The sequence below is a fragment of the Ekhidna sp. genome, from assembly GCF_040223195.1.
Taxonomy (GTDB): Bacteria; Bacteroidota; Bacteroidia; order Cytophagales; family Cyclobacteriaceae; genus Ekhidna.
Genome location: NZ_JAVKDX010000014.1, coordinates 1 through 56,642, shown reverse-complemented (window position 1 = coordinate 56,642; position 56,642 = coordinate 1). Strand labels below are relative to the sequence as shown.

The window sequence follows — 56,642 nt, the reverse complement described above, 5'->3', positions numbered from 1 at the left end:
CTGTCCCTGATTCAGCTCGGAACTAATCATCATTAGGGCTTCCTTGGTTGCCTGGAGTGCCTTTTCAGGATCTTCTATCGCGAATGGGTCCTTCTTGGCATCATTGAATACCAATGCTGCTGTGATGATCCCGATCGTGACAGTAGCTGCAGCTGAAAGCCAGGTTGCCTTTTTTCGGGAAATCCTACTCGATCCCTCATATTTCACCAATTTCTGGTTGGCCAGGTATCGGAAATAGTGACTTTCATTGTTGAGCCCGGGATTGGATTTGAAATGTGATTTGATCACTTTTTCCTCTTCCAGACTGGTCTCACCTTGCCAGTATTTTTCCAGTAGTTTATCAATTTGCGATCCCATATGCGTCTATTTTTTGCATGGCTTCCTTTACTTTCTTTCGGGCCCTGTGAATGTTGACTTTTACATCGCTTTCCGTAAGGCCGCATGTCTCAGCTATATCCTGATAGCTCATGTCTTCCACTTCACGAAGATGAAAGACCTCCTGCTGCTTGTCCGGTAGCGTTTTGAGCACCTGCCTCATCAATGACATAAAATCATCGGTGATTGCCTGCTCTTCTACCGTCCCCGAATATCTCATATTCACCACCTTTTCGTCCAGGTCTGCATATCGGTTTCTTCTCAGGATTTCGATGCATCTGTTTCGGACTATGCGAAAAGCCCACGCGTTGACTTTTTCTACTTTGTCCAAATCCTTTCGAATACTCCAGATTTTTGTCAGGCAGTCCTGCACAACATCCCTGGCCGTTTCCGGTTCCCGTACTATCGATAATGCGTATCGGTACATGCCGTCACTGGCAGGGAGGATTTCAGTATGGTATAGATTGTGTGACATTCAGCAGGATGATGGGGAAGCCTGATGAAAAGTTACAGGAAGAATTAAAAAGAAATCGAATTACTTAAAAATGTTGGTCAAATATTGGTTTCTTATATCCCGATAAATGTAAAAATCTGAATCGATGGAAATGATCTCATTATATCCTGAGAGTTCTGAAACAACAACTAACGAAGCATCTGCCAGGTCCATCGGAACATCCATGAATTTTGCTGTGAGTTGTTTGATCCTGAAAATATGATCTTCCGTAAGTGCATAAATCCTCAAGCCACCGCGATCAATCCACTCCAGCAAGGCTGACTGTGCCTTTACACTAAAATCCAACATGTGAGAAACTTCGGTGATCACCGGCCATGTGGTCCACAAGTAGCCTTCGTAGGTTTCAAGGAAACGCACAGCCTTCATGTGGTACTGGTCTGACCGATCGAAAAGTGCGATAATTGGCCCGGCATCAATGAGCGTGTTTCTCACTGAGTTTTGCCTTTAATTTGGACTTGTAGGTGGTGGATAAGTCTGTAGTACCGCTGCTTACTGTGCCAAAAAGGTCACTGCCTAATTCATAGGGAAATTGTTGTGATGTTTTTTTATTGAAATACATAACTAAAGCCTCTTTTACTATTGATGATTTTGAAGAACCCTCTTGCTCACTGTATTCTTTTAGCATTCTGTTAGTATGTTCATCTAACCGAACATTCAGCATATTTTCCTTTTTGCCTTTCATTGTAATACAAATGTAATACAAAAATTTATCACATAATAAAGTATGAAAAATTAATCTGTCAGCACATTCGTGATAAAAGTGGATTTGGTGAGCAGCCACAGGAGAAGAAAAACAGCCGCCCATTTGAGATACACGTAATAGAAATCTGTGGTGTCCTTGTACCTGGTTTCTTTGATCTCCGCTTTTTCCAACTGATCAATCTCATTAAATACCTGAATGAGTGCTTCCTTATCCGATACCCGATAAAACTTTCCGTTTCCAATCTGGGCTATTTCCCGGAGTGTGGTCTCATCAAAGGTATTTTCGACCATTCGGGGACGTCCGAAGAAGTCTGTGCCAAAAGGAACTTTGCCTTCACGACCAATCGCAATCACGTACATTTTGATATTGTAGGCATTGGCCAGGTTCGCCGCTGTGATAGGGTCTATATTACCAGCCGTGTTGTCTCCGTCGCTCAGGAGGATCATCACTTTGGATTCTGATTCCGACTCACGCAGGAAGTTGATGCCCGAAGTAATGGCATTGCCGATTGCAGTACCCCGGCTTTCGATCTTATCAAAGTCGATTTCTTCGATAAGCTCATAAAGCAAGCCGTAATCGGTAGTGAGCGGACAGGAAGGAAGCGCATCTCCTGAGAAGATCACAAGCCCGATGCGATCCTGAAACCTTCCGGCTACAAAGCTTCTGGCCACTTCTTTGGCAGCCTCAAGTCGGTTGGGTCGAAAGTCCTCGATCTGCATGGACTCTGAAATGTCGATGTTTAATACAATGTCAATACCTTCACTCCACTGCTCTACTTGTTCATTAGTTGTTTGGGGCCGGGCCAGACTCACCAGAATGAGCGCCAGACTGACAATGAAAAAAACAGGTGGAATGAAACGCAGCAAAGTGATCGGATCGCTTTTCAGGTCTTTGCGGGTGAGGGCTACCGGCAGTCGCTGACCAAATTGGTTGACGATGAGCCAGCGAAGAATAAAGACGAGCGGTAAAGCCAGGATCGCGTAAAGCCATACAGGCTCAGCCCAGTCAAAACTTTGAAGTTGAGAAGGGTAAAACCAATTCAGAGAAAACCAACTGACTGCTTTATTTTCCATCTTTTATCTCCTCTACTTTCTTGCTATATCGATGTTGTGTGAAATTTTCAATCTGAAGAAAATCCTGAAAAATATTCTCATCCACCCGCTTTCCATACACGACCCGATCAATTGATTTGAGTGGCTTTTCCAGCTCCCCAGCAAAATCATAGCCGAGTATTTCCTTGCTGGTAAGGACGGAAAAAGGCAATTTTTCAAGTCTTTGCTGATAGCTTTTCCAGAATACCAACGCACGCTCTGCCAGTTCCGGGTCTGGGTCTACTTTGAGTTTTTTTACATAGTCACTAAAAATCACATCAAACTGCTCAAACTGAATTCTCAATCTTCTTAGCTTAAACCACTTGATGATTTGCTTGCCAAAAATGAGAAGCAGGATGATTATTATTAGAATCAGACCACCCAGGATGTAGTAGAGCAGCGGATAATTAAACGTCCGCTCCACTGTCTGGTAGTCAACATTTGTTTTGAGCTTGGTAGTATCCGAAACCACAGGCGCCAGCTCAGTCAGAAAAATGGAGTCAAGAGGGGTATTGATGATAGTGGTGTCCCTATTGTTTAGAATGATAGCCGGGAGCCAGAGGTACTGCACCTGATCTATTTCGAATGATTGAATGATATAGACGGTGCTATCATATGCGAGCCCGTTTTTGACTTTTGTTGGGAAGTAAGTTTTGTCACTGAATTCGAACGGCGCAAAGGAGTAAAGACTATCCGGAAATACCATCTCCATCTCCGGTGGATAGGTTGCCGCCATCCAGAAATTAACATCCTGCCCAATGAGTAGACTGTCCTCTACAAACCCACCCCGAACGGAAACTTCCTGTGCACTTAAATGAAGTGAACAAAGGAGTGCGACAATCAAAACCCAATGCTTACCTCGTCCTTCTTGCATTACCTCTGTTTCTATGCCTGAAAAGTTTAATTAGTTTCGGTACGTAATCATCTTCCGTGCCGATGGAAATATAGTTCACATCGTTTCGCTTGCAGAAATCCGATAAGGATTCCTTGTTTTTTCCATGGGTTTTTTCCACCGCATTTTTAAATTCCTTAGAGGAAGTATTTAGCCACACGGTCTTTCCGGATTCTTTCTCATAAAGCGGCACAATACCCAAATGTGGGACTGCTGACTCCCTTTTGTCTGAAATATGAACAACGACCAGGTCATGTTTCCTGGCCAATCCTCGCATGGAGTGTGTGAAGTTCTCATCGATAAAATCGGAGATCATAAACACAATGGTTTTTTTGTTTAGCAAGTTCAGTGTGTACTTGATCGCTTCATCCAGATTGGTTTTTCTGGACTTGGGCTTCAAGGAAAACATGCGATTGATAATCTCATAGGCATGTTTGAGCGTCTTGCTGGGCTTCACATAATCTTCAACCTGATCTGAATAACAAAGCAACCCGACTTTACTTCCTTCACGTATTGCCGATAGCGTGAGTAAGCCGGTCACCTCTTTGGCCAGGTCGATCTTTTGCCGCTTGTCTTTCCCGATCTCCTGAGATGCTGAAACATCGAGCAGGAAAAAAACCGTTTGCTCTTTCTCCTCGATAAAGGTTTTCATGAACGTACCGTGCCCCTTAGCCGTAACCCTCCAGTCGATATTCCGCACATCATCGCCCCACTGGTAGGGTCGCACATCGTCAAATTCCAGCCCTGATCCTTTAAAGATTGAATGGAAGTCTCCCTGCATCTGCGAGTTGATCGCTTTTCGGATGCGTATTTCGTACCGTCTTAGTCGTTTGAGGATGTCCTTCATGTTGAGTCTTTGCTTATCAAATTTGGCATCAATATGGCATCATTGATAATTGCATAGCTTATATGATCTTTGCATTAACCTAAGCTTTGACCTTCAAAATTAAATTTTCACAAATTCTTAGACTGTTTTGAGAAACATTTTTTTAACCGCTCTTGTAATTGTTTGTGCATGCACCTCCTCCGATGTACCCAAAGACCTCATCGGGCAGGAGAAAATGGTGAAGGTAATGACGGAAGTGCATTTGCTGGAAGCGAAGATCAACAACGTGCCCATCGACCCATATGATAGCACACAGGCGGTATATGAGCATTATGAAAAGCTGCTTTTTGAGGATTTGGGGATCACCCAGGATCAATATGAACGGAGTTTCAATTACTATGTAGACCACCCGGCCGAATTTGAGAAAATCTACGAGGCGGTAGTAGATACTTTGATGCAGCGAGAAAAAATCAATAAATAGTGAAGACCTATCCTGGGGATATTGAGGAAAAACTTGGCTTTGATCAGATCAGGGATCATTTGGTTCGCTTCTGTCAGAGTGAGCGTGGGGAGCACCTCGCGCTAAAGGCCAGGCCAACTGAGAAGTACGAGGTGCTGGTCAGGTGGCTTCAGCAGGTGAAGGAGATGATTCGTTTGAAAGGAAGCTCTGATGAACAAGTCTCTTTTGAATTCCCTGACATGGATGAGTATCTTGTTAGGATCAAAGTGCCCGGTTCGTTTTTGGATCCACAAGATTTTCATGAGTTAAAAAGGGGAGTCAATACACTCACCTCCTGGGTGCGTTTTTTTCATAAAAAAGGTGAGGAGTATCCTGAGCTATTCAGGTTGTCGGAGAAAATTGAAATAGATCCCAACCTTGCGATTCATATCGATAAAGTGATTGATGATAGGGGTGAGGTGAAAGATTCTGCATCACAGGAACTCTCAGATATCAGAACAAAAATCTCAAAATCAGAAAGGGCTGTTCGGTCTGCCATCCAAAAGATTTTGAAAAAGGCTAAGGATGATCAACTTACGGATGAGGATAGCACGCTAACTGTGAGAGATGGCAGGCTGGTGATTCCGGTCAAGGCTGAACATAAAAAGCGGATTCCGGGATTTGTACACGATGAATCGGCCACAGGCCAGACGGTCTATCTGGAGCCGGGCGCAATCCTCGATCTCAACAATCAGGTACGTGAGCTTAAGTATGCCGAAAAGCGTGAGGTTATCAGAATACTGATTGCACTCTCTGACCATGTACGAGCCAATCTCGCTGACTTGACAAGCGGTTCAGACTTACTTGAAAAACTCGACTTCATTCATGCGAAAGTCCTGCTGGCCGACCTGATCAATGGCGTTGTGCCAGAGATAGAAAAGACCACCGGATTTTCCATGGTCAATGCGATTCATCCCATACTCGATCTCTCCCATCAGCAGAGCGGAAAACCAGTGGTTCCATTGACACTTTCACTGGATCAGGACAAGCGTATTCTTATTATCTCAGGGCCAAATGCGGGTGGTAAATCAGTGGCCCTGAAGACTGTTGGGTTACTTCAGTATATGATTCAAACTGGTCTTCCAGTGTCGGTAGGCGAAGAAACCAAAATGGGATTTTTCACTTCTGTTTTCATAGATATTGGGGATACACAATCTATTGAAGATGATCTGAGTACGTATAGTTCTCACCTGACTTCCATGAAGTTTTTTCTGAAGGAAACGGATAAGAAATCATTGTTTCTAATCGATGAATTTGGAAAAGGAACCGAGCCACAGTTTGGTGGCGCCATTGCAGAAGCGGTACTGACGGATCTCAATAGAAAGAAGGCTTTTGGAATTGTGACCACTCACTATCAAAACCTAAAAAAAGTAGGGGACGAAACGCCTGGTTTGGTCAATGGTGCCATGAAGTACGATCTGGATGCGCTGGAGCCATTGTTTGAACTGGAAGTAGGGAAACCGGGAAGCTCGTTTGCATTTGAAATTGCCGGAAAAATCGGGCTACCAAATGAGATTATTGAATCGGCCAGAAAGAAAATAGGTAGCTCGCATGTGGCCTATGATCAGCTCCTGAATCAACTGGAAAAGGAAAAAGCAAAGTTTGAGAAGCTCAGCAAAAAACTGGAAAAAGATCAGGCTGGGATTAATCAGGTTAGGAAAGATTACGAAGATCTGCGAGCGATGCTGGAAGAGGATAAGCGGCGCATCATTAGAGAAGCAAAGCAGGAGGCGAATCGAATCATTGAGGGTGCAAATAAAGACGTGGAGCGGGTGATCCGGGAGATAAAAGAAAGTAAGGCATCTAAGGAGCGAACGAAAGCAGCACGTGAAAAACTCAATCAGAAGAAATCTCAATTTGAAGATAAGCCTGCGAAGAAAATTCCATCACTGAAGGCTGGTGATGTGGTGACCGTAATAGGTCAGGATACTACCGGTACTGTTCAAAAAATAAAGGGCAAGCAGGCGGAGGTCATTTTTGGCTCATTGAAATCCATTATTTCTGTGGATAAGCTGCAGAAGGCAAATGCTGCCCCGCAGATCAGCTATCAGAAAAAAGTGAAGCGAATGGGGATTGATTTGAGTGACAAGATGGCAAATTTCAATCACGAAATCAGTATCCGGGGAATGCGAGCGGATGAGGCGATTAATAAGGTGGAATCTTTTATCGATGAGGCCTTATTGATAGGAGTGGACGAGATCCGAATCGTGCATGGCAAAGGACATGGTGTGCTGAGGGAGATTGTAAGGAATGTTTCCAAAGGTCACCCAAGCATAGCTAGTGTGGAGGATGAACACGCAGATCGGGGAGGAGCCGGCATTTCCATTTTAAAACTTCAATGATGGAGTTCAACAAACATCAGCTGGCACTTCGCAATGGGAATGATCGGGAAGAAATCTGGATAGCCTATAAAGGAGTCATATATGATGTGACCAATTCCAAGCTGTGGCGAAATGGAAAGCACTATGAGCATTGGGCAGGTCAGGATTTGACAGATGAATTGCAGGATGCACCTCACGATACAAAAGTTTTTGAGAAATTGCAGGTGGTAGGTAGGTTGGTAATTGGTAGTTAGTAAAATGGTAATTGGTAGTTAGTAGATGAAGATCACTGAATCAGGCATAAAGGAAGTCAAGGCGCATGAATCCGTGAAAGTGATCATGCCCAGCAACCTATATGGGTGTGAGTTGGCAGAGAATGTGTTTGTGGGCCCTTTTGTAGAGATTCAAAGGAACGTGAAGATAGGAGCCCGGACCAAGGTTCAATCACATTCATTTATTTGTGAGTTGGTCACTATTGGTGCGGATTGTTTTATAGGGCATGGAGTTATGTTCATCAATGATGTATTCTCATCCGGAGGCCCGGCAGGTGGAGATGCGTCCAAATGGAAATCCACGATGATTGGAGATAAGGTGTCCATTGGATCAAATGCTACTATCATGCCTGTGAAAATTTGTGATAATGTTGTGATCGGAGCGGGGGCGGTGGTCACCAAGGATATAAAAGAACCCGGGATTTATGCCGGCAATCCAGCCAAAAAGCTTAGAGATATATGAGCATTCCATTCGTTGACCTAAAGGCTCAGTATGAGTCTATTAAGCATGAAATAGACGCTGCAATTGCTTCGGTGATTGACGAGACAGCCTTTATTGGAGGTGAGGTAATAAAGGATTTTGAGAAGGATTTTGCGAGGTATGTTGGAGTGAAGTATTGCATTGGGGTGGCCAATGGTACCGATGCAATTGAGATCGCTTTAAAGGCGCTGGGAATTGGCGAAGGAGATGAAGTGATCGTACCAGCTCTGACCTGGATAAGCACCGCCGGTGCAGTAAATAATGTAGGGGCAGAGCCCGTGTTTGTGGATGTGTTGGAGGAGGAACGAACCATAGACCCTGAGCTAATCGAGGGAAAAATCACCTCAAAGACCAAAGCGATCATTCCTGTTCACTTGTATGGGTTGCCCGCACGAATGGATCAGATTTTGGCAATCGCAAGGAAGCATAACCTGAAGGTAATCGAAGACTGTGCCCAGGCTCATGGAGCCAAGATTAGCGAAAGGCAGGTTGGGACTTTTGGGGATATCGCCACTTTCAGTTTTTATCCGGGTAAAAATCTGGGCGCATATGGAGATGCCGGAGGGATTGTGACCGATGATGATAACCTGGCCGAAATATGCCGGATGCTTTCCAATCATGGTCAATTGAAAAAGCATGATCATCGGATCATTGGAAGAAATAGCCGATTGGATACAATTCAAGCTGCTATCTTGAAGGCAAAGCTTCCTCATTTAGAAAAATGGACGGAAGGCCGTATTCAGGTTGCCAAATGGTATGCTGAGAAATTAGCAGGGATTGTGAAACCATCCATTCCTGAAAATATGCGTCATGTATTTCATCTATATGTGGTACAATCAGAAAAGCGAGAAGAATTAATATCCAGATTGAAGGAAGTTAATATCGGGTGTGCCATTCATTACCCAACGCCATTGCCACACCTAAAGAGCTATTCCTATCAGAGACGCAAAATCGGGGATTTTCCGGTGGCAGAGAAATTATGTTCACAAATACTCTCCCTGCCTATGTTTGCCGAAATGAGTGAGGATGAGGTGGATTGGGTGTGTGAGGTGATATTAAATGAATGATATGGTATTATAGAGGATTTACTTCTACGAACTAGACTAATAGTCATTTCAAATAATATCCAACTCCAAGTTTCAATCCAATGGTGTGTCCATTCAGACTAATAGCCTCTCCATCTTTGGAGAGTTCTCCAAGAGAAAAATTATTGGCAACTGAAAGAAAATAATAATGGTTTTGTGACTTCTGATAATTGAGAATTATATCTAAATCTGCCATGGGCGCTATTTTCTTGATTGCTAAATCGTCATCTGAGGATAGAAAAATGCTATTACCAATAAATGTATCTATTTGTCGATTGGGATTCTTTAGTGAAGGCAATGAAATTCCTAAGCCTGAATAGACCTCAATGGAGAGCGCATTTTTATAGAAAAATCCACAGTTAATTCCTGCACTTAAGTTAAAGGATGAATAGTCGAATGTGGTTTCATAATTTCTTGAAAGCCCTTCATAATTGATGGAGTAGCCACGTTTGCTCAGATAGTTGATTTTGGTAGAGAATGCTATCTTTCCTTTGCTGGAAGCTATGTATCTCAATTCAAAATCAAATCCTGATGAGTTTTGTGTTGAGTTGGAAAGCTCTGGTAGGTTTTGAGATTCACTTGATTTCAGTGAGGTCAAACTGGCACCAATCCCAAACTTTAATTCAGAGGATTTCTTACTGTCAAGGTGCACTTCAAATGGATTACCAACGCATCTATTATATTTCACAAAAAGGTCTGCCAGAGATTCTTCATTGAGTTCCAACTTTTTAATAGTTCCTGAGATGCCAAAGCATTGTGGCACTAAGGCTACATTTAGTATCTGTTTGAAAAAAGAATCTTCTTCCAATAAAAGGTAGATTTGACCGGATGTACTTCTAAAGGCAAACTGATTATCAAATTCATAAAGTGGCATATCCGCATCTACAATTACCCTGACAAATGTGGAGTTAATTCGGTCTATATCTAGTCCTACTTGATTTGAGATATATAGTCTTCCTCCGTCACAAGAATAAGAAAGAATATCTGTGGGAAAATATTCTTTTGAATCAGAGCTGGAAGTTTCCTTAAAAACACAACTTTTTTGGCCGTTAAGATTGGACTTATTAGCTAATAAACCTTGAATCGTGTCATATTCAAATGTAACGATATATCCTTTCTTATATCCCTGGGCATTCGAGAGTCCTGCAGCGGCTACTAGTAATATGAATAAATATTTCTTTATCATTAGACTATCTTTACACTTGGTAATTCATACGGGCAAAAATGCATATAAATTTTAATAGCTTAATCCTTGTATTATTTTCCATATTGATCTATTCCTGCAATAATGATGATGGTATAAGGAGAACATATCCAAGGGTATTGACAGAGCCAATTGAAGAGATTACATCAGAGGGCGCGTTGTTTCATGGTACTATCACGTTAGCTGGGAGCGACACACTTTCGTCGGTAGGCTTTGTGTGGGGAACTGATGGAAATCCTTCAAAGGGGAATGGAGATGAAGTGAGTTTAACTTCAATAGGCTTAGATGAAAATGAATTTTCCTTTTTTGTTAGGTCTACCTTGGATGAAGGTAAAAAGTACTGGGTGCGAGCATTTGTCACTCAAGGTCAACTTACGGTATATGGAGATACCGTATCTTTTGTAAGCCAAGGGAGTTCATCTAACCCTCAAATAGATGAATTCGAGCCAAAGAATGGAACTGACTATACCGAGGTAATCATATCTGGAAGTGGATTTAGTCACAAGAATTCAGAAAATATTGTCAAATTCAACGAAATAGATGCCACAGTCATATCCAGTAAAACAAGTGAATTGAAAGTTCAGGTACCTCCTGGAATATCTTCACGGGAAGTTGCTTTGAAAGTTATAGTTACCGGGAATAGCGCTGAAGCAGAGGAACCTTTTATTAGAAATGAACCAATTATTAGTAGTTTCAATGTGACTTTCGAGGATTGCAAAAATATTGTCACTATTGAGGGTACCGATTTCAGTACTGTAGAAGATGGAAATAAAGTTTTCTTTGGTGAAAATGAGGGGACTATTCTATCTTTTGATGATGGCGAGATCAGGGCATTAACTCCTAACATTGAGGGGAATTTTGATTTGAAAGTTGAGGTAGCTGGTCAAAGCGCAGTTGCTAGCGATTTTGTTGAGCTACAATCCTGTCCTGTGCCGACTGATGATCTCCAAGCATACTATCCTTTTAACGGAAATGCGAACGACGAAAGTGGAAACGGCTATCATGCAACAGTCAATGGAGCAACCCTCACATCAGATCGAGATGGCAACCCTAACTCTGCATATAGCTTTGACGGAAATAATGATTATATAACACTAGGTGATGACTTTGATTATGAATCCATGACTATAAATGTCTGGTTCAAAGTCTCAGTTTTTGAGTCAGATAGAAGACCAATAATTTCACTAGATCACGCCGATCTTAATAATGGTGTTTGGGGAATTTCAGTAGGCACTGATGGCACTGATTTCCTTTCTTTTAACCGTAATTTTGAGTTGACTTCCTTTGAAGTTGACGACCAATGGCATATGGCAACTTTGGTTTATAATCCAGAAAGCTATGACCTCTATTTGGATGGAAATTTTCTTTCAAGCCATAGTAGCCCCGCAAATAATAATTCAATGGATGGAATCCAAAGTGTCATATTAGGATGTACCAGGAAACTTGATCGATTTTATACTGGCGCAATTGATGATATAAGAATATATAGTAGGAGTCTTTCTGACTCAGAAGTAGGAATTCTTTATTTAGAATGATCTCCATTGACTATCCAGATGAATATAATTGGAAGATATTTTTCATGGATCGATCATCTCTTAACAAAGCAAGTGGATGCCACGGGTCTTTCACTTTTTCGAATCCTTTACTCATTGGTACTGTGTTGTGAAATAGGCCAAATTATTTTCTTCAGGCATCTTATTTACGATAAGGTTCCTTTTTTGATCCCATCAGAGATCAATATGCTGCCAGGCCTTATTGTGTGGTTTATCTCGGTGGTTTTTATACTCTTTGGCTTTTACACCAAAAGGGCTGCACTGGTCAATTATGTATTATCGCTTGTATTTATCGGAACTATTAAGAGCTATGAATACCATGTTTTTTACATATACATAATTTTGAATTTTTTGCTTATTTTTCTTGAAAGTGATCAGAATCACTCGATAGATCGTCTTCGAAGGAAGATAAGGTTTTCTACAGCAAGAAGAGAATACATCCCATCCAAGACTGTTGCTGCTGCCAACTACTATGCTGTTCTTATTTTGGGTATAGGCTTTTTTTACTTTGATTCAGTTTTCTACAAGTATGCCTCCGATTTTTGGACTAAAGGTCTTGGTATGTGGCTTCCAGCCTCCATACCATTTGCTACCCATGTAGACACAACCTTGGTATTGAACAATAAATGGTTTGTGCTTGCCCTAGGTTATCTGACTTTAATTTTTGAAACAATATTCTTATTCACTTTTGATAGTAAGAAGCTGAGATTAATATGGTTTCTGATAGGGACAGGACTTCATGTGGGGATCATAATAGTATTCCCAATTCCATGGTTTGGACTTTGTATGCTTTCGATGTATTTATTGATGATCCCGTTTTCTTTTTGGAAAGTATTAGGGAAAAAACTTCGAACTTCCACTCCAACTCTCAAGGTCTTTTTCAATCAGGAATGCCCATTGTGCAATAGAACTCGAATGACTATAAATCACTTCGATTACTTTGGGAAAATTGAATGGTGTGGTATAGACACTATTGAAGATGATCGAATGAAAGGGGTCCCCAAAGAAGACTTGTACTATTCCATGCATGCAATTACTAAAAGGGGAAAAATTGTGGATGGGATTAAGGCTTATTTGCTTATCCTAAAAAGGATTCCCCTATTTATTCCAATGTATTTAATAGTGTCTATTCCTGGCATTTATCATTTGGCTGGATCGATTTATAGAATAATCTCTTCAAAATCTTCTTTTGAGCATTGTACAGATCAAACTTGTGGATATGTTCCGCCAATGGCCCCAAAACCAGATCATGAGGTTTATGTACTCGATGGCTTTAGTCGAAAGCAATTGAAAACTCTATTATACGGTTTAGTTTTTGGAGTATTTATTTTGCTTCAAATCAATGCGTCGTATCAGTCCTATTTAAGGCTAAATAAGAAAGAAGGACCCTTTGCTTCTAAGGTTGCGTGGCAGCTTAGTAAAACTGCTTTTGGAATTACCACCCATGGTTTGTTTACAGATAACCACTTTAATGGATACAATCATAACATTACGGTTGAGGCAGTATTGGAGGATGGTAGAAGGTTTTGGTTGCCATTTATCAATAAAGATGGAACTGTTGGCAATTGGAATTACTCTTTTGTCTGGGCAAAATGGACTTTTAGGATAAATGGGCCAGAAGTAATTCATGAAAGACTCAAATATGGAATTCGGGATTTTTCTACTTTTTGGGCGGTTACCAATGACTATGATCCCAAAGAAATTAAATTCAATATTTATGTAAGACCTCTGCAAATACCCACAAAGTGGGAAAAGGATTTCCTGAAACGTCAGAAGCAAACGAAATGGGAGAAAGTAGGTCAGGCATACTGGGAAGGAGATCGGTTTATTGCCGACTACCCAGAAATAGAAACAATCAAGTTTGAATGAGTAAATCCATTTTAGTCACAGGTATAGGAGGAGTAGTGGGGCAGGGAATTTTGAGAAATGTCAAATCAGAATTCCCGGATATTCGATTGATAGGCACAAATACCGTTTTTGTTTCGGCAGGTAATCATTTGTGTGATGAAGTTTACAAGGTCCCATTTGGAGATTCCGAGGATTATATCAGTGAAATTTCACGAATTGCAGAGCTTGAGAACATTAACCTGATCATTCCGGCTACAGATTTGGAAGCTTATCACCTGGGCAAGAATCAGGAAATTCTAAACGTAAATGTCGCTATCTCATCCCCGGACCTGACCGGTCTGAGCCTTGATAAATGGAAAACGTATCAGCGGCTCAGCACTTTAAAAATTCCTTTTGCACAATCATTCCTGCCAGGTCAATATAAGGGTGAGTTGGATCAGGTAGTGGTAAAGCCCCGATCGGGAAGAGGTTCCCGCGATATCCACATAAACCCAATCAATCCGTCTGGTTTTAGTAATGATTTTGTCATTCAGGAGTATTTGGAAGGCCTGGAAATCACCACCACATTCTACGTAACCAGAAGAGGGGATTTGCATGGATTTATCACCTTCATACGGGAACTGGATGCTGGAAATACTTCTAAGGCGGAGGTGACTTTTGAGTTTAATTCGGAGCTTGAATCTATTATTCTGCAGTTGATTAAAAACTTTGATTGCCGTGGTTCAATCAATCTTCAATCTAAGGTCACAAAAAAGGGAATCATTCCATTCGAGATCAATAGCAGAATATCTGGCACTAATTCGCTAAGGCCTCACTTTGGCTTCAAAGATGTTAGGTACACGGTTCAGGAGTGGCTTTTTAAGACAGAACCGGATACTCCGGAAGTGAGACCTGGGTGTGCTATGCGGGTCATTCATGATATCATCTATCCAGATATTTCACTAGCGGAGATCAAGAATAATAAGGATAATTTTAGACTGCAATGATCAAAGCAGTCTTTTTCGATGTGGCCAATACGCTGCTGTATAAGCCTTCGCTTTTCACCAATATCCAGCAGGTATTTAAAGCACATGGACACCCTGTTCCATTGGATCATATTCAGAAATCGCATCAGCGCCTGACCGAAGAGGTCATTTTCCCAGACTCAACCAACAAAGAATTCTACCTCGATTTTAATGCAAAACTCTGCGCTTCACTTGAGGTTCCTCACACAGAAGAATTGACTGAAGAAATATATGCTGCTTGCTCCGGATTGATCTGGTCGAAGTTTCACGACGCTGATGCGATTGGATCACTTAATCTGCCATTGGGAATAGGTTCAAACTGGGATACTTCACTCAGAGAAAAGTTGGGGGGATTCTTTCAAGTTGATTTTGAGTGGGTTCTTGTTTCGGAGGAACTGGGTATAAAAAAACCTAATCCTGCATTTTTTCACAAAATGATTGAGATTTCGGGATATCAGCCAAATGAAATTATGTTTGTCGGGGATTCTATGCGATTGGATATTCTACCATCTAAGAAGACTGGAATCAATTCTGTCTTAATTGACAGGACAAATTTTTACGCAAACTACGAAGGATTGAAAATCAAAAATTTGAATGAGCTCACTAAGTTGATATGAAACGATTGGCAATTATTGGTGCAGGAGACTTAGGTCAACAGATAGCTTATCATGCTACCGATAGTGGTTATCAGGTCGTGGGTTTTTTCGATGATTTTCTGCAGGATGCTTTGGGAAAAATTTCAGATGTGATTCATTCATATGAAAATGGAGCATTTGACGAATTGATGATTGGTATTGGATATAAGCATATGGATATTCGGGCTACTCTTTTTGAGAAATTTCATAGATCCATTCCATTTGCTAAAATCATCCACTCATCAGCCTATGTCGATCCATCGTGTCAGATTGGAGAGGGGACGCTTATTTATCCTGGCTGTGTGCTGGATATGAATGTTGTCGTCGGCCAGAATGTATCTCTGAATGTCAGTTGCACCATTGCGCATGATTCTGAAGTAGGAAGTCACTCCATGTTATCCCCCGGAGTGGTGGTATCCGGCTTTGTGAAAATTGACCGGCAGGTAAATCTTGGTACCGGGACCAAGGTGATCGACAACATTGAAATCTCGAAAGGAGTGAGGACAGGTGCCGGAGCAGTGGTTACAGAAAATCTAAGCCAACCGGGGCTTTATGTGGGAGTTCCTGCCAGATTTAAAAAACCCTGATGATCCCATTCAATAAACCATACCTGACAGGCAAGGAAACGACCTACATTGAGGAGGCAGTAAAAACTGGTAAAATTTCCGGTAATGGCGTCTTTACCCAAAAATGCCATCAGTTTTTCACCGATCGATATGGCTTTAAAAAATGCCTCCTTACGACTTCCTGTACGGATGCGCTGGAGATGGCCGCTCTGCTGCTAGATATCCGGCCGGGTGATGAGGTAATCATGCCCAGCTACACCTTTGTTTCCACTGCTAATGCCTTTGTGCTAAGAGGTGCCACCATTCGTTTTGCGGATAGTGAATCATCCAATCCCTGCATCTCAGTTGACAGTATCAGGTCATTGATCACTCCGAAAACAAAAGCGATAGTGGTGGTTCACTATGCCGGTGTGGCCTGCGATATGGGGCAGATTATGTCCCTTGCCAATGAACATGACATCTATGTGGTGGAAGATGCCGCACAGGCAATTGATAGCAAATACAAAAATGAATACCTCGGAGGCATTGGACACCTGGCAGCATTTTCATTTCATGAAACGAAAAACATCATTTCGGGTGAGGGCGGCATGTTGGTGGTAAACGATAAACAGTTTGAAGCCAGGGCTGAAATTATCTGGGAGAAGGGGACTAACCGATCCGCTTTCTTTCGAGGTGAAGTAGATAAATATGGTTGGGTGGATGTTGGCTCTTCCTTCCTGCCGTCCGAGATTACGGCAGCTTTCCTCTTTGCCCAGTTAGAATGCCTGGATGAAATTCAGGAGCGTAGACTAGCCATTTGGAACAGGTATAGAGACGAGCTGTCATTCTTGGAGAATCATGGAATTTCATTGCCACATATCCCCGAATACGCCACCAACAATGGTCACATGTTTTACATTGTTACCAATAATCCTGAGGAAAGGGATTCGCTGATTGATCACATCAGGAGCCGGGGCGCTCATCCGGTGTTCCATTACATTTCGCTCCATAAGAGCCCTTTTTTCTCTGGTAAGTATAAAGATGGAGAACTTCCCAATTGTGACCGCTATTCTGATAACCTGGTTCGCCTCCCTTTTTATTGTGAGTTGGGCGAAGATCAGGAAGTGGTCATCAGTGCTATCAAAAGCTTTTATTCGTGATTTTGCACCTCCATACAGATTCACGGTTTGCAGATTACACCATCAGTTTGTTTGATCAGAAGGACAATCATCATTTGGTGGGAAAGAGATATCCCGGTCAGCGACTAAAGTACATTTCCAATCATCAAAATACGGAGCAGTATGTTTTCGGCTGGACGAATCCAAAAAGGCTTTTGAAGAAGCTATCTCCTGGTGCCGTTATTGTCCATTTCCTTGATATCAGATGGTTTGAACTAATCCGAGAACTTCCGACTGATGTCAGAGTCGTTTGGATATTCTGGGGAGGTGATGGGTATGGTCTTCCAAAAATGAAAGAGGGATTACTTGATCCAATCACAGCCTCTTTTGCTTCTAAGCTTGGTTCTCACTCATCCAAAGTAGACAAAATGAAGGCGGAATTGGGAGTGGATTCCATCTGGCAAACTGCATTCTGGAAGAGTCTGGTTTTTGAGGGAGTACGAAAAATGAAGACCACAGCTTCCCTGGATACTATACGACTAAAGTTGTTTGAGCGTGTAGACTATTGTGGCACTTTCCTGAAAGAAGATTATAAGCTCCTTAAGGCTCATTATGATTTCAAGATGGATTGGGTAGATGCAAGGTTTATTAGCCTGGAGCAATTAATTGGATCTCTGGAACCAGTAAATCCGGAGGGGAATAACATCTTGTTGGGCAATTCCTGCACAATGGAAAACAATCATGTAGATGCTTTTGAGGCTATAAATCAATTGGAATTAATTGCCGGACAGCAGGTGATCTGTCCATTGAGTTATGGAAAGGATATGGGTTCATACCGGGATTTGGTAATTGAAGAAGGGAATCAAAAGCTTGGTCAGTCTTTTAGCCCACTGATGGAGTTGATGTCCATCAATGAATACACCAAAGTATTGAGGTCCTGCAGCTATGCGATTATGTTCCACAACCGCCAACAGGCATTCAACAATATATTGGCTTTGGTGTATTTGGGTGTAAAGGTGTACCTGAAGCCGAGCAATACTATTTATACATACCTAAGAAGAATAGGTTGCGAGGTTTGCTCTACTGAAGAGCTCCGAGCAACAAAGGAGCTGAAACCACTGAATGAAGATGAAATTTTAAGGAATCGAGAAGCACTAAGGAAAGAATTTTCCCAGAAGATGATTAGAAAAAGTGCGAATTCTTTGCTGGAAAAATTAACCTGAGTTCGACATAGGAGTGGAGAGAGCTTTCAAAATTCCTGTCAAATCGAAGAATTGAGATTTATTCTTTCTAAAAAAGCATGAAACACTATTGGGACAGGATTCATAAAGAGTAGGAAATATTTCTCCTTAACGTCGAAAAGACAGGAATTTTGAAGGTTATTGTCGAACCCTATATCGGCTCAGGTTAAATTAAAGGTATAAGTGACCGAATTGTTCCAGAAGCTCAGCCTCAGCCTGCATCATTTTATGAGAAAGCGCCTCTTTCTGCCGGACTTCCTCATCACTTATTGGAGGGATGCTTTCTTTGTTGATAAAGTAGTAGGCAGGGGTTATTAACCTCTGAAGAAACCTGGGGGTGCTCCTATGAACTTTCAAAGCAAATTGATGGATTCGGCTATTTCGGATTCCAAACGTCTCATTCTTCTTTTCAAATCCAAAAGATTCATAAAAGTTAGTGTCGATGCTTAAAAAGTCACAAAGTCTTTTCATTAAACCTTGAGGATCGTTCTTCATATCTTCGAAAGAAATAATCCTAAAGTTTTCCTTCGGAATATGCTCAAGCCACATATGGATGAAAGGGCTCAGGTTACATTCTTCATATTTTTCCCCTTCAAAATCGGCACCATCAAATCCTAAATATTCCGCAAAGGATCCTGAGAATTTCTTCGTCTTGTACCTGTTGAACTGATACTCTGAAAACATCCTGTCAGCCGTATTTCGCATGACCATTACTGCCTTAAGTGCCGGCAAAGTGCCAAGCTTATCGGCAGCCAGTTTCGAATAAATATACCCCGGAGAAGCTTCCATCCGAATGGGTTCACCTTTACAGTCGGTGAAGTATTTTTTATACCCATCCCAGCCATCCTTTTTAAAATTTGGAAAGGGGCTCTCCATCTCCGAATGCTCATAGAAATAGTACGTTTCCTTCTTGCTGGACCCGCAAACTTCAGGGTGTGCCGCCAGCCAATCAAAAAGCGAAGTGGTGCCCGTCTTAGGTGGCCCGGCGATAATCAGATTCGGAAGAGGCATTACTTTTTGAACTCAATCCCAACACCCCCCACAAAAACCAGCAAAACCAAAATGGAGCTTACCATCATGATGGTGTTTCCGGTAAAGTAGGTCTTAGGCTTAAACTCAAATACAATCTCATGTTGCCCCTGCGGGATTTGCAATGCCCTGAGCACATAATTGGCTCGCAGGATTTCAGCCTCATTTCCATCAATGGTGGCTATCCACCCTTCCGGATAGTATATCTCAGAAAAGATACCAGTTGCATCTCCACCGCTTACACTGGCAGTGTAGGTCAGCCTGTTTGGGGTCTTCTTGTCCAGGGTGATAACGCCCGATCCTGTGGTAGATGGAATATTAAATTTCGTTTGATCTATCACTGCCTGATTTTTCGTGTTCAGCGAACACACACTGTTCACTTCTTCATCCGGCGAATTGACGGGGATGATCTCATTCACTGTCCAGGCGTTTCCGTTCGCATATCTGTTGGGGAAAACCTGCGCTCCCGCATACATATATTTAGTATTCAGCATATTGAGCACCGGGAGATTTGAAAAGTTCATCGACTGACTTTGCAATGATTGAATTGCACTTTGTAGCTCACCCTGAATACAGTAGTCGATCAGGTCCTGATAGCGTCTGATCTTGGCTCCATGGTAGCCTCCGATCGACTCATGGTAGTAAGAAGTCCGGTTTTCATTGAATGGGTTTTGTAGGTTGAGCACCCGCTCTCCATAATTTGCCTGCGAAGCGATCGCTCGGTCTGCTTCGGTCATTTGGAAAAAATCCTCAGAAGGGTCTTTGACAAATTTTTCTTGGCCGAGAAACCGCTTGGTTAGTGAAAAACTATCTACGAAAACGATCAAAATAAGTCCCAATAGTACCTGACTTGCCTTGACCTGTTTCTTAAATAAAGCCCATACCAAAGTAGCAAAAGCCACCACAAACATCAGGGCTCGTAAAGTATCCTTGATAAGCAACGACCGCCTGTCCTCACGAATGGCATCCACAAACCAATCGGGTAGTTGCCCGTCTATTGCACCTCGAAATCCCAGCGCCCCTGAAAAAACCAGCACGGCAAGAAGGAATCCACCACCTATTCCCAGCGTGAGGAACACCTTCTTCTTCAATTCTTTATTCCACTCACTGGATACCAGCTTTTCCAAAGCCAGGAAGCCGAGCAAATTCATGGCGAAAATGGTGATGATGATCGTGAAGGTCACCGATCGAAACTTATTGTACCCTGGCAGGTAGTCAAACAGGAGATTATTGAATGACTCGAAGTTTTTGCCCCAGCTCATCATGATCCCCAATGCCACCAGGGCAATCAGCCATACTTTTTGGTTCTTTGGGAGAAACACAACACCCAGAATAAAGAGAATCACCGTGAGTGTGCCTGCATAATAGGGTGCAGTCAGAGGCTGGTCGCCCCAATAGGTTGGGATAGCTTTGACTTGTTGCTGAATTTGAGCTCGGCTGTATCCGGCACTTTTCAGTGCCTCAGCTACCGATGATTTAGTGGATAATTCCTGCTGGGAAGATCCACCAAAGATGTTTGGTACAAACAGAAATAATGGCTCTGCTATCCCATTGCTGTATCGGAATGCATACGCTCTGTCCAGCCCTGAGCTGGCTTGTTGGTCTGACTTCAATTCTGATTTCCCACGGATGGTGTACTTGCTATACTCGAGAGTAGTTGCCAGCCTTCCGTAGTTGGCGCCTACGGCAAGTACTGCCGCCAGGACCATGAGGCCAGCATTGATGCTGAAAGGTTTAAAGTCTTTTTCCTTGATCACATTGACCAGAATGTTGATTCCATAAGCGGCGATGATGATGGCAAGATAGTAGGTGATCTGTGGGTGATTGGTGCGAATCTGTAATCCCAAAGCCAGGGCAGTGAGCCCAAATCCCAGCCATCTTTTTCCTGAGAAGGTAAGATGGATGCTGGCAAGTACCAATGGCATCAATGCCACAGCAGCAATCTTCGCATTGTGACCAGCCATAATACCTATGATGTTGAACCCATTGAGTCCAAAAGCAATCGCTCCGGCCGCAGCAATCAGGGGTCTTACTTTAAAGCTAAGCAGGAGAATGTAGAAACTCACAAAAGCAACAAAAAGGATCCCTTGCGGGTGGGCCATTCCCAACCTTAGAATCCTGTAGGCGTGAACGAGCAGATCACCAGAAGACTGTACGCCTGTGAGATAGGCGGGCATCCCACTAAACATGTATGGATTCCAAAGCGCTTCTTCACCAGTACCACTTCGGTATTGCTGTAGTTGATTATTGCCACCCTGGCCCTGAAGGATGTCATGTTGGTCAATTTTCTTGTCACTCAAAAAAGTGGGATAGTGGACAAGAATTGTAATGAACAGGAATCCCAGGATAATTAGCCCATGGGTGAGGATATTTTTCTTTAGCGATGGATTCATTTCGGAAGGTTTATTTTTAAGAACCGCTCAAAGGTAGAATGAATGATTTTATTGATATCTGCTGAAATGCGGAATTGATAAATCAGGACAATGAAAACAAAGACTGTAAGAATTGACCGGATGGCAATATTGATTACCGGATGAAACGCCGGCTGGAAGAAGTAGGCCCCAACTGTCACTGCCACCCCAATAATAAAGAGCGGAAGGTGAGACCGGTCAAAGGGGTGAATACCAAAATGGTGTTTCACAAAGCTTAGCTTCAAGATGACATGAATGGTGATGGCTATAACATAGCTGATCGCAGCTCCATTGAGGCCCCAGCTGGAGATCATGAAATAATTGAGGCCAACCAAAATCACCGCGGCAACCACCTGAAAGATCAGGTTGTACTTATATAAATGAGAGTAGTTGATAATTTCTCCGGCAAAGCTTGAAGCCATCAGAATAAGCTTGGCAAAGCAAACCCCCACAACAACCCAAAAACCTGCCTGAAAAGCAGAACCTTTTGGAATGAAATTGAAAAGGTCCTGGAGGTTGGTCACAATCCCAATAAAGAGCAGAAAGCCTATGACCGACATGGTGATGGAGCTGCGTTTATAAAGTTTGTCCACCTCTGTCATATTTTTTCGGTCAAACTCGGTGGAAATGATGGGAGAGATCACCTTTGCCATATTTCTGCGAGGCATTTCCACGATCAGGGCAATGAAAAAACAGGTGGTGTAGATTCCGTTCATGTCTGAACCAAGAATGGTGGTGACCTGATCGTAGGTGATATTATTGATCAAAGCAAAGCTCCCTGCAAGCATCATGGAGTAGGTTCCAAACTTGAAAAGTTTGGCTTTCCATTCCCGATCAATAAACTCAAAATTGAATTTGAATCTAAAGTTGTGTGTGGTGATTAATTGAAGGAGAAGAAAAATAAAAGCAAGCAAATAAACCAACCCGAGCCCGACAACCGCAGTACTGAAACCCCACCAGCTAAGCGCATAGCCAAGCACAACGAAAAGAGACCCTATCCTTAAGTAAATATCTCGAAGCAGCGAAGGGAACACTACTTTGAGGATGGTTCTGCTGTAAGAAAAAAACAACTCAAAAAAGCTGTTGGAGACAATAATTACCCCGGTAATGGCAATGTAGTCTGCATACATGGGTGCAGTCTCCAGATAGCGCGCTGTGATGCTGTCCTTGAACAGGAAAAGCACCAGCAATACCAGCAAGTTGCCAACAAGGGTGATCAGGAACAGAAAGGTGAAGAACTCATCCCTGCGTTCTTCTTTGAAGGATGGGAAGTACTTAATAAATGAGCTGCCCATCCCAAAAGAAGAGATGGGGGAGACGATCATGGCATTGGCCGTTACAAGAGTGAAAACGCCAATCTGAGCGAGATCAAAATACTCTGCTCGTAAGTAGAGCGTATTCACATACCCGACAATAACCCCCAGATAGGCGATGAATGTGCCCCAGAAACTTTGCTTGATGACTACTCCCACAGAGGACTATTTAGAAAAACCACAATTTAATAGAAAGTGCTACCACCATCACCAATAAAATCATCCGGATCACCCGGTCACTAACCCCCACAGACCATCTGCTGGCTACCCACCCACCAAGCGCCTGCCCGGTGGCCAGCACCAAGCCGTACTCCCATCGGATCTTTCCGCTCAAATAAAAGACCACTAAAGCTGCAGACGTATAGGTGAGTGCCACAAACACTTTGATGGCGTTGGTTTTGGCCATCCTGAAACCATGAATGCCTGTCAGTGCGGCAATCATAATAAAACCAATGCCCGCCTGGATGAACCCCCCGTATATCCCAACAAAGAAGAATGCGATCACACTGATCCAGACCTTTTTGGACGTTAGCATTTCTTCCGCCTGGGTCTTTACTTTCGGTTTGAAAACGGTGATCCCCATCACCATCAGCATGATCACGGCAAGAATGCGGTTAAATAAAGTTTCATCGATATCAACGGCAATTTTGGAACCTATGATGGCACCAATCATGGCCGGGATGGCTACATAGATGGCAAAAGGAAATACACGCACTCCTTTGCTTCGAAACCCTGCCACCGAGAAGATATTCTGTGCGAAAATAGCTACCCGGTTGGAGGCATTGGCTTCTGAGGAAGGGAGGCCAAGAAAGATGAGCAAGGGCAGAGTGAGCAGGGACCCGCCACCAGCTACTGTATTTACAAATCCGGCGAAAATGCCAGCACCAATCAAAAAAGCTCCTTCGAGTAGGGTCATGCTAAAGCTTGTAGTCAGTTGGCTTGCAATCTAGCTCATCGGTGCAATCTGCCAGCATTTGCATTTGCGATTGTTTTGTGATCGGGTGAAGTTCCAATGGGCACATTTCCGCAAGCGGAATCAGGGTGAACCTTCGGTTCGATATGCCCGGATGCGGGATTTTCAAAGCTTCTGTATCTAGTACTTCATCATGAAAGTACAGGATGTCGATATCGATTGATCGCTCCCCCCACTTTTCCTTTCGCACTCTTCCAAGCTCCTTTTCAATTCCAAGGATGGTTTCCAGTAGTTCTTCCGGTCGCTTCGAAGTTTCTATCTGCAATACCACATTTAAAAACCAACCCTGATTTTCCTTCCCCCAGGGCTTGGTTTCATATATGGTGGACTCATCTATCACTTGTATTCCTTTTTGAATGAGCAGATGCTCTGCCTCCCTTAGATATTCCAGCCGATTGCCCAAATTGCTGCCCAGTAGCAGGTAAATTCCGTTCATCCTGTTTCTTAATCTAAACTTTACAAACCTCGTCTTACTTTTGCAAGTTTCAAAGACAAACTAAACGTACCAAATCAATATCCATGGCTTTTTTGCGAAATCTACTCGCCACACTGGTTGGCCTCATTATTTTCTCTATTCTCGGCTTCTTTATACTAATGGGAATTTTTGCATCAGCTGCGGCAGATGAAGTGCCAACTGTGAAAAGTAATTCCGTGCTTTATTTTCCGATGAATGGAATTTTGGAAGAGAGGGCCATAGATGATCCGTTTTTAATGGCTTTTGGTGATGGGCCACAAGTTCATAGCCTGCTGGATATCATTTCTGCTATCAACAATGCGAAAAATGACGATCGGATCAAAGGCATTTACATCGAGCCAAGATATCTGGCTGCCAGCTATGCGGGGTTGCAGGAGATTCGGGATGCGTTATTGGATTTCAAAGCGTCCGGAAAATTCGTCTACGCCTATGGGGAATATATAAGTGAATCTGATTACTACGTGGTTTCCGTAGCAGATAGTGTGTTTTTGAATCCTACGGGAGCGATTGAATTCAATGGCCTGGACGTGAATATCACTTTCCTCAAAGGCATGTTTGATAAGCTGGAAATCAAGCCGGAAGTATTCAGGGTGGGAGAATTTAAAAGCTATGTGGAGCCTTATATCCGCAAAGACCTGAGTGAAGAAAACCGAATGCAGTATACTGAGCTCCTAAACTCCATGTACAATATCTATTTGGAAAATGTATCCAACTCCATCCAAATCCCTCAGGAAACACTGGCAGACATTTCTGACCAAATGAAGGTAAGTCTTCCACAGGATGCAGCAGATGTGGGGTTGATCCATAAAGTGGGTTTTGAGGACGAACTAAAAAGCGTGATGAAGGCTAGGCTGGGACAAAGTGAAGGTTCTGAATTGAGAACCATGAAGATAAACAAATACATTCAGGCCATTGAGTCAGAGGGAGACTACTCCGAAAACCGGATTGCCGTGATTGTGGCTGAGGGAACCATTGCCATGGGGGGAGATGAAGGGATCGTTGGGTCAACTTTTGCTGAGGAAATCAGAAAAGCCAGAAACAATGATCGCATCAAAGCGATTGTGATGCGGGTAAACTCCGGTGGAGGAAGCATGACAGCCTCAGACATGATCTGGAGGGAGTTGATGTTGACCAAAGGCAAGAAGCCGATCATTGCCTCCATGAGTGGGGCAGCTGCTTCCGGCGGATATTACATTGCCATGCCTGCAGATACGATCATTGCCCAGCCAAACACCATCACCGGTTCCATTGGGATTTTCGGGATGTGGTTCAATTTTGGTGAATTCCTTGAAAACAAAATCGGTATCACCCACGATGTGGTGAAAACCGGAGAATACTCCGATATCTATACAGTAACCCGTCCATTGAGAGATACTGAGCGGGCGATCATCCAGCGTGGAGTGAACGAAGGCTATGAGGTCTTTACACAAAAGGTAGCAGATGCGCGAGGTATGAGTCAGGCAGATGTAAAAAAGATCGCTAGTGGGCGTGTCTGGAGTGGAGAGCAGGCCCTTGCAAATGGACTGGTTGATCAACTTGGCAGCTTCAATGATGCAATTGATTTGGCGGCAAAAGCTGCTGGAATTGAAGATGACTACTCCGTTTCGTATTATCCAAGAGAGAAGCCATTCATCGAAGAGTTTTTTGAGAAAATGAATGCAAAAATTCAATTCACCCTGTTTGGAGTAGAAGCTGATCCTGTAGCAAAAGCAGTAAAGGAACTACAGCACCTGAAGGGCTTGCAGGCTAGACTGCCGGGGCAGTTGGAGGTGAGGTAACGTCCAGATATGGCGCTGTGGCCTCCGAGCTTAATTAATTCCGATAAAAGTAGCTTATCTGCCGGTGCATTCAAAGCTTCATATGCGCACTGCGCCATGCAGATAAAAGACTCCCACGAGTAGAAGATAGTAGAAAGCACAATAGTTACTTGGCGGCAGATAAGCGGGATGCATAGCAGACACTTGGCAGATGGCTAAGTAAGGCCATGCGCCATCATCGTTTGTTAGCAATCTTAAAATCCCCTTCCGTTCCAGATTCCGAGTTTCTCAAGACGAGTTGAAATGAGACTTAATGTTTTGGCAAAGTTCTCCTGTTCAAGTTGAGAGTAAAGGTGCGCTGAGTCTAAGTCAATCAGTTCCTGTTCCTCATCGTTTGGTTCAAATTGATAGGTTACGATGGTGTTGTCAAAGTCAGTTTGGAGTCCACGTTCAAATGTGTCCAGACTGTCAATTGGAATTAGTAGTTGACATCTTTTGCTCTTGTCATACAGTCTGAATGTTAGACCATCAGGATAAGTTTTTTTGTAGAATTTGGTTATTGGAGTTAGTTTAAGAGTTGAGTCGTTAAGTCGTTTCCAGTTAAAGGCTGCAAATCTCCCACTGAGTCCAGTTGCATCTGTCCAACCACGTTGATAGACCGTAGAATCTTCGAAAATGTATGAGTTAGAAGAATACCAGTATCCAATTGTAAAAACAGGATATAGTTCTTGTTCAGTTTTAAATGAGTTGTAAGCAGAAACGCAACCAGTTAATACCAATATGATGAATAGATTTCGGAGCATCTGTGATTGCTAACATTAATGTAATGCGCACTGTGCGCGTTATTTTCCTTATATACTTTTTAAGTACGATTCGTCTAACTAACTGACAGTTACAAAATCAATTATTTATCGTTTGTAAGCATTTGTTTTCGGATATAACACGCACGCTTTCTTTCAAATATACCGTTTTCTAAAAACAAAAAACCTCACCCGTATCTCGGATGAGGTTTTGATTTTCTCTTGTGCTTCTTAGCAGAACTCTTCGTACACCTGCTTCAGGTGATTAGCGATCATCTCAGCAGATCGTCCTTCTATGTGGTGGCGCTCTACCATGTGCACTAGCTCACCATCTTTGAATAGAGCGATAGACGGTGAGGAAGGAGGGAATGGAAGCGTAAACTCCCGAGCCTTTTGGGTGGCCTCAGTGTCAAACCCGGCAAATACCGTGGTAAGATTGTCCGGTTTTTTGCTGCTTTTTTCCAAAGAAAGCAACACGCCTGGCCGGCAAGTCCCTGCTGCACATCCGCACACCGAGTTGATCACCATAAGGGAGGTTCCCTTGTGGTTAGACAGGTGGCTTTCTACTTCTCCAGCGGTAGTGAATTCCTGGAATCCGTTCTGCGTTAGCTGGGCTTTCATCGGTGCTACTAATTCCGGTGGGTACATATTCGTTCTGTTTTTATTAGTTGTTCAATTCTTTACATAAAACCAAGCTCCAGCTTTGCCTCCTCAGACATCATGTCTGTTGCGTAAGGTGGATCAAAGGTCAGTTCAATATTCACATCGTTAACACCCTCCACGGCCCTTACGTTCATCTCAACCTCGCTGGGGATACTCTCCGCTGCAGGGCAGGATGGGGAAGTCAGGGTCATCACGATCTCCACATTGTTTACTGGCAGGATATTGATCTCGTAGATCAGCCCAAGCTCATACACGTCCACGGGAATTTCCGGGTCGTACACATTCTTTATCGCTCTCACGATATCCTCCTTTAGTGCCAGGGTGTCTTTATTTGTATTCGTTTCGCTCATGACTCTTGCTTTGCTGATAGTGCCAGTGCGTACATTTTCATTTGTTTGATCATCGCTGCAAATCCATTGGATCGTTGCGTTCCGATGAACCGGTCCATCCCAATCTGCCTGGGAAAATAAATCTCGGCATCTATAACATGCTGTGGTGGAGATTGATTCAATACTCTGACCAGGAGGCTCATCAGACCCTTCGTAATCGCCGTATTGGAGTCAGCTTTGAACTGGACACGGTCATTGTCGAGTTCGGCAGTCATCCATACCTTAGATTGACACCCTTTCACAATGTTGTCATCAATCCGGGCTGCCTCAGGAAAAGCCCCAAGCTCATCACCAAGTTCCATGATGTAATCCAGCGTCATCTCCATGTCGCCATCGAGCATGGCAAACTCTTCAATAATCTCCTCCTGACGTTTTTTAATGGTGTCCATTAGCTAAATCGCTCCACGATCTTCTGCAAAGATTCACAGAAAACATCAATTTCTTCTTTGGTGTTGTAAACAGCAAAAGACGCCCGCACTGTTCCATCAATCTCAAAGAAGTCCATCAAAGGCTGGGTGCAATGATGACCCGTGCGTACGGCTATTCCCTTTACATCCAACAATTGCCCCAGATCATATGGATGCACATTGTCGATGAGGAAAGAGATAACACTTGCTTTGTTTTCCGCTGTGCCGATTGGAGTAAATCCTGGGATTTGATTCAATCGATCGGTAGCATACTCCAGCAATTCATGCTCGTATGCCTGGATGGCTTCATGGCCGATCTCATCAATAAAATCCATGGCAGACTTGAAGGCGATGACCCCTCCAATGTTCGGAGTGCCTGCCTCAAACTTGTAGGGGATATCATTAAATGTGGTTCCGCTGAATGAAACATCTTTGATCATCTCTCCACCGCCTTGGTAAGGAGGCGTGGCTTCCAATACTTCTCTGCGGCCATAAAGCACACCTACACCAGTAGGCCCATACATTTTGTGGCTGGATAGTGCCAGAAAATCACAGTTCAGTTCTTGTACATCTATTTTGATGTGGGGAGCCGCCTGAGCTGCATCAATCAGGGTTGTCGCATTGACTTTTATTGCTTCTGCTATGATTTCTTTCACAGGGTTGATCGTACCCAGGGAGTTGGAAATATAATTGACGGCCACCAGCTTGGTCTTGGTGCTGAGCAGCTTTTTATATTCTTCTATCAGGATTTCTCCTTTTTCATTGATTGGGATCACTTTGATGATGGCACCTGTACGCTCGGCAGCTAGTTGCCATGGCACAATGTTGGAGTGGTGCTCCAAATGCGAAATCAGAATTTCATCACCCGATTTCAAAAACTTAGATCCCCACGCTTGTGCCACAAGGTTGATGCTCTCGGTAGTTCCTTTAGTGAAGATGATTTCGTCTGCTTCCGCGGAATTTATGAATTGATGTACCCGCTCACGAGTTTCTTCGAATGCCTTGGTGGATCGCTCGGCCAGGGTATGAATACCTCTGTGGATATTGGCATGATCCTTTTCGTAGAAATTGACCAGTGCATCCACCACACTTTTGGCCGTCTGAGAGGATGCTGCATTATCAAAATAGATCAATGGTTTTCCATTGACCTCCTGATCAAGAATCGGGAACTGGCTCCTGATTTTCTTGATGTCGATCGCTGTAGTGACCGTACTCATTTATCCTAATTTTTGATCGATCAGCGATTGAATCTCATCTCTCACTGATTCTATTTTTACATGCTCCATCGTCTCAAGTGCAAAGGCATTCAGGATCATCGCTTTGGCACTTTTTTCTGAAATTCCCCTTGCGCGCAGGTAGAAGATCGCATCCTCGTCTAATTGACCAGAGGTACATCCGTGAGAGCATTTCACATCGTCCGCCCAGATTTCGAGCTGAGGTTTGGTGTGAAGCGTGGCGTCTTCAGAAAGCAAAATGTTGTTATTCGCCTGGAAGGCATTGGTCTTCTGAGCATCCTGCCGCACATAGATTTTACCATTGAATACCCCGGTAGACTTTTCATCCAGAATCCCCTTGTATAGCTCGTTGCTATATGAGTTTGGCTTCTGATGATCAACGGAAGTATTGTTATCTACATGCGATTTCTTATCCAGAAGGAACAGGCCATACATATGTCCTTCACAGTTCTCATTCTCCAGATTGATGGTTAAGTTATTTCTAACCATTGCTCCTTCGAATGAAAATGTATTGTTGTAGAAATGGGCATCACGATCCACACTTGCAACCACCGTCTCGTGGCTGAATGTTGCAGCATTGTAGTTCTGCACTTTGGTATGATAGCCGAAGGCATTCTTACCTACTGTAAACTCAATGTATGAATTCGTAAAAGTATTCTGGTCTGCAGGTGTAACCAGCTTTTCAATCACGCGAAAAGTATCACCATCCTTTACATTCACTTTGATACGTGGATTGGAAATACCATCAGTATTGAAGTGATAGATAAATACAGGAAGCTCATCACCGGAAGTGATGGTCATTTCTTCCTTTGCAAATGAGGTATTGAGGAGACTAAAAGGATCGTGCTTTCCCTTAGTAACCTCGCCAATGCTCATTTCAAGCTTCTTGGAAATGGTCGAATGTGATTTGGAAAATACCCCATTGATAAAGATCAGATGGCTCCCTTCTTCTTTATACAGCTTTTGGACATCAAAACTATCAACTCCCTTTACTTCAAAATCAATGTTCTTTTCCAATAGGGATGTGATGGGAGTGAATTTGTATGCTTCTGATTTTTTGTGCGGAAGCCCGATTTCTTTCAGCATATCCAAAGCTTCTTTCTGAGCTTTATTGCCCTGAAATGTGCCTGCTAGATTTTCCAATATCGTGGATGCTTCCATGATCATACTGCTACTTCTTCTTTGATCCAGTCGTATCCTTTTTCTTCCAGCTCTAGGGCGAGACTCTTATCGCCCGACTTTACAATTCGTCCCTTGTACAGTACATGCACATAATCAGGCACGATATAATCTAGCAGACGCTGATAGTGAGTCACTACAATTGTTGCAGTCTTGTCAGTCTTAAGTGTGTTTACCCCATCTGCCACAATTTTCAACGCATCAATGTCCAGCCCAGAGTCTGTTTCATCCAGGATGGAAAGCTTTGGTTCCAGCATGGCCATTTGGAAGATTTCATTTCTCTTCTTCTCACCTCCAGAGAAGCCTTCATTCAGCGATCGGCTAAGAAGTGCCTGATCGATATCAACCAGCTTCATTTTTTCCTTCATCAACTTCAGGAAGTGGACGGCATCCAATGCCTTTTCGCCTCTTGCCTCGCGTACCTGATTGATAGCTGTCTTCAGGAAGTTGGTTGTTGATACTCCCGGGATCTCAACCGGATATTGAAATGCAAGGAAGATCCCTTTCTGTGCTCGTTCTTCCGGGCTCAATTCCAAAAGGTTTTCACCTTCAAACGTCACAGACCCACCTGTCACATCATAGTCTTCTCTGCCTGCAAGCACTGAAGCCAAAGTACTCTTGCCGGAACCATTTGGGCCCATGATCGCATGTACTTCACCGGCTTTTACTTCCAGATCAATGCCTTTTAATATCTCCTTGTCCTCGATTGAGGCGTGTAAATTTTTGATGCTTATCATTACGTATATTGAAATTGACTTATCCGACACTACCCTCGAGGGTAAGCGCTAATAATTTTTGAGCTTCTACTGCAAATTCCATCGGAAGCTTATTCATCACCTCCTTAGCAAATCCATTCACGATCAGGGCCACAGCTGTTTCCTCATCAATACCTCGCTGCTGGCAGTAGAAGATTTGATCTTCACCAATCTTGGAAGTAGTTGCCTCATGCTCTATCTGAGCAGACTTGTTTTTGATATCGATGTACGGAAATGTATGTGCCCCACATTTATCTCCCATCAGTAGTGAGTCACACTGGGAGAAGTTTCGAGCATTTTCTGCCCGTTTCATGATTTCTACCTGGCCTCTGTAGCTGTTTTGAGATTTTCCTGCGGAAATACCTTTCGATACAATTCTTGATCGGGTATTCTTCCCAATGTGAACCATCTTGGTTCCCGTATCGGCTTGCTGGTAGTTGTTTGTCACAGCTACTGAGTAAAACTCACCCACTGAGTGATCTCCTTTAAGGATACAGGATGGGTATTTCCACGTCACGGCAGAACCTGTTTCTACCTGCGTCCAGGAAATCTTAGCATGATCGCCGGCACAGATTCCTCGCTTGGTTACGAAATTGTAGATTCCTCCTTTACCATTCTTATCGCCAGGGTACCAGTTTTGAACAGTTGAATATTTTACTTCAGCATTCTTTGCAGCGTAGATTTCTACCACTGCGGCGTGCAGCTGGTTTTCGTCCCGCATCGGGGCAGTGCATCCTTCAAGATAGCTTACATAGCTGTCATCCTCCGCCACAATCAATGTCCGCTCAAATTGACCGGTGTTTGCTGCGTTGATTCGGAAATAGGTAGAGAGTTCCATCGGGCACCTCACGCCTTTTGGAATGTAGCAAAATGATCCGTCTGAAAATACGGCTGAATTGAGTGCTGCAAAGTAGTTGTCATTGGCTGGGACAACTGACCCTAAATATTTTTTGATCAGCTCAGGATGTTCATGAACTGCCTCACTAAATGAACAGAAAATAACACCCAGTTCGGATAGTTTTTCCTTGAAAGTGGTGGCCACAGACACAGAGTCAATCACTGCATCAACTGCCACACCAGTGAGCCTTTTTTGCTCCTGAAGTGAAATGCCTAACCTCTCAAACGTCCTAAGTAATTCCGGATCTACTTCGTCCAGATTCTTTGGTTTTTTATCTTGTTTAGGAGCAGAATAGTAGCGAATTGACTGGTAGTCAATTTTAGGATACTTGACGTTTGCCCAGTTAGGCTCTGTCATTTTTTCCCATTGCCGGAAGGCCTTCAATCGCCACTCCAGCAACCACTCGGGTTCTTCTTTCTTAGCGGAAATGAAACGAACGATATCTTCATTGATCCCCAAAGGAGCCTCATCTGCTTCGAAATCTACAGACCAGCCATGCTCATATTCTTTGGAGGTAAATTCTTCTAGTATTTGTTCGTCAGTACTCATTTAGTTCCTTCGTTTCAGATGGCAAAGGTACACCTTATTTATAGTAATTCTAAATAAGAACAAGGAACTTATCAGAAGGTTCACACTTACTATAAGTTTCTTTTATGAGTCCATTATATTCTCAAATCCCAGGTGCTTATTTACACTCTCTTCGAGGGAAATAAAGGTCTCCGTACTTTCAATTCCATCCACCTTCTGGATTCTATCATGAAGGACATTGCGGAGGTGCTGGGTATCCCTGCAATAGATCTTGCAAAAGATGTTGTAATTGCCGGTGGTGTATCGAATGGTCACTACTTCCGGGATCTCTTTGAGTTGACTTACCACCTCATCGTAAAGTGAGCTTTTCTGAAGGTAAATCCCCAGAAAGCAGGTGATATCATAGCCGAGCTTGCTGTAATCAATTTTAAGTGTGGTGCCTTTTACTATGCCCATCTCCTCCAGTTTTTTCATGCGTACATGCACGGTACCCCCGGAGACAAATACTTTTTTGGCCACTTCGGTATATGGCGTTTTGGCATCCTCAGAAAGGATGTTTAAGATTTTCAGGTCCACATTATCAATCTCATAATTTTTACTCATATGAGAGGTTTTAATTTTGATATTTTTATTAGAATGTCATTTCATTTGAATGAAATGTATTTTTTTGTCTAAAATATTGAATTTTTTTCAAAGAAATAATCATTACTTTAAATTTAAGCCGTTAAATCGCTGATTTGCGGGAAGAAATTGAAAATGGATCAAGCATCGTTATTCGGTGGAAGTCCTCTTCTTACAACTTTGGGTTAATGTTGTTTATTTAAGGTCTTGGTAGGGGTGCCAAGGCCTTTTTTTATTCCCTAAAGTATTTATCAGTAATGCTCATCACTTATCTTTAAGCGCATCAACGATACTGACCCAGATATGAAGAAACAACCCTGGCACGCAAGCTACCCCGAAGGAGTCAAATTGGAAATAAACCCTGATAGTTACTCCTCACTCCCTGAGATGGTGGATGAGCAAATTGAGAAGTACCATGATCTCGTGGCGTTCGAGAACATGGGCAAAGAAATGACTTTTGCAGAGTTGGGTCAGGCCATCGATAATTTTGCTTCGTACCTGCAAAATCATACTAATCTCAAACAGGGTGATCGGGTGGCAGTTCAGATGCCCAACCTGCTCCAGTATCCGGTAGTATTGTATGGAATCCTGAAAGCTGGAATGGTGGTGGTAAATACCAATCCACTGTATACCCCAAGTGAGATGCTCCATCAGTTTAATGACTCTGGTGCCAAGGCAATCATTATTGTAGAAAATTTTGCCAGCAATCTGGAGGAGATTCTGAAAGAGACCCAGATCGAAACTGTAATTGTCACAAAGATTGGAGATATGATCGGAGGACTTAAGGGCAGCATTGTGAATTTTGTGGTGAAGTACATAAAGAAGATGGTGCCATCCTTCAACCTGAAGGGTGCCATTCCTTTGAAAAAGGCATTGGAGTTGGGCTCTGCCAAAGCACCGGATAAAGTAGCAATAGAGAGTTCCGAGCTCGCATTCCTTCAATATACCGGCGGTACCACAGGAGTCTCCAAGGGAGCGATGCTTACCCATAGAAACGTGATTGCCAACATGGAACAGGTCTGTGAGTGGATGCTGCACGGAGGTCTGGAGGAGCGAAAGGAAATCTTTATAACCGCACTCCCGATGTACCACATTTTTGCCTTGACCTGTAATGCCCTGATGACGGTGAGAATAGGAGCTAGAAACGTATTGGTTACGAACCCTAGGGATATGAAAGCATTCTTGAAGGATCTGGGACGACACCAGTGGACAATATTGACAGGGGTAAATACGCTATTCAATGGATTGCTTAATCAGCCTAAGTTCAAGGAGTTAGATTTCTTAAAAGTCAAATTCTCTTTTGCTGGCGGAATGGCCCTTCAGAAGTATGTAGCTGATAAATGGTTTCAAGTGACCGGAACACCAGTATCGGAAGGGTATGGTCTGACGGAAACTTCACCTGTACTTACGGCCAATCCACTCAGGAAGGATGCTGAAACCGGATTTATTGGGATGCCAATTCCAAGCACCGAGGTAGTGATCCTAGACGATGAAGGAAACGAAGTGAAAACCGGGGAGAGAGGTGAGCTATGTGCCAGAGGCCCGCAGGTATTCCAGGGATATTGGAATCGTCCTGAGGAAACGAAGAATTGTTTCCATAATGACTGGTTCAAAACCGGAGATATTGCCGTAATGAATGAACAAGGTTTCTTCAAAATAGTTGATCGTAAGAAGGAGATGATCTTAGTGTCTGGTTTCAATGTGTATCCGAACGAAATTGAGGATTGCATTGCCCTTCATGACAAAGTGTTGGAAGTAGGAGCTATCGGTGTTCCGGACAAAAAATCTACGGAAGCTGTAAAAGTCTACATTGTGAAAGCTGATGAAAGTCTGACAGAGGAAGAAGTGAGAAGTCATTGTGAGGAGCACCTCACCGGATACAAAAGACCCAAACACATCGAGTTTACCGATGAGCTACCTAAATCAAATGTGGGAAAAATCCTGCGTAGAATATTGAAAGAAAACGACCTAAAGACACATACATACGAATAGCAAATGAAATATAAAATTCTCATTCTAATCACCTTTTTTGCTACTGCCACTTTCGCTCAGGATAGTGCTGCTGACACTACCTATTGGAGAATTGGAGGAACTAGCTCCCTTACGTTTTCCCAAGTATCCCTAACCAACTGGGCGGCTGGGGGACAAAATTCAGTAGCCATCAATTCTAACTTCAACATCTTCGCTAATCGGGTGAAGGGAAGAGGCAAATGGGAAAACTCCATGGACCTTGCGTATGGTTTGATCAAACAAGGAGATGCCGGATTCAGCAAATCAGATGACCTTATCAACCTGGTGACCAAGTACAGTTACCTCATCAATAAAGACAATAGCAAATGGTTTTTCAGCGCATTGATGGATTTCCGTACCCAATTTTATGAAGGGGTGGATGAAGAAGGGAAATACATTTCCAACTTTATGGCTCCAGGATACCTCACCATTGGTCTTGGGGTGTCTTATGATCCAAGCGAAAAGCTCAGTTTTTCCTATCAGCCGATAACAGGCAAGTTCACCTTTGTGCGTGATCAGGATTTGGCCAATCAGGGAGCTTATGGAGTAGATGCGGCTGTGCTGGCCAATGATGGGGTGACAATTATTGAGGAAGGAAAGAAAGCGCGAGCTGAGATCGGTTCTTTCTTTCGGGCAAAATACAAAAATGACATCTTCGAAAGTAAGCTTGAGTTGTTTACCGGCTATACAGAAAACCAGGGGGAAATTGATGTAAACTGGCAGAATGCTCTTGTTGTCCAACTTACCAAGGTTCTTTCTGCAAATGTATTCACCCAGCTACTTTATGATAAAGACATACTGATAGGGCAGGATGAGAATGGAGATGGAGATACGGATGACGCAGGAGAGCTGACTGATCGGGTGCAATTTAAAAGTGTGCTTGGCATTGGACTCACCTATAAGTTTGGTCAACAAAAACCACAGGGATAATTAGTAGAATTCGTCGGGCCAGAGGATTTTAGTATCCTTGGCTCTCATAAAAATTGAAAACCAAAAACCAATAGATTATGCCAGAATTTAGTGCAGTAGAAGGTATGAAGTATATCTATCCGATTTTGATCGGATTTATGGTCGTGGAGTACCTTGTCGCCAGAGAGAATTACGAACTGAAAGATTCATTAGCCGGATTTGGAATTGCACTGGGTGCATCCATTGTGGCATCCTTCACCAAGGTATTTACCGTGGTGGTCATTTTTCAGTGGTTTTTTGATGTGCTAGCACCATTTCGGGAGCAGTATCTTGGATATACCACCATTGGGTTTGCCTGGTGGGCGTGGGTGCTGGCGGTATTGGCCGATGACTTCAATTTCTATTGGCACCACCGGCTGAGCCATACCGTGAGGGTGCTTTGGGCAGCTCATGTGCCCCATCATTCATCCAAGAATTTCAACTTTGCCGTGAGCATCAGAAACGGATGGTTTATCACGCTCTACAAACCGATTTTCTGGCTATGGATGGCATGTATTGGCTTTGAGCCGGTAATGATTGGTACAGCGCTGATCATTAATGCTACCTATCAGTATTTCCTGCACACCAAGCTGCTAGGATCACTGGGTTTCTTCGGGAAGATTTTTAATAATCCATACGTGCATGCGGTACACCACTCCAGCAATGTGGAGTATCTGGATAAAAACCACGGGGGGATTTTCCTGATTTGGGATCACGTGTTTGGAACGTGGCAAAATATCATTCCGGGTGTAGATCCGAAATACGGGATACTTAAAGACCCTGGAACCTATAACCCAATCAAACTAAACACCCACGAATTTGAGGCGATTTTCAAGGATGTGCGAAAGGCTAATAATCTGAAGGAAGCACTGATGTACATTTTTGGCCCTCCGGGATGGAGCCCTGACAATAGCACCCTTACAGTGAAGCAAATCCAGGCTGGGGAAACGCCCAAAGAGGCTGCTACTTCTGCAGCGGCGTAGGTTCCACATTTGATTTGATATATACATCGCGTTGAGGGAATGGAATTTCTATTCCCTTTTCTTTGAACTTATTGAAAATCTCGAAGTACAATTCTGTTTTTAGCCTTCTTGGTTTATCGGTGTGTGTGGAGGTCCATACAGCCAGCGTGAAATTTAGTGAGCTGTCTGCAAACTCGTCAAAGAAGACGAAAGGCTCAGGGTGCTTGAGTACATGCTCGTTTTCCTGTGCCACTTTCATAAGCACCTCTTTTACGGCTACAGGATCCTCTTTGTAGCTCACGCCCACTGGAATATCGAAGCGGATGTTTCGGTCATTGTGGCTCCAATTGATCACACGTGAAGAGATGAATTCCGAGTTTGGTACAATGATCGAAACATTTTCATTGGTTAAGATAGTAGTGGCGCGCACGGAGATATTGATGACATCCCCCTCGGTATCTCCAACCACAATCCGGTCTCCCACCTTGATCGGTTTTTCGAAGAGAATGATGATCCCGGAAATGAAATTGTCCGTGATATTTTGGAGTCCAAACCCGATACCCACACCCAGCGCTCCGGCCAACAGGCTCAATGAGCTCATATCTATACCTGCACTCTGGATGATGAAAATGGAGCCAACAAACATGATCATCACCCGGGTGATCAGTCCGATGGAGTTTCTGGCACCTCGCTCCATATTGGCCTTCACAAGTATTTTATTGACCAGCAGATTTCTGAAATGCTTGGCAACAAAAGTGAGGATGATGAAGCTGATAATAAAGTACAGGATTGTGCCCAGCGTTATTTTGCTGTTCCCCAGTTCAAAAAGGTTGGTGGTGAATAATTCACCCACTTTGGTTAAGAATTCGATAATGCTATTCCAGACTTCCTTTAAGGCCTCCATTATTATTAGTTAGAAAAGTAAACCTACGCCAGAATGGTATTGAAATCAAGCCAATTCAAAATTTGACCCGAAGCATCACTTTGATCTCTGTGGAGGTTTTTCCCTGTGATTCTTCCAGCCCTGATCCCACTACTTCCCTGTCTCTAAATGTAAACCGTGCGTACCTAAGCCAAATTGAAACATCCCTGATCAGATCGTATCGCACCATCGCATAGGAGCGGACTCCTGTTCCATTGTAGGCGGGAATTGAGAAGGCGTACAACACATCACTTTCATAGACATATTGGGCATTGTCAAAATCATCGGTATCAAAAAGAGCCATCCGGGTGTTAAACTTCAGTTTCCAGACATCAAAGTTGACATCCTGAATGATAGCAAATCCTTTGGTGGAAACATCCGCTTCGTCCTGCGTGCTGCTTTGGACTTTCGTTTTGAGTTGCAGCCAGGGTCTCAACTCATAATTGACATTGAAGATGTAGTTTCGTTTGACCTGATCGGCCAGCACATTGAGGTTTTCATTCGGCACGGTCACCTGTCGTGTTTGCTGCCTCACTTGAGCATAGAGTGTAACTTGCCTTGTAGGGAAATACGAGTAGCGGGCGAGCCACTCATTACCAACAGATGGTGCCTCCGCCTGATATTTAAGCCATGGGAACTTGAAGCGATCGTAATAGACATTCAATTTATGCTGGCGATTGGGCTTAATGGCTACCCCCCAATAGGTACCCTGCTCATTGATGTTTCGGGAGTTTTCAGAAAAGGCATTGCCATAAAACGAATGAAAGTCCCGGTCATAGTTTCGGAAGACCATCGCCATATCCACCGTCTTGGATAAGCTGGCTACCAATCCACCCACGGCTCCTATACCGCCACTTTTGGATCGGGCGGCCTCACCGAAGAAGGTGAAATTCTGCCAGGTGTAATTGGCATAGGCAGAAGTGACGTAGTTGTGATCTCCTTTGAATTCAAACTGGTTGTAGTTGTTGGGCCTGCGCTGAAGCGGACGACTATATTGACTATTGAGCCCTGAAATCCCAATAGAAAATCTACGGTGCGGTTGATAATGTAGCACTCCGCCGATCGATTGCTCAGTGATTTGATCCCTGGATTCCAACTCATTGGGGGTGCGGTGAAAGCCCGTATTTTGAATGGAGTTTACAAATTCTTCAAAGTCAGAGAAAGTCGTGTCGGTCTGAATGGAGCCATCTTGCTTAATGTCTGAGTAGAAAATAGTGAGCTCAAAATCCCCCTGCTTTTTTGCCAGCCCTGCACCTCGGAAAAACCCGGCTTCCAGCACTGAAGTATATGGTCTCAGCCCCAGGCTGTTTCGTTTGGCCGTATTGACTGTTTCCGCTCCTTTACCGGCATTAAACCCAGCTCCAAAAACGATCCCCTGACCGACCTGCAGTTGGAAATCTCCAAGCATGATCTTCTCAAACCCAAATTTGTTTTCCAACAGTAGGTGATAGGAATAAAAGTCAAATCCTTTCTGCCCATCATCAAAGCTAAACTGCTCTCCATTATCTTTTTCGAACGTGAAACCAAGGCTGAAATCATCCCGGTGACTGGTGCGAAACCTCCCATAAATTTTATTGGGAGACCCGGCATATCGTGTGGGGGCTGTGGTGGTCGTATCCACTACATTGCCATTCTCATCTTCAACGAATGTAGTATCCAATGGGAGAGCAGCCGTGTATCCTTCCTGCTCTTCCAGCCTTCTGGAGTAGCGAATCAGAAAGTAGTTATTTTCTTCTTCAAGTATTCGCTTTACCAATGGACGATTATCTGTGGTCGACTCTTCTACGGTAACAAATGGCAGCAATAGCCGGATGGTCTCCAGATCCATTTCCGGGATAGCTTGCAGTTCATTGATGGAAAGAAAATTCCCAAACCGATCACGGTAATTGAAAAAATTTGATAGCTGGGCTGGATTAAGAATATATAAAGAGGCAAGCTCTTCGGGCTCCACGTTGTTGAGGTTGAGTTTGTTGGTGTAGTAGAGCAGGAGCGACTCGTAAATATCCTCATACGCCACATCCTCATCCTGCACCTGAAAGAGGCGTTCTGCGAAAGTCTCCAGGTCTATTTCTTCATTTTGTGAAAAGACCGATAGGCCCGAAAATATGAGCACTATGGTGAGCCATTTTTTCATTTTTTAAATGAATATGCCACCGATATTTCGTGGATGTTCTCAAGTTTGGAATCGTTGGAAAAGGCATAATCAAACTTGAGGTTTTTTGGGTGGAAGCCTACACCAAAAGCTCCTAAAAATGGCTCGGTGCTGATACCTGTCCTAAGGAAGACATGCTCGACAATCTGATATTCAATTCCTGCCTTGAATACTTCATTAAAGTCCAGGTCTTTTTCTACTTCCAGGTTGAGCATGAGTTCCTCGGAAGGACGATAGGAGAGACCGCCCTTCATCACGGTTGGTATTTTATCTCCTGTTTCTGAGCCAACCTCTGCCTGGTTAAGATTGAAAACGTGCGCCCCAAAACGTAGCTGAGGCGTAATTTCAGCTATACCTCCAAACTGGATTGCCAGTGCCTGACTGGTGCTAACAGTTGATACATGATATTGAAGCAGATCTACTCCAATAGCGAGACTCACCATTTGAATTTTGTTTCCTACTGCCAGGTGTACACGCTGCTCACTGTACAGGTCATCGCCAAATTTGTAAAAACCAACTCCGGCGTTTCCAATATCGGTATGATATAGTGCCCCGGCACCAATTACCTGAAACTGGCTTATTCCGTATCTGTTTTGATAGGTGGCAAAAGCTGCATGATTTTCTACCCTGCCCATTCCCCCGATGTTGTTGAATAAACTGTATTCATCACCGAGTGTAAGGGACGCCCCGGCCATGCCGGCACTACGTGCCCCCAGATTAAAAGAACCAACCTGAGCTTTGGCACAAATAGTGATGAGGGTGAGGGCAATACACGCAAGGCGCTTCATGTCTGCAAAGTATGCATTTGATACCTTTAATTCAATAATTGTAAATTAACTCGTGATGAAGTTGTTGATTTTCGCATTGATTTTTCTTCAGGGAGTCCTAGGTTTCTCCCAGATCGTTGATACAATTTACTATGATAATGGTGCTGTGAAAGCGATTGGACTGGTGGCTGATGGGAGAAGGGAAGGAACATGGAAGGTACTCTACCCAAATGGAAACCTTAATGCGGTAATGAATTATGAGGGTGGAAAATTAGATGGAGAGATGAAGCAATATTCATTTGAAGGAAAACTCATCTCCACGGAGGTTTATTATAATGATCTACTGACTGACTCGGCCAAATACTTCTATCCATCCGGCCAGCTGGAGAAGTATGGGAAATATGGGGATGGGCTTTATGAAGGAGAGTGGAGGTTTTACTATGAAAATGGGAGCATTAAGCGAATAGGGATTTACCGTCAGGGCAGCCCTAATGGATTTTGGAAATTCTACTTTGAGAATGGAAAGCTGAATCAGGAGGGTGAACTCAGGGATGGCCTTGAGCATGGCCCTTGGAAATATTTAAATGAAGAGGGTGAGCCACTCTATGAAGGTGCATGGAAAAGTGGGGAGAAGATTGGTCAGTGGTATTTCTTCAAAAAAGGGAAGAAGAAGGAATGGAAAAACTTTGATTAAAGCAGGGACAGAATGTTGATGAAGAAGTGGGTTTGATCTTCCCCATTTCTCGAAAACTCAAATCTGAAAGTGATGTCATTGACCAATACCAAATCTAAGCCTGCTCCAAGGCTGTGCAAATATTTATCTGTGAGCCGTGCGCTCCCATCATAGTCGGGGAAGCCCACTGCATAGCCCTGATCGAAGAAGACTTTTCCGTAGATAGTGATCGGGAAAGTTTGAAACTGCCTTACGGGCATCACCTTGCTGATATTGTACTTTCTGCCAAATAGCTGATGCTTAAATTCATTTCGCTGGAGTGCATAGGAGCTCGCCTCGATGATGTTCAAATCATACCCCCGCAGCACTTCCTTCAAGAAGCCGATGGAGGCATAGGTAAAATAGCTTCGCTCCTCTGCCGGAAAAGTGCTCACCCCTATGATGTTGCTAGCCAGGAAAAAATTGTCTTTGAAGGCCCAATATTTGGTAAGGTCAACCCGCGCCCGCCAGTAGTCCACCCCATCAGCATAAAGTCCCAGCCCTACCTTCGTAAGTCCCACCGTATGAAAGGAACCATCCGTAGGATAATTGACATTGTTTCGTTTGTCCCACACAAATGAATGCCCAAGGGTCACATATTGGAGTTGTGTCTGTCCATCACCCAGGTAGTTGGGGTTGATGGCCGCTATCGTATCCCGCACATCCACACGGGTATGCCCGATGGTGGTGACATGATAGGAGTAAAATGAACTTCGGAAGGAATGTGCTACCGTGTTTCTATACGCCTTGCGCAGTATTTCCTCCTGGGAGGAAGCAAAGCGCCGGACATTATCGATGGTGACCACCGGCACATTCTTCGATTCGAAATAGCTGGAGCTGACCAGCAGGCCGTGGTTTTGTTTTTTGTCAATATAAGGCACCTGATAGTAGAGGTTGAGCACCGTTTCAAACCCGGATTGCATCCAAAGCCTCAGCACCTCATTCCTTCCCCGGAAATTAAATTGAGTGATCTTCAGTCCGTAATTGACCCGGCTCAGATCCCTGTCCCGATTGACCCACCAGTCATTGAAGTTGCGGTCTATGAGACGAAAAATGGGTAGGGGATAGAGGTACCACCGTTCATCTACGGTAATTTTTATATCGGCTTGCCCCTCTTGCCGGTTCACGATTTCCAGCCTTACACTATTGAAAAGGTTGGTACTGTATATTCGGTTACGATCCCAGACAAACATGCTGTCCAACTGGTATCGCTGGTAGGTGCCACCCGCCTCGAAGCTGAGCTCCCGGGTGATGATCCGCTCTTTCGTTTTGAAGTTGCCCTCAATGATGATGTTGCTGACGGTGAGCAGTTCGCTGGAGTCTTGCTCTTGCGACCAGGCGCTCGTCAGCGATGCGGCCAATACATAAAACAGCAGGATTCTTTTCACTCACTTTAATCTCAGATTACCAGCCACGCTGACAGGTAACGCACAAACAGAATGATTTTTTGGTGAGTGTGCAAGTTTTGATGGGTACTTTTGTGAGGTGAGCCGCATCTTGAAGAAAATCCTCATTTTCCCGGTATTGATCTACCAGTACTCGATTTCACCGCTGTTCCCCAGCAGTTGTAGATACACGCCCACTTGCTCTCAATACACCAAAGAAGCCATCCAGAAATATGGGTTGAAAGGGGTATGGATGGGGATCAAGCGAATAAGTAGGTGCCACCCGTGGGGCGGGAGCGGCTATGACCCGGTGGAGTGATCAGGTTACTTGTGTATTTAACGCCCAACTAGCGGGCTGTGGCCATAAAAGTAATAGAAAGCGGAAATTCTCGCTGGGTATGCCTTGTAGCAATGTTTGATAATCTACAAATTCAAGTTCGAGATGTGCAGAGTATTGCTTTAAAAAGTGTTCATCTTCAAACAAGCCGTCTTTGGTTTTATCAAAGTTGAACCATGCATTGACACGATTGAGGAAATGATCAGCGGGTGCAGGATTTTCCTTTCTCCGTCTTAAAAAAAGTGTCACGGTATTTGTTCCAGTTTTACCAAAAGTCACACTTCCAAACTCAGCAATGGCAATAATATCAAAGTATTTGAGTAGAATTTCCCGAGTTGCTACGTATATGTTTGTGGATTTAGATGTGCTTTTTGACTTTCCTTTAGTGAGGATTGATACAGGAACAATGATAGCTGCAACTCCACCAGGTTTTAATAGTTGTTTAGCTCTTTCAATAAAGAAAGTTTCAATACTGTTGTTATTCGGATAACTCTTTTCTCCAATTGTTTCAATCAATTGAAACTTTTTCCTTTCATTTTCAGATAGTGTTTCAAGAAATCCTTTAACACAATAGGGTGGATTGGCAACCAGAGCGGAGAAAGTGTCATCCTTGATGTTTTTATCATCCATTAGTTTGCCAGAAGAAAGGGCATCAGAATAAATAATGTTGATATTGTCCTGGCCATACATGAATGCAGATACCTTGGCTACTTTTGATAATCGATACTCCTTTTCAATGCCAAAAACATTTTCGTAGAAATCACTGATTTTTGCTTCTCTCTTCTTCTCAATTATCGGTTTTATTTCTTTGGCATATTCATTCAGAAAATGACCTGCTCCACATGCAAAATCTATTACTTTCGGAATCTCATCTCCTTTGGTTATTAATGATTCAAGCGGAAGTGACTTTAGGATGAATTTCACGATAGGCATTGGAGTGAAAAACTGCCCTTCAGATTGTTTTACTCCCTGATCCAAGAAGCCTTCAAACATGTCACCCAAAAATTGATTTTCTTCACTTGCAGACTCGCTATCTGTCTTCAATCGGATGTCCTGAAGCATCTGAACAATCTTTAGCAAGATTGCTGTGTTTTGAAAGAAGAGTTTTTCGTTGTGTACGTCAATAAAGCCGAAATCATTATTGTTGAAAAACTTCAGTTCTTTGAAATATTTCTTAATAGTATCTTTTGTAGCGTCCTGATCGTTTTTGAAGAAATCGAATGCTTTATCAATTTGATCAGCGCTGATATAGACAACATCTTCAATCAAGAGTTGCCTATATTCCGTCTGTTGGTAGGTTGGCCCAATTCGGGGATTCCCTTTAAGCTGTTCAATACGTTCGTCTAGCTTATCGAGAAAGTTATCAGCAACATCCTCGTTCCACTGTTCCTCAATGAAGTTGGTTGTTTTATCTAAGGATTTGAGTCCAAGAGGTGTCCAAACTGCTCTCATTTACGACCCAGAAGTTCACGAGAATTTATGTGTTCTATACAGTCCTCAAGTTTGGCGAAACTAGACTCACGTAAGAGTTCCAGAATGGTGTGTTCAGGGTTGTTGCGAAAATCTTCAATGCGTTCGAGCAAATCTTCATTCTGGATAGCAGTTATCTAAGTTATCAGTTCTAGTTTTCGTTGTTCAATCGTCATGCTGTAAAGATAAGAAATTTGCTATTGGCAGTCAATGGATGTGAACGCCTAACTAGCGAGAGTATGCGTCCCAGTTGCTAGAAGCTCTGCGGTTTCGAGTTTGCAGTGTACTTTCAAATAGCTCAATTCGCATATTCATTTTAGTGTTTGTTAGCAAATTTACTGTTCACGGTTTTTAAGTGTTTCTGCGGTTTGATTTGGAAATTTCCCAATCAACCATTTCAATACATCAAGTTGGTCAGAACTGGGAGCCCTCCTTACTTGAGCAATTAGTTTTATAGTGTCAGGTCGATTTAATGTTAGGTTCGAAGCACCTTCATTACAAACTGAACAAATGGCTCGAAGATTTCCGGCCTCATCAGTTCCGCCCATGGATTTATCAATGATGTGACCAATGTGCAATCTTGTTATTCGTCCGTTATCAAAAGGATGAGGTTCACCTGCTGCCGCACCACACATTTGACAGGTAAATCCATTTCTGTCTAGTACATAAGCTCTTGTTTCTTTGGAAATTCCTCTTTCGAAAGCAGGTTTAGGTTTTGCTGTAGTTAAGATGTAACTCTCCTGGCTTCAAGTCACTGCGATCATTGTGAGTCAGGATATCGAGTCCTTCTTCGTTCCTTAACTCTCTGACTCTTCTAGCCCATTCACTAATTCCAGCAACTTCTCTTAAGGTGTTAGAATCCAGCTTCTTTCCAATGTTTTCAAGGAAAAACTCTCTCAGCTTTGCTCTTGCTCCTTTGCTCGCTTTGGCCATTAATTATTGCGTCTTTGATTTTATTTCCAATAGATTCTGCGACTGGTGGTGGAAATGCGTTTCCAACCTGTCGATATGCTGGAGTTTTTTTTCCTGTTATCTGCCATTCGGGAGGAAATCCCTGAATTTTAGCAGCCATTCCCACTGTTAATCGAGGCATACCTTCATAACCGTTAACTGGTGGGGAGTTGGCTAGGCCTTTGCCATCAACAAAAAGTTCTGCCCATTGCTTTTTTGCTCTTGTCGGCCCCAAATCAGCACCACCATGCTTTTTTGATCCACCAACCAAAGTTGGTGCAATATCATTTGCAAGCTCCTTCCATCTGTCAGCAAATAACCAACCTTCCGATGACATATCTTCATACAAGACTTGACCAACTGTTTTTGGTTTAATCTTTTTGTGTGGCCAATGAAAATGTTTAAAATACTCTGGCTTCATGGCAATTAGAATCGTTCTTGGTCTAAGTTGAGGTACACCAAAATCTGAAGAATTTACGAGTCTCCAATCCGTCTCATAGCCATGTTCGTTTAGCCATAATTCTATACTTTCTCTGTATCCATCAAATTTTTTATTGAAAAGGCCTCTGACGTTTTCTAGCATAACAGCTTTAGGTTCGATTTCAGTAACCAACCTTAAAGCTTCTGGGAATAAATCTCTTTCATCATGTTCACCTAGTTTCATACCTGCATCCGAAAAAGGTGGACAAGGAACTCCGCCAGCCAACAAATCAATATTTAAGGATTTGAAGGGTGTTCCATCAAAAAAATGAATATCAATATTTTGAACGTTCCAATTTGGTCTGTTGAATTTTAATGTGTTGCACGCAGGTTTATCTATTTCAACTAGTGCCAAGTGTTCAAATCCAGCTTTTTCTAGACCTAAAGCCTGTCCCCCTGCACCAGCACATATTTCAATTGAAGTCAATGTCAAAATTGTTTTATTCAAAGATACTAATTTCGATTACGGAGTTCAAGTGGACGGTATTTTTGCTAACGTCCAACTAAGCTCCGTAGGCTCGGCTGTTCAAATATCTATTAAAGTTTCGTTTTGCACTTTCCTCAGCAAATAGCTCTGTAAGCCTATGGAGCTTAGTGTCTGTTATGGGCTTTTTCGTTCTGCCTCAGAGTTAATTCGTGAAGAAATTCTGGTGCAAAATCTGCTCCACAATCCCAACCGATTGTCCATCGATCTTTGGTGAAATTCTTGAAATAGTTTACATCCTTCAATGGTTCGAAAACCTCTCCCCAAATTTCATCTTGCAAATCGACAACTCCGGATAGTCCGTCTGAAAAAGTTAACTGTATTTTGTAGTCGTTCAGGTATTTGGTTTGTTCAACCTTTATAAGTAATATGTCAGTGTTCATCAGTCTAAAGGTTTGATTTTATTAAGTGGTTTTCTTTCTTCTATTCGTTTCCAGTTTTCTAAAAGTTCGTCCCTATGTTGATCCAACCAGTCATATACTAAATTCAGTGCACGTCTTGATATATTACCTATTACTTCTCCCGTTTCAATATTCATAACGGCCTCATAGTCTTGATATTCTATATGAAAATGAGGCGGGTTATGTTCATTAAAGTACATCTTGATAATAATCCCATAAAACCTGGAAATTTCTGGCATATCTTCTATTCAAATTCAACGTTCTTTTAAGTTATCAAATTTACAAAACAAAACATTGAATTCTGAATTAAAAGGCTGCTTACAGGTCTTCCTTATTAGTCACCAGCTTGCAGTTTTTCATCAGGACATTCATCATCAGTCCATCACACTCACCAATAACAGTGATTTTCTGTCCTTTTCTCAATTGGGCAACTTTGTCCTGATCTTCGATATAACACTGTACGCTCCTTATCAGGTCGCCAGATTTCAGGGTAACATATATGTCGTCAAGTATGTCCTTTCCAATACTTTCAATGTAGCCCTCAACATAGAATTTTTTCCCTTTAAAGTTGTTGTCTGCAGCTACTTCGTTGCTTGTATATGATGAAACCAGATCACCTGCTGAAATCGTTGCGTTTTTCCTTTCTTCAATCATGTTTGCTCGTTCCACCGCTGCTATACTATCACGTTGAGCCTGAGTTAACTCGATGTTCAAGGGTTGCTCGGCACTTGAAATCTCTGAACTACCACTATTTTTATCATCACCAAGGTTTGCAAGCACAGTTAAAGCAATTATGATGGTTGCGGTGATTTTCCACCATTTAGCTATGGTGTTGGACTTCCATAATGCGTAAAGCCCAACAGGGAAGAATAAAATTAGCAGTATGTTGGTCAAGACTTTGTTGTCATACCATTTGGTTTTGTTTTGTTCCATTTCAATTTAGATTTAGATTTAGTTAGCGGGTCGTTCAAAGTTAGGCAATTGCCCATAACGTCTAACTAGCGAGAGTATGCCCACCAGTTGTAAAGAGCACTAAACTAGCGAAACTGCCCAACCCCTGCAACGGTATCTACGAAGAGCTGCGTTGTGAAAGTCTTAATCCGGAAAGACGAAAAGGAGGGAGGGGAAATGAAAGTAGCAGAATGGGCGGTGAAGCGGTCGAGTTGCACTGAAAATGGCAGAAAGCACACAGGCATATTCGCGCTAGTGCCTGTTACCTGTTCGCCTTTTTACGTTTTGCCTTCAATTTTTTGAGTTGTTCAGCTAAATAGGCACGTTCCTCACTTAATGACATGTTCATGATGTCATGGCTAACCTGATCACGAATTTCTCTCATTCGTTCTACCATCGTTTGTGTTCTAGTTGCTGTCTTCATCTCTAAAAATTTCCTTCGGTGTTCGAATCTCAGTCATCTGATATCCTTCCCTAAAGTTAATGGAATTATATCCTCTTATACGTTCAAGGTTAACTATATGCTTAAAGTTCCAACTGGCAAGTACGTCAGCCTTGTAAATTGTTGCAAGAGCTATATGTTGGCAGTCAGCCATACTTGTTCGTCCAACTACGTTCTCTGAAATATACATCTCAGCAAGTTGCCTGGCTTCTTCAGTTAGTTCGACTCTTTCATTGTTCTTCAATGACTCATAGAGTTCAACAATACGATCGGGAGCATTATAAATTTCAAGTTCGAGGATATCAGATACCAAGACTGTGATATTCTGAGTCTTTAAGACTTCAAAGAATTTCTTAGTTGGGCCGTCAAATTCTGTGTCGAAATAGCCTCCAAATACTGACGTGTCGATATAAACCCGTTTGATCATGCTCAAAGTTCGCTAATTGCACATGACTTGGCAAGTGGCACGGTGACAGGTAACGCCAAGCTAGCAGGAGTGCGCCCCGAACTTAGCAAGTTCCGTTAAAACTAATGAATCTGCCGGTGCTCACAAAGTATCCAGAATGCACTGCGTTCATAAAGATGAAAACTCCTGCGAGTCGAACCCGGTAGAAAGCACGGTGGTTTCTCAGCGGCAGATTCATGGTGATTTTGACACTAAACTCAGTAGAAAACCACTTAGGCGTATTCGTGCTAGCGAATGTTACCCGCTGGAATCTTTCCTGTTAGTTCGTCAAAAAAATCTGTGGTATACTTTGAGCTCAGGTCTATCTCGTTGTTTATTCCGAGGTAGTTCTCTTGTCCGTTCACCAAACTATATGCATAGTTGTTTCCAGTTGATGTTTGTCCAACGATGTTGTTCAAAGTTTTCTTATCCGCTATGCCAAAGAATGAGGTTTTGGAGTTCTTGGCGAATCCGAAGTTCTTTGACCTCTTAAAATCGTTATCTAAGCATTGGATTAGCAGGTTGAAGTCATACAAGTTCAGTTCTGAGGTTCGAACAACAGTTAGTCCACCAATCTTAAAAATCTGAGGGTCTTTCAGACTCTTATCTATGTTAGCCAAGTTATTTTCCAGTGAACTGACTATTCTCTTAGAATCCTGAAGAGATGAAATGAAATATTTTGTGTGCAGTTCGAAATCAATTTGCAATTTCTCTTTTACAGGATATTCAATATCAGGTTGTTCATCTTCATTCGGTTCACTGGTATCGAATTCGTAGAAAAACTTGAAGAATTTAAGTTCGAAAATTCCCCATTTGAACTGGTTATCAAGGAACCAAAAAGGAAGCCAGATTGGAATAGTTACGAAGGCGATGGTCGATAAGAAACGCTCAACACTAATTTTCATGAATCCGGCTGGGGCGTCAATCAGAATTTGTTTTGGATACTTTATTAGCGTGATAATCGCAGCAATTATCAAAAGGATAATGATGGTTGATATGATAATTGAGAAAGTCTGCATTCGAAGTGCTCCTTGCGGGTAACGTCTAACTAGCGAGAGTATGCCCACCAGTTGTAAAGAGCACTAATCTAGCGAAACCGCCCAACCTCCGCAACGGTATCCACGAAGAACTGCGTTATGCAAGTCTCAATCCAGAAAGAAGAAAGAAGCGAGGGGAAATAAGAGTAGCAGAATGGGCGGTGAAGCGGTCGTATTGCACTGAAACTGGCAGAAAGCACTTAGGCATATTCGCGCTAGTGCCTGTTATCTGTTGTATTTCTTTAGCGTGTCAACTGTTCCTTCGTTCATGTCAAACAGTAGTTCCAGTTCCAAGTTACCAAGTGAGTCATAAACTAAGTTGCGGCCGTTGAAGCCGTTTTCACCGAGTATTCGAGTTTGCCCGTTCGGCCAGTTAATCTTGAAGTATGTTGAGGTATCCCGTTCATAAACCGTATAACCAATGAAATATCCGTCCTCCGAGAATGATTTCATGGTATCAGTTTTCAAGTTGTTGAGGTAGTAGCCTTTAGCATCAATAGTTCCGTTTCTTCTAAACGATGTGAAAGCTCCGTTTTTCTCTTCATTCTTTATTTGTGTTCGCTCGTATCTGTAAGTTCCCTCAGCGGCTGAGTCGGCAAGTTCCCAACCTCCGTAAGCGTAAGAGTCAAGTCGAAAGAGTTCACCCGATTTGTAGTGTTCGATCTTTGCTGTATCACCTTCTGGGTGGAAATAGATCCATTTACCTTCTTTCACACCGTTAACAAGTGTTCCCTGAGATTCAATTGCTCCGGAGTTGAAGCGTTCAGTTACAAGTTCCTTCTTGTCGCCGCAAGAAGTTAGAAAGATGATGGAAAAAAATGCGATGAAATGCCTCATTATAACAGATAACGATCAGATATGGCGAGTGGCCACATCAGTCTGTAAAAAGCAGTAAAATAGTGAAACTGCCCAACACCTACAACGGCAACTACGAAGCACTGCGATCTGAAAGTCAAAGTCCAGAAAGAAGACAGTAGCTAGAAGCGCAAAAGCTGGCAGAATGGGCAGATTCACGGGCGAGTTGCACCGAACTATCAGGTAGGCAGTTTGGCCATTCGCTATATCGCTTGTTACAGACTTTTATTTTACCATTCCTAAAAGTTCAGCCGCCCATTCTGAACTCTCTTCCGATTCTTTCAGGAATTCGGTTGATTCGGCATCCACATACTTGCCAGCTGGTGTTATCCACCGGATCATTTTGTTGTTCCAAAAATAGTATCTGGATTCTTCAACAGTTGTTTTGTCCTGATCATAACCTGATTCTGTAGGTGGCATGTTATATCTGAAGTCCTTTCGGAATATAAAATAGATTCGGCCGTTCAGGTAGTAGAATTCAGATTCAGACTTACCCATGTGTCCATAATACTTGGCTACAATTAGTCGAACCTCTTTTGAATTCTTGTAAGCCGTTAGTTCTCCACCTTCTGATGAATTCTCAAAATCATCTTGGGTTAATTTCTGATAGGTTGACTTGTTGTCCTGTGTCTCTTTATACAGCCTCCGAATCTCTGCAATTCCTTCATCTTGACCGAAACCTGCCAAACTCAGTATTACGAAGAAGGTTAGGAAAATATACTTCATGATGATCTATTGTCTGTAACGCACAGCTATGGGTTGTATGCCCCGAGCTTTGCAAGTTCAGATAAAACTAGCGAAACTGCCCAACCCCCACAACAGTATCTACAAAGAACTGCAATTTGAAAGTCCCATGCCAGAAGCACTTCAGATCAAAAAGTGATGAAATCAGCAGAATGGGCGGTGAAGTGGTCGAGTTGCACTGTCCCCGGCAGAAAGCAGTCTGGCATATAACCTATAGCACATGTTGTATGGCGTTTTTTTAAGTATTGATGAAGAAATTTGAATAAGTTCCTTTATCTAGATTGATCAAAATGTTCCAATGACAATCACCGCCATCATCGATAATGACCAGTTCGTTGCGCCAATCAATATGCTGGAATTCAGTCTCACCAGCATCAATATCCGGTGGTACTTTAGGTAGGTTGCAATGTGCGTTAACCCAAATCATGCGTTCATTTTGTTCGTTAATGAAACAGACATATTGCCTCATGAAGTTTGGTAGAGTTTCAGAGGTAAAGACAAAATTTTGCGTTTCTAAGTTGTTAAGAGCTATGAGGATAATGCGTTCCGCTAAATATAGTTGGGCCGTATCCGCTCTCCAGAATGATTTTAGACTGTCAGTAAAGTAATGTTCTTCGTTGTTCGCAGGTTCAAGGAATGTAAATGTTCGTTCTCTGAAATATTCTAAATGTGCCTTTTCACTCTTCTGTTGACAGGATCCAAAAAAAGTAATTAAAAGAAGGACTAAAGCGAAAATGTGAATTAATTTCATGGTGCAGTCAATGCCATACAACGTCTAACTAGCGAGAGTATGCCCACTAGTTGTAAAGAGCACTAAACTAGCGAAACTGCCCAACCCCTACAACGGTATCCACGAAGAACTGCGTTCCACAAGACTAAATCCAGAAAGAAGAAAGGAGCGAGGGGAAATAAAAGTAGCAGAATGGGCGGTGAAGCGGTCGGATTGCACAGAAACTAGCAGAAAGCACACAGGCATATTCTCGCTAGTGCCTGTTACCTATCGTTTCTTTAGTTCTGGGTTAACCAGTTCTAATATTTTTCCAGTTCCAATGATGGTCGCTCCTTCAGTAAATTCGAACTTTGTTCCTACAGTTAGTCTGTTTCTGAAGTGTTCAACTGCTACGATTTTAATTTTTGCTCTAACTGTTTCACCTGGTTCAACGTTGTTTCGCCCAACATAAATCTGTTCGCCAGAAGTTAGCATGTTATCAAATGGGAACTTTATGGTTGGCCGGTATCCGGAAGATGCTTGCGTTGATCGACCTCCTTGTTCAGGTGTCCTAAAATAAAGTTCAGCTATAAAGTCTATATCAGTACTCACGAATTTTGGTTAATTGTTTTGCTCTCTTTTGGAGAGTTTCTTCCACTTACGCTTATTCATTTCAATAAGAACAACACCATGCTTTCCACGAATACCATAGATAGCCTCTGATTGTTCATTTGACTTGAGTAGAGAGATTTTCTGAATATCGGTCAATATGATTTCATTTAGAATTTTCTGACGTTCAATTGGATATCCGTTGATTACTATCAAAGGTGTATCAGAGGGAGTGATACTTGCTTTATCTCGAATAAACAGTTTTGTATCTGTTGAGCTATGAGAAATCTGTACACCAGAATTGTTTGTTGTGTCTTCCTCTGTTGGTGTGAAATTCAAATGAGAGTAGGCTTGATTTTCAATGTACTCGTTAAGGGTTGTCTGATCTGCAAGCTCTTCCCAGTCGGTTACAACTTCCTGAGATACAGCGTTAAGCCAATAGAGAGTTATGAGAATAGTTAGCAGTGCTCGCATAATGATAGGTAACGCCTAGCTAGCGGGCGGATGTCCCGAGCTTGGCAATTTCTGATAAAACTAGCGATCCTGAACCACACGCACAACGCTTTCAATAAAACACTGCGATAACCCAAACATCCGCCAGAACTGCCCACAGTTCTTCAACGAACGGAAAGTCACAGAAGGGAAGGGGAGCGGTGATTTACTGCCATATTTGCTAGTAGCAGTTTGACATCTGCATCGCTAGCGCTTGTTAGTACCTGTAAGAATTCGTTCCGATACTTTCATGCTAATCAGAAAACCTATTCCAGTACAAATGAATTGTAAGCCGAAGAGGCTAACGATTGAGTTCTCAACAAAGAACCCAGTTACGTTACCAAGTCCAATGATGATTGCCCCAATACCGATAAATTGAATTAAGTTAAAAGGTTCCTTGAAATTAAGAGGATTGTTGTTCCAGTTAGGTTTCGTTACCGTTCCTCCAAAGAATTTTATCAATGCGTAAAGAATTAGAGTTCCAAAGATTATCCAACCAATGAGCGCTCCGACAGTAAATTGGAGAATAAAGGGAAGTGTATTCATGTTAACATAGTTAATAGGCATTATGAAGACAAAAGTTGCCATTCCTACTATGAAAATGCTTTTTATTATTCCAGTTAGGTTCATTTGATTTCAAGGTGAGATGGGTACTAACGTTCAGCTAAAGTGCGTATGTCCCGAACTTTGCTGATGAAAAACTAAGCTAGTAAAGCTGCGCCACTCGCACAACTGTTTCTTATGGAAAGCTGCGTTGAGAAGTGGATCGCCAGAAGCATAAAAGACGATCAAAGAGCTGAACTTTCAGAAGGCGCAGCTTTACGGTTTGTTCCCAAAGAAATAGGCTAGAAGCACTCAGACATATGCACTTTGAGCGTCTGTTATGTACCTTAATTTGAGATTGAGCAGTTTTCCCACCTTACCCTGCACTTCTCAACTTGTTTTCGTTGAAAAGCTTCAAGTTCATATACAGGCTTAATTCTAGATTTGTGCATAAAACCCGTTGTTTCATTGTTAATAAGGACCTCTATCCAGCTCGCTTTTGGACTTGGATAATAAATGAAAACTTGATTTTCATCTACACGAGTTACAATACCTGATTTTGAACTTGGTTCTTTTCTGACATTTGTATAACCATCAGGGTCGTTAATAACAGCGTACCTCTCGGTTTTATATACGTTAGAGGCATCTTTAATAATATGATTGAAAAGGGATAATCCATTCAAAGAAATTCCGATTGTGATAGGTTCATCCTCATACTTATTAAGCGAATAAATTAGAAAGTCATCTCCAAAAATCAATTCAATCTGAACCGATGATGGAGAACCATAATCTAGAATTTTGCTGTTCTGTATTTTCTCTATGATAGGGTTAATTTGTGAGCCAGTTACATTAGTAATCAATGCATTGTATTGCTTAATGAAGCCAGGGTGTTCATCCTCTTCAACAGCATGCCCTTCGAATGAGTATTCTTTGTATGCTTCAGGAGTTCTTAACCTACCTGCCAATAGATCTTTATGAAAGTTAATAAGTGCCCCTTTGTAATCTCTTGATTGAGAAAAGCCAGTTAAAGAGCAAATTAGTAGAGTGATGACTAAAAAATGTTTCATGGAGATATGGTACATAACGTACAGCTATCGGGCGTATGTCCCGCAGCTAGTGAATGGTACTAAAGTAGTGAAATCTGCCGAAGCTCACAACGGTTCCAAATGGCACTGCGTTCTGAAAGTAAAAAATCCTGCGAGCAGAAGTATGTAGAAAGCACTGCCATTTCTCAGCGGCAGATATCACGGTCGATTTGCAGCAAAATCAGCCAGAATGCACTAAGGCATATGCCTGATCAGCGTCTGTTAGGTCTCGTTTTAGTTCTTCAGAAAGTGTTCGTTAATGTTGTCCGTAAACAATGGAAGGAATTCAGGCGCTTCAAATTGTGAGAGGTTTATCATTCCGATAAATTCATTTGAGATGAATATCTGGTTTTCAGTCACAAATCGTACTCGCAATTTCGTCCTGAGTTCACCGTCATATTTGTAAATTTTTGAGATTAAGTAATGTTTGGGCGGAAGTTTCTCAGACCAGAAACTGTTTCCACATACAGCGCGATAATCGATGTATTCAATTGGCTTCCATTCTCCCTGTTCGTTCTTCGCTTCTTGAATCATAAAAACCCACCCTTCCTGGGTGTCAATATTCCATATAGAATCTGAAATGTTCTCAATTAATACTGGATAGCCTTCTACCATGTTAGTTGACGGACTGTAATACTTATCCAAAAAGTCTAGTTCTGATTCATAAATCTCCCTGACAGATTCACCGCCATGAAGGTTGACTATTGCGTTATCCGTGTAATCTGGTATTGAGATAATTTGACTTGTATCAACACGTATTAGAAGACCTGTTCCAAATGAATATGGCTTAATTGCCTCTGCAACAGGTGGTGGCGGGGGTGGTTGTTCGTTTGGAGGAATTTCATCATCAAAAACCAAGTCAATAGTTATTGAGGTTGTATCAAAGACCTCATCTGCGTCATAAATTATTGGAGCATGACTATGAGTGACACTGTCATTTTGATAGTTGATGTTGTCAAAAGTCTCCGGTCGGAATGTTTCAAAGTTGTCTGAAATGCCAATAATTTCAAATCCACCTTGGATCATGTGAATTGTTGAGAGGTTGCCATTAGGTTCAAGTGGATCAAGAATTACTGGAAACTTCTGCCCAAAAGCGGAAAAACTCAGAA

General features: G+C 42.7%; 61 protein-coding genes (1 of these 61 running past the window's edge). 18 read left to right on the top strand and 43 right to left on the bottom strand.

Features of this window, described 5'->3' with window-relative positions; translation table 11 throughout:
* The 7 genes in view from RLN88_RS06830 to RLN88_RS06800 are tightly spaced (at most 60 nt apart) and all read right to left on the bottom strand, a layout consistent with a single transcriptional unit that may run on beyond the window.
* Positions 1–357, bottom strand: the 5' portion of a protein-coding gene (locus tag RLN88_RS06830) for a PG0215 family putative anti-sigma factor (protein WP_350220642.1). The gene continues 63 nt to the left of window position 1, outside the view; the window shows 357 of its 420 coding nt (coding positions 1–357); the start codon lies at positions 355–357; its stop codon lies beyond the left edge, outside the window.
* The gene (locus RLN88_RS06825; RefSeq protein WP_350220641.1) at positions 341–850 is read right to left on the bottom strand and encodes a GFO_1088 family ECF-type sigma factor; all 510 of its coding nucleotides are present in this window, start codon (positions 848–850) and stop codon (positions 341–343) included. The genes RLN88_RS06830 and RLN88_RS06825 overlap by 17 nt, the downstream gene beginning before the upstream one ends.
* A 60-nt stretch (positions 851–910) precedes the next feature.
* Positions 911–1,321: a type II toxin-antitoxin system VapC family toxin gene (locus RLN88_RS06820; protein ID WP_350220640.1), complete on the bottom strand. Its 411-nt coding sequence runs from the start codon at positions 1,319–1,321 to the stop codon at positions 911–913.
* Positions 1,302–1,571: a YlcI/YnfO family protein gene (locus RLN88_RS06815; RefSeq protein ID WP_350220639.1), complete on the bottom strand. Its 270-nt coding sequence runs from the start codon at positions 1,569–1,571 to the stop codon at positions 1,302–1,304. The genes RLN88_RS06820 and RLN88_RS06815 overlap by 20 nt, the downstream gene beginning before the upstream one ends.
* A gap of 50 nt (positions 1,572–1,621) precedes the next feature.
* On the bottom strand, positions 1,622–2,665 hold the full coding sequence (locus tag RLN88_RS06810; protein WP_350220638.1) for a VWA domain-containing protein: 1,044 nt from the start codon (positions 2,663–2,665) through the stop codon (positions 1,622–1,624).
* Positions 2,655–3,557, bottom strand: coding sequence for a hypothetical protein (locus RLN88_RS06805; protein WP_350220637.1), 903 nt, complete (start codon positions 3,555–3,557; stop codon positions 2,655–2,657). The genes RLN88_RS06810 and RLN88_RS06805 overlap by 11 nt, the downstream gene beginning before the upstream one ends.
* Positions 3,538–4,422, bottom strand: a complete 885-nt coding sequence (locus RLN88_RS06800; protein ID WP_350220636.1) for a DUF58 domain-containing protein — start codon at positions 4,420–4,422, stop codon at positions 3,538–3,540. The genes RLN88_RS06805 and RLN88_RS06800 overlap by 20 nt, the downstream gene beginning before the upstream one ends.
* A 127-nt stretch (positions 4,423–4,549) precedes the next feature.
* Here RLN88_RS06800 and RLN88_RS06795 point away from each other — a divergent pair, with 127 nt between their 5' ends.
* The 5 genes from RLN88_RS06795 to RLN88_RS06775 are packed head-to-tail and all read left to right on the top strand — an operon-like array spanning position 4,550 to position 9,041.
* The gene (locus tag RLN88_RS06795) at positions 4,550–4,882 is read left to right on the top strand and encodes a DUF4296 domain-containing protein (RefSeq protein ID WP_350220635.1); all 333 of its coding nucleotides are present in this window, start codon (positions 4,550–4,552) and stop codon (positions 4,880–4,882) included.
* Positions 4,882–7,242, top strand: a complete 2,361-nt coding sequence (locus tag RLN88_RS06790; protein ID WP_350220634.1) for an endonuclease MutS2 — start codon at positions 4,882–4,884, stop codon at positions 7,240–7,242. The genes RLN88_RS06795 and RLN88_RS06790 overlap by 1 nt, the downstream gene beginning before the upstream one ends.
* Positions 7,239–7,475: a cytochrome b5 domain-containing protein gene (locus tag RLN88_RS06785; protein WP_350220633.1), complete on the top strand. Its 237-nt coding sequence runs from the start codon at positions 7,239–7,241 to the stop codon at positions 7,473–7,475. Before RLN88_RS06790 ends, RLN88_RS06785 begins: the two co-directional genes overlap by 4 nt.
* Before the next feature lie 25 nt (positions 7,476–7,500).
* Positions 7,501–7,956, top strand: a complete 456-nt coding sequence (locus RLN88_RS06780) for an acyltransferase (RefSeq protein WP_350220632.1) — start codon at positions 7,501–7,503, stop codon at positions 7,954–7,956.
* Positions 7,953–9,041 carry a DegT/DnrJ/EryC1/StrS family aminotransferase gene (locus tag RLN88_RS06775; protein WP_350220631.1) on the top strand — a complete coding sequence of 363 codons (1,089 nt, stop codon included), beginning with the start codon at positions 7,953–7,955 and terminating at the stop codon, positions 9,039–9,041. The genes RLN88_RS06780 and RLN88_RS06775 overlap by 4 nt, the downstream gene beginning before the upstream one ends.
* 43 nt (positions 9,042–9,084) lie before the next feature.
* Here RLN88_RS06775 and RLN88_RS06770 read toward each other — a convergent pair whose 3' ends face one another.
* Complete coding sequence (locus RLN88_RS06770; protein WP_350220630.1) at positions 9,085–10,245, bottom strand: hypothetical protein; 1,161 nt, start codon at positions 10,243–10,245, stop codon at positions 9,085–9,087.
* 137 nt (positions 10,246–10,382) lie between these two features.
* Here RLN88_RS06770 and RLN88_RS06765 point away from each other — a divergent pair, with 137 nt between their 5' ends.
* Genes RLN88_RS06765 through RLN88_RS06735 form a run of 7 tightly spaced genes read left to right on the top strand, consistent with a single transcriptional unit; the run spans position 10,383 to position 18,189 of the window.
* A complete protein-coding gene (locus RLN88_RS06765) occupies positions 10,383–11,798 on the top strand; it encodes an IPT/TIG domain-containing protein (protein ID WP_350220629.1) in 1,416 nt (471 codons plus the stop codon).
* Between the two features lie 18 nt (positions 11,799–11,816).
* A complete protein-coding gene (locus RLN88_RS06760; protein WP_350220628.1) occupies positions 11,817–13,685 on the top strand; it encodes a DCC1-like thiol-disulfide oxidoreductase family protein in 1,869 nt (622 codons plus the stop codon).
* Positions 13,682–14,650, top strand: a complete 969-nt coding sequence (locus tag RLN88_RS06755; RefSeq protein WP_350220627.1) for an ATP-grasp domain-containing protein — start codon at positions 13,682–13,684, stop codon at positions 14,648–14,650. Before RLN88_RS06760 ends, RLN88_RS06755 begins: the two co-directional genes overlap by 4 nt.
* A complete protein-coding gene (locus RLN88_RS06750) occupies positions 14,647–15,285 on the top strand; it encodes an HAD family hydrolase (RefSeq protein WP_350220626.1) in 639 nt (212 codons plus the stop codon). Before RLN88_RS06755 ends, RLN88_RS06750 begins: the two co-directional genes overlap by 4 nt.
* The gene (locus RLN88_RS06745) at positions 15,282–15,890 is read left to right on the top strand and encodes a NeuD/PglB/VioB family sugar acetyltransferase (protein WP_350220625.1); all 609 of its coding nucleotides are present in this window, start codon (positions 15,282–15,284) and stop codon (positions 15,888–15,890) included. Before RLN88_RS06750 ends, RLN88_RS06745 begins: the two co-directional genes overlap by 4 nt.
* Positions 15,890–17,008, top strand: coding sequence for a dTDP-4-amino-4,6-dideoxygalactose transaminase (gene rffA, locus RLN88_RS06740; RefSeq protein ID WP_350220624.1), 1,119 nt, complete (start codon positions 15,890–15,892; stop codon positions 17,006–17,008). The genes RLN88_RS06745 and rffA overlap by 1 nt, the downstream gene beginning before the upstream one ends.
* On the top strand, positions 17,005–18,189 hold the full coding sequence (locus RLN88_RS06735) for a TDP-N-acetylfucosamine:lipid II N-acetylfucosaminyltransferase family protein (RefSeq protein WP_350220623.1): 1,185 nt from the start codon (positions 17,005–17,007) through the stop codon (positions 18,187–18,189). The genes rffA and RLN88_RS06735 overlap by 4 nt, the downstream gene beginning before the upstream one ends.
* Before the next feature lie 189 nt (positions 18,190–18,378).
* Here the strand turns inward: RLN88_RS06735 and RLN88_RS06730 are convergent, their stop codons facing one another.
* Genes RLN88_RS06730 through folK form a run of 5 tightly spaced genes read right to left on the bottom strand, consistent with a single transcriptional unit; the run spans position 18,379 to position 24,369 of the window.
* Positions 18,379–19,218 (bottom strand): sulfotransferase domain-containing protein, encoded by an 840-nt coding sequence (locus RLN88_RS06730; protein WP_350220622.1) that lies wholly within the window; start codon positions 19,216–19,218, stop codon positions 18,379–18,381.
* Complete coding sequence (locus tag RLN88_RS06725) at positions 19,218–21,629, bottom strand: YfhO family protein (RefSeq protein ID WP_350220621.1); 2,412 nt, start codon at positions 21,627–21,629, stop codon at positions 19,218–19,220. Before RLN88_RS06725 ends, RLN88_RS06730 begins: the two co-directional genes overlap by 1 nt.
* The gene (locus RLN88_RS06720; RefSeq protein ID WP_350220620.1) at positions 21,626–23,119 is read right to left on the bottom strand and encodes a lipopolysaccharide biosynthesis protein; all 1,494 of its coding nucleotides are present in this window, start codon (positions 23,117–23,119) and stop codon (positions 21,626–21,628) included. Before RLN88_RS06720 ends, RLN88_RS06725 begins: the two co-directional genes overlap by 4 nt.
* Before the next feature lie 10 nt (positions 23,120–23,129).
* Entirely contained in the window at positions 23,130–23,876 is a 747-nt protein-coding gene (locus RLN88_RS06715; RefSeq protein ID WP_350220619.1) for a sulfite exporter TauE/SafE family protein, read from the bottom strand.
* A 1-nt stretch (position 23,877) separates the two neighbouring features.
* Positions 23,878–24,369, bottom strand: a complete 492-nt coding sequence (gene folK / locus RLN88_RS06710; protein WP_350220618.1) for a 2-amino-4-hydroxy-6-hydroxymethyldihydropteridine diphosphokinase — start codon at positions 24,367–24,369, stop codon at positions 23,878–23,880.
* 83 nt (positions 24,370–24,452) lie between these two features.
* Between folK and sppA the strand changes: the two genes are divergently transcribed.
* Positions 24,453–26,186, top strand: coding sequence for a signal peptide peptidase SppA (sppA, locus tag RLN88_RS06705; RefSeq protein ID WP_350220617.1), 1,734 nt, complete (start codon positions 24,453–24,455; stop codon positions 26,184–26,186).
* A gap of 233 nt (positions 26,187–26,419) precedes the next feature.
* On the opposite strand, the gene RLN88_RS06700 is transcribed toward sppA, so the two are convergent.
* From RLN88_RS06700 to RLN88_RS06660, 9 genes are all read right to left on the bottom strand, one after another.
* The gene (locus tag RLN88_RS06700; protein ID WP_350220616.1) at positions 26,420–26,968 is read right to left on the bottom strand and encodes a hypothetical protein; all 549 of its coding nucleotides are present in this window, start codon (positions 26,966–26,968) and stop codon (positions 26,420–26,422) included.
* A 228-nt stretch (positions 26,969–27,196) separates the two neighbouring features.
* Positions 27,197–27,613 carry a BrxA/BrxB family bacilliredoxin gene (locus RLN88_RS06695; protein WP_350220615.1) on the bottom strand — a complete coding sequence of 139 codons (417 nt, stop codon included), beginning with the start codon at positions 27,611–27,613 and terminating at the stop codon, positions 27,197–27,199.
* Between the two features lie 32 nt (positions 27,614–27,645).
* Positions 27,646–27,978, bottom strand: coding sequence for an iron-sulfur cluster assembly protein (locus RLN88_RS06690; protein ID WP_350220614.1), 333 nt, complete (start codon positions 27,976–27,978; stop codon positions 27,646–27,648).
* Positions 27,975–28,406, bottom strand: coding sequence for a SufE family protein (locus tag RLN88_RS06685; RefSeq protein ID WP_350220613.1), 432 nt, complete (start codon positions 28,404–28,406; stop codon positions 27,975–27,977). The genes RLN88_RS06690 and RLN88_RS06685 overlap by 4 nt, the downstream gene beginning before the upstream one ends.
* On the bottom strand, positions 28,406–29,641 hold the full coding sequence (locus RLN88_RS06680) for an aminotransferase class V-fold PLP-dependent enzyme (RefSeq protein ID WP_350220612.1): 1,236 nt from the start codon (positions 29,639–29,641) through the stop codon (positions 28,406–28,408). Before RLN88_RS06680 ends, RLN88_RS06685 begins: the two co-directional genes overlap by 1 nt.
* Positions 29,642–30,820 (bottom strand): Fe-S cluster assembly protein SufD, encoded by a 1,179-nt coding sequence (sufD, locus tag RLN88_RS06675; RefSeq protein ID WP_350220611.1) that lies wholly within the window; start codon positions 30,818–30,820, stop codon positions 29,642–29,644. It abuts the gene before it with no gap.
* 2 nt (positions 30,821–30,822) lie between these two features.
* Positions 30,823–31,575: a Fe-S cluster assembly ATPase SufC gene (sufC, locus tag RLN88_RS06670; RefSeq protein ID WP_350220610.1), complete on the bottom strand. Its 753-nt coding sequence runs from the start codon at positions 31,573–31,575 to the stop codon at positions 30,823–30,825.
* A 19-nt stretch (positions 31,576–31,594) separates the two neighbouring features.
* Complete coding sequence (gene sufB, locus RLN88_RS06665) at positions 31,595–33,040, bottom strand: Fe-S cluster assembly protein SufB (protein ID WP_350220609.1); 1,446 nt, start codon at positions 33,038–33,040, stop codon at positions 31,595–31,597.
* A gap of 102 nt (positions 33,041–33,142) precedes the next feature.
* Positions 33,143–33,622, bottom strand: coding sequence for an Lrp/AsnC ligand binding domain-containing protein (locus tag RLN88_RS06660; RefSeq protein WP_350220608.1), 480 nt, complete (start codon positions 33,620–33,622; stop codon positions 33,143–33,145).
* 321 nt (positions 33,623–33,943) lie between these two features.
* Between RLN88_RS06660 and RLN88_RS06655 the strand changes: the two genes are divergently transcribed.
* The 3 genes from RLN88_RS06655 to RLN88_RS06645 all read left to right on the top strand — a co-directional run bounded on the left by RLN88_RS06655 (position 33,944) and on the right by RLN88_RS06645 (position 37,581).
* Positions 33,944–35,632: an AMP-binding protein gene (locus RLN88_RS06655; protein WP_350220607.1), complete on the top strand. Its 1,689-nt coding sequence runs from the start codon at positions 33,944–33,946 to the stop codon at positions 35,630–35,632.
* Between the two features lie 3 nt (positions 35,633–35,635).
* Complete coding sequence (locus tag RLN88_RS06650) at positions 35,636–36,580, top strand: DUF3078 domain-containing protein (protein WP_350220606.1); 945 nt, start codon at positions 35,636–35,638, stop codon at positions 36,578–36,580.
* 77 nt (positions 36,581–36,657) lie between these two features.
* Positions 36,658–37,581, top strand: a complete 924-nt coding sequence (locus RLN88_RS06645) for a sterol desaturase family protein (protein ID WP_350220605.1) — start codon at positions 36,658–36,660, stop codon at positions 37,579–37,581.
* On the opposite strand, the gene RLN88_RS06640 is transcribed toward RLN88_RS06645, so the two are convergent.
* From RLN88_RS06640 to RLN88_RS06630, 3 genes are read right to left on the bottom strand one after another with little or no spacing between them, the layout of a single operon-like run.
* Positions 37,562–38,464: a mechanosensitive ion channel family protein gene (locus RLN88_RS06640; RefSeq protein WP_350220604.1), complete on the bottom strand. Its 903-nt coding sequence runs from the start codon at positions 38,462–38,464 to the stop codon at positions 37,562–37,564. The two genes, RLN88_RS06645 and RLN88_RS06640, sit on opposite strands and share 20 nt — an antisense overlap.
* 55 nt (positions 38,465–38,519) lie before the next feature.
* Positions 38,520–40,616, bottom strand: coding sequence for a ComEA family DNA-binding protein (locus RLN88_RS06635; protein ID WP_350220603.1), 2,097 nt, complete (start codon positions 40,614–40,616; stop codon positions 38,520–38,522).
* The gene (locus RLN88_RS06630) at positions 40,613–41,422 is read right to left on the bottom strand and encodes a PorV/PorQ family protein (RefSeq protein ID WP_350220602.1); all 810 of its coding nucleotides are present in this window, start codon (positions 41,420–41,422) and stop codon (positions 40,613–40,615) included. The genes RLN88_RS06635 and RLN88_RS06630 overlap by 4 nt, the downstream gene beginning before the upstream one ends.
* A gap of 55 nt (positions 41,423–41,477) precedes the next feature.
* On the opposite strand from RLN88_RS06630, the gene RLN88_RS06625 reads away from it, so the two are divergent.
* Positions 41,478–42,095: a toxin-antitoxin system YwqK family antitoxin gene (locus tag RLN88_RS06625; RefSeq protein ID WP_350220601.1), complete on the top strand. Its 618-nt coding sequence runs from the start codon at positions 41,478–41,480 to the stop codon at positions 42,093–42,095.
* Here the strand turns inward: RLN88_RS06625 and RLN88_RS06620 are convergent.
* On the bottom strand, positions 42,092–43,501 hold the full coding sequence (locus tag RLN88_RS06620) for a BamA/TamA family outer membrane protein (RefSeq protein ID WP_350220600.1): 1,410 nt from the start codon (positions 43,499–43,501) through the stop codon (positions 42,092–42,094). The genes RLN88_RS06625 and RLN88_RS06620 overlap by 4 nt on opposite strands.
* Before the next feature lie 97 nt (positions 43,502–43,598).
* On the opposite strand from RLN88_RS06620, the gene yidD reads away from it, so the two are divergent.
* Entirely contained in the window at positions 43,599–43,817 is a 219-nt protein-coding gene (gene yidD / locus RLN88_RS06615) for a membrane protein insertion efficiency factor YidD (protein ID WP_350220599.1), read from the top strand.
* Here the strand turns inward: yidD and RLN88_RS06610 are convergent, their stop codons facing one another.
* The 17 genes from RLN88_RS06610 to RLN88_RS06530 all read right to left on the bottom strand — a co-directional run.
* Positions 43,818–45,287: an N-6 DNA methylase gene (locus tag RLN88_RS06610; RefSeq protein WP_350220598.1), complete on the bottom strand. Its 1,470-nt coding sequence runs from the start codon at positions 45,285–45,287 to the stop codon at positions 43,818–43,820.
* Positions 45,288–45,640: 353 nt separating this feature from the next.
* Positions 45,641–45,940 (bottom strand): HNH endonuclease, encoded by a 300-nt coding sequence (locus tag RLN88_RS06605; protein ID WP_350220597.1) that lies wholly within the window; start codon positions 45,938–45,940, stop codon positions 45,641–45,643.
* Between the two features lie 73 nt (positions 45,941–46,013).
* Positions 46,014–46,238, bottom strand: coding sequence for a KpnI family restriction enzyme N-terminal domain-containing protein (locus RLN88_RS06600; RefSeq protein WP_350220596.1), 225 nt, complete (start codon positions 46,236–46,238; stop codon positions 46,014–46,016).
* Positions 46,186–47,184, bottom strand: a complete 999-nt coding sequence (locus RLN88_RS06595; RefSeq protein ID WP_350220595.1) for a DNA cytosine methyltransferase — start codon at positions 47,182–47,184, stop codon at positions 46,186–46,188. Before RLN88_RS06595 ends, RLN88_RS06600 begins: the two co-directional genes overlap by 53 nt.
* A gap of 143 nt (positions 47,185–47,327) precedes the next feature.
* Positions 47,328–47,603: a DUF2442 domain-containing protein gene (locus tag RLN88_RS06590; protein WP_350220594.1), complete on the bottom strand. Its 276-nt coding sequence runs from the start codon at positions 47,601–47,603 to the stop codon at positions 47,328–47,330.
* Positions 47,603–47,860 (bottom strand): DUF4160 domain-containing protein, encoded by a 258-nt coding sequence (locus tag RLN88_RS06585; protein ID WP_350220593.1) that lies wholly within the window; start codon positions 47,858–47,860, stop codon positions 47,603–47,605. The genes RLN88_RS06590 and RLN88_RS06585 overlap by 1 nt, the downstream gene beginning before the upstream one ends.
* A gap of 79 nt (positions 47,861–47,939) precedes the next feature.
* Positions 47,940–48,554 (bottom strand): OB-fold protein, encoded by a 615-nt coding sequence (locus tag RLN88_RS06580; protein ID WP_350220592.1) that lies wholly within the window; start codon positions 48,552–48,554, stop codon positions 47,940–47,942.
* 425 nt (positions 48,555–48,979) lie between these two features.
* On the bottom strand, positions 48,980–49,441 hold the full coding sequence (locus RLN88_RS06575; RefSeq protein WP_350220591.1) for a PIN domain-containing protein: 462 nt from the start codon (positions 49,439–49,441) through the stop codon (positions 48,980–48,982).
* A gap of 266 nt (positions 49,442–49,707) precedes the next feature.
* Positions 49,708–50,364 carry a hypothetical protein gene (locus RLN88_RS06570; protein ID WP_350220590.1) on the bottom strand — a complete coding sequence of 219 codons (657 nt, stop codon included), beginning with the start codon at positions 50,362–50,364 and terminating at the stop codon, positions 49,708–49,710.
* Between the two features lie 357 nt (positions 50,365–50,721).
* Positions 50,722–51,333, bottom strand: coding sequence for a toxin-antitoxin system YwqK family antitoxin (locus tag RLN88_RS06565; protein WP_350220589.1), 612 nt, complete (start codon positions 51,331–51,333; stop codon positions 50,722–50,724).
* 243 nt (positions 51,334–51,576) lie between these two features.
* Entirely contained in the window at positions 51,577–52,077 is a 501-nt protein-coding gene (locus tag RLN88_RS06560) for a hypothetical protein (RefSeq protein WP_350220588.1), read from the bottom strand.
* A 256-nt stretch (positions 52,078–52,333) separates the two neighbouring features.
* Positions 52,334–52,846 carry a hypothetical protein gene (locus tag RLN88_RS06555; protein ID WP_350220587.1) on the bottom strand — a complete coding sequence of 171 codons (513 nt, stop codon included), beginning with the start codon at positions 52,844–52,846 and terminating at the stop codon, positions 52,334–52,336.
* A 246-nt stretch (positions 52,847–53,092) separates the two neighbouring features.
* Entirely contained in the window at positions 53,093–53,416 is a 324-nt protein-coding gene (locus tag RLN88_RS06550) for a hypothetical protein (RefSeq protein WP_350220586.1), read from the bottom strand.
* Positions 53,417–53,425: 9 nt separating this feature from the next.
* Positions 53,426–53,887: a hypothetical protein gene (locus RLN88_RS06545; protein WP_350220585.1), complete on the bottom strand. Its 462-nt coding sequence runs from the start codon at positions 53,885–53,887 to the stop codon at positions 53,426–53,428.
* Between the two features lie 225 nt (positions 53,888–54,112).
* The gene (locus RLN88_RS06540) at positions 54,113–54,451 is read right to left on the bottom strand and encodes a hypothetical protein (protein WP_350220584.1); all 339 of its coding nucleotides are present in this window, start codon (positions 54,449–54,451) and stop codon (positions 54,113–54,115) included.
* A 344-nt stretch (positions 54,452–54,795) separates the two neighbouring features.
* Positions 54,796–55,515, bottom strand: coding sequence for an SH3 domain-containing protein (locus tag RLN88_RS06535; protein WP_350220583.1), 720 nt, complete (start codon positions 55,513–55,515; stop codon positions 54,796–54,798).
* Positions 55,516–55,767: 252 nt separating this feature from the next.
* The coding region (locus RLN88_RS06530) for a hypothetical protein (protein ID WP_350220582.1) at positions 55,768–56,642 on the bottom strand (875 nt) is incomplete at its 5' end.

What these genes read in the sequence shown, in the direction of transcription:
- RLN88_RS06825 (WP_350220641.1), bottom strand. Translation starts at nt 850, where the DNA reads ATGTCACACAATCTATACCATACTGAAATCCTCCCTGCCAGTGACGGC.
- RLN88_RS06815 (WP_350220639.1), bottom strand. Translation starts at nt 1,571, where the DNA reads ATGAAAGGCAAAAAGGAAAATATGCTGAATGTTCGGTTAGATGAACAT.
- RLN88_RS06810 (WP_350220638.1), bottom strand. Translation starts at nt 2,665, where the DNA reads ATGGAAAATAAAGCAGTCAGTTGGTTTTCTCTGAATTGGTTTTACCCT.
- RLN88_RS06805 (WP_350220637.1), bottom strand. Translation starts at nt 3,557, where the DNA reads ATGCAAGAAGGACGAGGTAAGCATTGGGTTTTGATTGTCGCACTCCTT.
- RLN88_RS06800 (WP_350220636.1), bottom strand. Translation starts at nt 4,422, where the DNA reads ATGAAGGACATCCTCAAACGACTAAGACGGTACGAAATACGCATCCGA.
- RLN88_RS06785 (WP_350220633.1), top strand. Translation starts at nt 7,239, where the DNA reads ATGATGGAGTTCAACAAACATCAGCTGGCACTTCGCAATGGGAATGAT.
- RLN88_RS06780 (WP_350220632.1), top strand. Translation starts at nt 7,501, where the DNA reads ATGAAGATCACTGAATCAGGCATAAAGGAAGTCAAGGCGCATGAATCC.
- RLN88_RS06775 (WP_350220631.1), top strand. Translation starts at nt 7,953, where the DNA reads ATGAGCATTCCATTCGTTGACCTAAAGGCTCAGTATGAGTCTATTAAG.
- RLN88_RS06770 (WP_350220630.1), bottom strand. Translation starts at nt 10,245, where the DNA reads ATGATAAAGAAATATTTATTCATATTACTAGTAGCCGCTGCAGGACTC.
- RLN88_RS06760 (WP_350220628.1), top strand. Translation starts at nt 11,817, where the DNA reads ATGAATATAATTGGAAGATATTTTTCATGGATCGATCATCTCTTAACA.
- RLN88_RS06755 (WP_350220627.1), top strand. Translation starts at nt 13,682, where the DNA reads ATGAGTAAATCCATTTTAGTCACAGGTATAGGAGGAGTAGTGGGGCAG.
- RLN88_RS06750 (WP_350220626.1), top strand. Translation starts at nt 14,647, where the DNA reads ATGATCAAAGCAGTCTTTTTCGATGTGGCCAATACGCTGCTGTATAAG.
- RLN88_RS06745 (WP_350220625.1), top strand. Translation starts at nt 15,282, where the DNA reads ATGAAACGATTGGCAATTATTGGTGCAGGAGACTTAGGTCAACAGATA.
- rffA (WP_350220624.1), top strand. Translation starts at nt 15,890, where the DNA reads ATGATCCCATTCAATAAACCATACCTGACAGGCAAGGAAACGACCTAC.
- RLN88_RS06730 (WP_350220622.1), bottom strand. Translation starts at nt 19,218, where the DNA reads ATGCCTCTTCCGAATCTGATTATCGCCGGGCCACCTAAGACGGGCACC.
- RLN88_RS06725 (WP_350220621.1), bottom strand. Translation starts at nt 21,629, where the DNA reads ATGAATCCATCGCTAAAGAAAAATATCCTCACCCATGGGCTAATTATC.
- RLN88_RS06715 (WP_350220619.1), bottom strand. Translation starts at nt 23,876, where the DNA reads ATGACCCTACTCGAAGGAGCTTTTTTGATTGGTGCTGGCATTTTCGCC.
- folK (WP_350220618.1), bottom strand. Translation starts at nt 24,369, where the DNA reads ATGAACGGAATTTACCTGCTACTGGGCAGCAATTTGGGCAATCGGCTG.
- sppA (WP_350220617.1), top strand. Translation starts at nt 24,453, where the DNA reads ATGGCTTTTTTGCGAAATCTACTCGCCACACTGGTTGGCCTCATTATT.
- RLN88_RS06700 (WP_350220616.1), bottom strand. Translation starts at nt 26,968, where the DNA reads ATGCTCCGAAATCTATTCATCATATTGGTATTAACTGGTTGCGTTTCT.
- RLN88_RS06695 (WP_350220615.1), bottom strand. Translation starts at nt 27,613, where the DNA reads ATGTACCCACCGGAATTAGTAGCACCGATGAAAGCCCAGCTAACGCAG.
- RLN88_RS06690 (WP_350220614.1), bottom strand. Translation starts at nt 27,978, where the DNA reads ATGAGCGAAACGAATACAAATAAAGACACCCTGGCACTAAAGGAGGAT.
- RLN88_RS06685 (WP_350220613.1), bottom strand. Translation starts at nt 28,406, where the DNA reads ATGGACACCATTAAAAAACGTCAGGAGGAGATTATTGAAGAGTTTGCC.
- RLN88_RS06680 (WP_350220612.1), bottom strand. Translation starts at nt 29,641, where the DNA reads ATGAGTACGGTCACTACAGCGATCGACATCAAGAAAATCAGGAGCCAG.
- sufD (WP_350220611.1), bottom strand. Translation starts at nt 30,820, where the DNA reads ATGGAAGCATCCACGATATTGGAAAATCTAGCAGGCACATTTCAGGGC.
- sufC (WP_350220610.1), bottom strand. Translation starts at nt 31,575, where the DNA reads ATGATAAGCATCAAAAATTTACACGCCTCAATCGAGGACAAGGAGATA.
- sufB (WP_350220609.1), bottom strand. Translation starts at nt 33,040, where the DNA reads ATGAGTACTGACGAACAAATACTAGAAGAATTTACCTCCAAAGAATAT.
- RLN88_RS06660 (WP_350220608.1), bottom strand. Translation starts at nt 33,622, where the DNA reads ATGAGTAAAAATTATGAGATTGATAATGTGGACCTGAAAATCTTAAAC.
- RLN88_RS06655 (WP_350220607.1), top strand. Translation starts at nt 33,944, where the DNA reads ATGAAGAAACAACCCTGGCACGCAAGCTACCCCGAAGGAGTCAAATTG.
- RLN88_RS06650 (WP_350220606.1), top strand. Translation starts at nt 35,636, where the DNA reads ATGAAATATAAAATTCTCATTCTAATCACCTTTTTTGCTACTGCCACT.
- RLN88_RS06645 (WP_350220605.1), top strand. Translation starts at nt 36,658, where the DNA reads ATGCCAGAATTTAGTGCAGTAGAAGGTATGAAGTATATCTATCCGATT.
- RLN88_RS06640 (WP_350220604.1), bottom strand. Translation starts at nt 38,464, where the DNA reads ATGGAGGCCTTAAAGGAAGTCTGGAATAGCATTATCGAATTCTTAACC.
- RLN88_RS06635 (WP_350220603.1), bottom strand. Translation starts at nt 40,616, where the DNA reads ATGAAAAAATGGCTCACCATAGTGCTCATATTTTCGGGCCTATCGGTC.
- RLN88_RS06630 (WP_350220602.1), bottom strand. Translation starts at nt 41,422, where the DNA reads ATGAAGCGCCTTGCGTGTATTGCCCTCACCCTCATCACTATTTGTGCC.
- RLN88_RS06625 (WP_350220601.1), top strand. Translation starts at nt 41,478, where the DNA reads ATGAAGTTGTTGATTTTCGCATTGATTTTTCTTCAGGGAGTCCTAGGT.
- RLN88_RS06610 (WP_350220598.1), bottom strand. Translation starts at nt 45,287, where the DNA reads ATGAGAGCAGTTTGGACACCTCTTGGACTCAAATCCTTAGATAAAACA.
- RLN88_RS06605 (WP_350220597.1), bottom strand. Translation starts at nt 45,940, where the DNA reads ATGTGTGGTGCGGCAGCAGGTGAACCTCATCCTTTTGATAACGGACGA.
- RLN88_RS06600 (WP_350220596.1), bottom strand. Translation starts at nt 46,238, where the DNA reads ATGGCCAAAGCGAGCAAAGGAGCAAGAGCAAAGCTGAGAGAGTTTTTC.
- RLN88_RS06590 (WP_350220594.1), bottom strand. Translation starts at nt 47,603, where the DNA reads ATGAACACTGACATATTACTTATAAAGGTTGAACAAACCAAATACCTG.
- RLN88_RS06585 (WP_350220593.1), bottom strand. Translation starts at nt 47,860, where the DNA reads ATGCCAGAAATTTCCAGGTTTTATGGGATTATTATCAAGATGTACTTT.
- RLN88_RS06580 (WP_350220592.1), bottom strand. Translation starts at nt 48,554, where the DNA reads ATGGAACAAAACAAAACCAAATGGTATGACAACAAAGTCTTGACCAAC.
- RLN88_RS06575 (WP_350220591.1), bottom strand. Translation starts at nt 49,441, where the DNA reads ATGATCAAACGGGTTTATATCGACACGTCAGTATTTGGAGGCTATTTC.
- RLN88_RS06570 (WP_350220590.1), bottom strand. Translation starts at nt 50,364, where the DNA reads ATGAAAATTAGTGTTGAGCGTTTCTTATCGACCATCGCCTTCGTAACT.
- RLN88_RS06565 (WP_350220589.1), bottom strand. Translation starts at nt 51,333, where the DNA reads ATGAGGCATTTCATCGCATTTTTTTCCATCATCTTTCTAACTTCTTGC.
- RLN88_RS06560 (WP_350220588.1), bottom strand. Translation starts at nt 52,077, where the DNA reads ATGAAGTATATTTTCCTAACCTTCTTCGTAATACTGAGTTTGGCAGGT.
- RLN88_RS06555 (WP_350220587.1), bottom strand. Translation starts at nt 52,846, where the DNA reads ATGAAATTAATTCACATTTTCGCTTTAGTCCTTCTTTTAATTACTTTT.
- RLN88_RS06545 (WP_350220585.1), bottom strand. Translation starts at nt 53,887, where the DNA reads ATGCGAGCACTGCTAACTATTCTCATAACTCTCTATTGGCTTAACGCT.
- RLN88_RS06540 (WP_350220584.1), bottom strand. Translation starts at nt 54,451, where the DNA reads ATGAATACACTTCCCTTTATTCTCCAATTTACTGTCGGAGCGCTCATT.
- RLN88_RS06535 (WP_350220583.1), bottom strand. Translation starts at nt 55,515, where the DNA reads ATGAAACATTTTTTAGTCATCACTCTACTAATTTGCTCTTTAACTGGC.